Below are 57,671 nucleotides of genomic sequence, written 5' to 3' on the forward strand. Positions count from 1 at the left end.
GGGAGAATAGAAAAATCGCAGATTTTTGTTAGTGGCTAATTTTTTTTGGGAAATCTAAATTCAGTACAAAACCAACATAATAGCCAGCTTTTTTGATTTAGCACAAAAAAGCTAAACTGAATTTTTTTACATGATGGCGATCGCTAGCAACCTCTAACAGCTTCGAGGATAGAGTCGGTGTGAAATTGTTATTGATAGAGGATGATGAAAGTCTTGCCCAATTGCTGAGAGCCACTCTCATTGCTCAGAACTACCAGGTAGAATTAGCAGCAGATGGTCAACAAGGTTGGGATTTGGCGCAAAGTTCTGTTTATGACTTGATTGTACTGGATTTAATTTTACCCAAGCTTGACGGGATCAATTTCTGTAAACGCATCCGGCTACAAAATGGCAATGTTGCGCGATCGCCAAATCAAAATACGCCCATCTTGTTGTTAACTGCACTCGACAGCGTGATGAATAAAGTCATTGGCTTAGATGCTGGTGCTGATGACTATATGGTGAAACCAGTGAATCTCGATGAATTTATGGCTAGGGTGCGATCGCTGCTGCGGCGTAGTTACATTACGCGATCGCCTCTGTTGGAATGGGGTGAATTATGCCTCAATCCTAATAATTGCCAAGTCACTTATCAAGGGCAGCCTATTCTCCTCACAGCCAAAGAGTATGCCATCTTAGAACTGTTTTTAAGAAATCCAGACCATATCTTCAGTGCTAGTTTATTGATTGATCGGCTATGGACGAGTGATGAAGCGCCCAGCGAGTGGGCTGTGCGAACACACGTCAAAGGCTTGCGGAATAAATTAAAAAAAGCTGGCGTAGGAGAAATTTTTGAAACGATTTACAAACTAGGATATCGCCTCAAACGCAGAGAACAGGAAAGCCCTAAAGAACAATCTCCGACTTCCCCAATTTTGACCCCATCATCGCTCACCACATTTATTTCAGATGTGTGGGAAGAGATGCGCGAAACTTATTGCGATCGCCTGATGATTATTCAACAAGCTGTTACAGCATTGAAAAATGGTCAAATTTCCGCAGAATTGCAGCAGGCGGCAGAATATGAAGCGCACACTCTGATTGGTTCATTGGGTAGTTTTGGTTTAGGCGAAGCTTCCCGAATATCACGACAAATTCAGCAGATCCTCACACAAGCAGAATCCATTTCTGCTTTACAAATCCTGCAACTAGTTCACTTAGTAAATGCATTACAGCAGGAAATGCAATCAGCTTCAGCTGGAACCCATCCAGCACAGACAAGTGGCTCAAAGGTTATTCATAGAACTAGCTTGCTGATTGTGGATGACGATGCAGTACTTGCAAGACATCTAGCCACAAAAGCCGCAATGCAAGGAATTTTCGTAGAAGTCGCCACAGATTTGCAGCAAGCCGAAAGTTTCTTGCTTGACAAGCTTCCAGATGTGATTTTACTGGATCTCAACTTTCCTGGTGCCCCAGCTAGCGGTTTAAATTTTCTCGCCAAATTGTACAATCAGCATCCTCATTTACCAGTTCTCGTTTTAACGGCAAAGGAAGATTTTGCTGATCGCTTAGAAGCGGCTAGATTAGGCAGTAAGTTATTCTTGCAGAAACCAATTGCTGCGAATCAAGTTTTAAAAGCTGTTACTCAAGTAGTGCAACAGTCAAGCCCAATTCCGCAAAAACTGCTGATTATGGAAGACGATCAGCAAATGTTACATCTTTTGCGTCATCTTTTGCAACCTTGGGGTTATCATCTGACGCTACTTGATTCACCACAAAATTTTTGGACAACTTTGTCACAAACAGATCCCGATTTGTTGATTTTAGATATCGAACTATCTGACTCAACTGATTCTCTATCTTCAACAATCAACGGAATTGATTTATGCCAAGTAATTCGTAATGATTTTCGCTGGCAGAAATTGCCTATTTTATTTTTGTCAGCGCATACAGATGCCGAGATAGTACAGCAATGCTTTGCGGCTGGTGGAGATGACTTTCTTTATAAACCTGTGATTGCAGCAGAACTCTTAACCCGTGTACGCAATCGACTAGAGCAGCGCTAAGGCAATATTACAAAGGATAGCGTTTTGAACTCAAAATTGGTTTTGGGGAAAAGGTTAAGGGTTAAGGGTTAAGGGTTAAAGGTTTTTTCTTTCCCTTGAACCATTCTCCTTTTTACCCTTAGCCGACAAGTATTGAGCGCTAAGGAACTTCTAATTAAGCTCATTCCACTCCTAAAAGGATGAGGCTAAGGTATGGGAAAAGCATCCAATGCCCCAAGTCGGCTTTCTGTAATCAAGGTAAATTATAAAACATTAATTATTTCTTAAATTCTGTAAAAGCTATGAAGCTTCTATCCATTAAGAAATGTAAATCTCTTCTGTAAAAAGCTATAGGCTGGAAAATTCTGCTTACTCACAGATTCCTCAAAAATTTTTTATATACTTTCGCTTAAATAGGCTCAAAGTGCGACACCTAGATAAATGTCGCATTTAACACAAATTAAAATATATATACTTATTAGTTAGTTATATTCACGCCAGACTATGAAAATTTTAAAAATAGGTAGCTTCAATAATCTTTTACCAGAAATGCCCCATTATTGGAATTATCAGGACTATGGAGAATTAATTATTCCAAATCTGCAAGGTATTCAATGGAGTTTTTATTATCGGTTGGTAAAGCTCATTTGGGCAATAAAAGAAACTCATATCTGTCGGCGTTTTTATAGACATATCGCCCCACATTTTACAAGTTAAAAATTCCACATATAGCTAAAAATCATTGCAAATATATTTTTTTAAATATTTATATTAAACTAAAAAACAGGAGACAATATTAATATTTTAAATCTATGTTTCAGTAACATTTATTTGAATAATTCATTAAAAAATATATTTATATTATGTTTTATCACTACTTTTTAAAAGTAAATATATTTTTTCCATAAAATAATCAGCAATATTTAATATTCAATTTTACTTGTATGTATAGTGTATATATTTAGAGCTTATATGTGACTAAACATATATGTTATACGACAAGAATTTTTGTCTAACTAGTCATGTGATTATTAACACATTATTAGAAGATGAGCAACATCAAGATAATATGCAAGAAATGAGTTTATATCCAGAGTTTCTACTTCAGATACTTCATGGTATATCCGATCCAGTATTTGTTAAAGACCGCCAACATCACTGGGTATTCCTTAATAATGCCTATTGTAATTTGATTGGCTTTCAAGAATCAGAATTAATTGGTAAGTCAGAATATGACATCTTTCCGAAAAAACAAGCAGATAGGCTGTATCAGAAAGATGAATTTATATTTACTACTGGCATAGTTCATGAAATAGAAGAATGTTTGACCAACTCTGAAGGATTAACTCGTTTTTTCTTAATTAAAAAATCTCGGTTTGAAGATGAATTTGGTAATTATTTTTTAGTGGGTATTATTCGTGATATTAGCAAAGAAAAATTGCAATCAGCAAAACTTTGCTCATCAAAACAAGTATTAGAACAAGTAATAAATAATATTCCTCTCGCAACTTATTGGAAAGATTTTAATTCGGTTTATTTAGGGTGTAATCAACGATTTGCGGAACTTATAGGTATAGATTGCCCAAATCAGATTATCGGCAAAACTGATTATGACTTAATGAAACAGCAAGACAATGTCAACTTATTTTGGGAGTCAGATTTCCAAGTTATAGAATCTAAAAAACCAGAATATGCTGTTGTCCAATGCTATATAAAAGCAGATGGCAAACAACTATGGTTAGAAACTAATAAAATTCCCTTAAAAGATGAGCAGAACAATTTCATTGGCATTTTAGTTACTTGTCAAGATATTACTGCACGGAAAGAAGCAGAATTAGCACTTGCAGAAAAAGTATCCTTAGCTGCATTTCATGTAGCAGTTAATAATGCTATTACTCAAAGCTCTACCATCAAGGAATGTTTAAAAAGTTGTACTGATGCTATAGTCAAACATCTGAATGCGGCTTTTGCTCGTATTTGGACGTTGAATGCTCAAGAAAACGTACTGGAACTACAAGCTAGTTCGGGAATGTATACCCATATAGATGGGCCTCACCGACGTGTTCCTGTAGGCATGTTTAAAATTGGATTAATTGCTGAAGAACGTCAACCTCACTTAACTAATGCAGTTTTAGAAGATCCGCGTGTAGGGGATAAAGAGTGGGCAAAGCGTGAAGGGATGGTGGCTTTCGCGGGATATCCTTTAATTTTGGACGGGAATTTAGTCGGTGTAATTGCAATGTTTGCCCGTCATCCGCTAACAGAATTAACTTTGGATGCTTTGAAATTAAGCGCTAATGAGATTGCTTTAGGTATCAAGCGCTTGCAAGCTGAGGAAGCTTTACAAAAAAGTGAGGGTAAGTATCGTCATTTAGTTGAAACTTCCCAAGACATGATTTGGTCGGTGGATGACAAGGGATATTTTATTTTTGTCAACCAGGCGGTGAAAACTATCTATGGTTATGAACCAGAAGAAATGATTGGTCGTCACTATAGCGAGTTTGAGCCACCAGAACAAATTCATCAAGACCTCAATATTGTGCCTCAAATACTAGGCCAAGAGTCAGTTTTTCACTATGAAGCGGTTGTTCTTGCTAAAGATGGTAGGCGGTTAAATTTGTTGTGTAATGCTTGCTTATTGCGAGATGAAGCAGGGAATGTTATCGGCACAACTGGCACAGCTACTAATATTACGCAACATAAGCAAGCAGAACAAGCCTTACTCCGCAGTCATGCTATATTGCAAGCGCAACAAGAAGCTTCAATGGACGGCATTCTGATTATTGATGAAAATCGCTTAGTAGCATCATATAATCAAAATTTTGCTGATTTATGGCAAATTCCCCTAGAGATACTAGAAACAGGTGACGATCGCCAACTTCTAGAATGGGTACTAGATCAACTAAAGAATCCCACAGAATTTTTAACTAAAGTTGAGTATCTCTATCACCATCCCGAAGAATACAGCCTTGATGAAATTTTACTCAAATCGGGACGGATTTTCGATCGCTATTCCGCACCAGTGCGATCGCCTGCTGGTGACTGTTACGGTAGAATTTGGTATTTCCGCGACATTACCGAACGCAAGCAAGCTGAAGCAGCACTGCTAAACTCAGAAGCACGACTACGACAACAAGCACAACAACTCCAAGCTGCATTGCGGGAACTACAACAAACCCAAACCCAGTTAGTTCAAAGTGAAAAGATGTCTAGCTTGGGACAATTAGTTGCAGGTGTCGCCCACGAAATTAACAATCCGGTGAATTTTATCTATGGCAATCTCAACCATGCCAATACATATAGTAAAGACTTACTAACACTATTGGAACTCTATCAAAAATACTATCCCCAACCTGCCCCAGAAATTGCAGATTTTGTGGAACTGATAGAACTGGATTTTCTCAGGTCAGATTTTCCCCAAATCCTGAAATCTATGGCAATTGGCGCTAACCGCATTCGGGAAATTGTACTTTCGCTGCGAACTTTCTCGCGTTTGGATGAAGCTGAGATGAAAGCAGTTAATATCCATCAGGGAATAGATAGTACGCTGATGATTCTGCAAAGCCGCCTTAAGGGTAACAATCAACTACCAAAAATCACTGTGATCAAAGAATACGGTAACCTGCCCTTAGTGGAATGTTACTCTGGGCAGCTAAACCAAGTATTAATGAATATTTTAGTGAATGCGATCGATGTATTAGAAGATGCCGTTATCAATAATCAGTTATCAACAGCAGAATTATTATCTATAAAAAATCCCCAAATTCATATTCAAACTGAATTTCTAGAAAATCATCAAGTAAAAATTAGTATTGCCGATAATGGTGCAGGAATTCCAGATAATATTAAACAGCGCATATTTGACCCTTTCTTCACCACTAAACCTGTTGGTAAAGGTACAGGTATGGGACTTGCTATTAGCTATCAAATTATTACCAAAAAACATGGTGGTTCTTTGGAATGTATTTCACTGCCAGGACAAGGCACTAAATTTGTAATTACAATTCCTTTAACTCAAAAGTCTAAAATTGTAATTTAAGGGTCAAGGGTCAAGCGTGATTTATAATTTTTATCTAATTTTTCACATCTTTACCCTTCATTTTTAAAACATAATATAAACTGTAAATCGCACGAGATTATCTTGACCAAACTGCAATGAATCTTCATTGTGTAGGCTATATTGCATACCTGGATTTAAGAGCTTGTTATTTAAATAAATACCATTTGTACTCATATCAACAATCATGTAAGTATTTTGTTGCCAGTCCCAATAGATGCGTGCATGACGACGAGAAATTATACCTTCGTGAGGCAAACCAGTTAAGTCAATTTCTGGTGGAAGGGTCATGCTTTGACTGCGGCGACCAATAAAACCGACTTCTCCAGACCATTGAAACTCTCTACCTGTGGTATGAATCAGTTTGATAATAGGTGATCTGGGTGGCGGTGGGGTATAAACAGGTTGTACTGCTGGGACAGGGGGGTTAACCCGTTGTTGATCATCCTTAGGATGATTAACAGGGGGTTGATAGTTAGGTGGATTAACTACAGGTTGTACCGGTAGCGGTGGCGGTGGTGGCGGTGGTGGCGGTGGTGCAGTAGGTCTACTTGGTGTAGGGGTAATTAAATTAGCCAAAGGAGTAGAACACCAAGGACAAACTTTCGCATTGTTGGGCAAGGCGCGGTTAAAATATTCGCAATTTGGGTTAGGGCACCGATTTGCAGGCATAGGAACTTACATCATCAGGTATAGGTTGTCTTGAGACTACATACACCACAAATATAGGGTATCTTAGACTGAACTTTTATCATAGAAAAATCGGCTAACTATTGCTCCGAGAGACTTTTACTGGGTTTGAAATCATCAAAATTAGAATTTTTGAGCTAGTTCTGCTGGATTGTCAAAGGTAAAGAGTCCTTTTTCAAAGGCTAGCTTGGACTTTACTGTTTGAAAGCAATAGGATTAACTCTCTAACATCTGCAATAACTGAGCTTCAGTTAACTGCGTAATACCTAAAGCTTCGGCTTTAGCTAACTTAGAACCAGCATCTTCTCCCACTACTAAATAATCTGTTTTCTTACTGACGGAATCTGTAATTTTACCGCCAGCTTTTTGAATTAAAGCTTTTGCTTCATCTCTTTTTAAAGTCGGTAAAGTCCCTGTAACTACAAAGGTTTTGCCTGCAATGTTGGGATTACTATCAGTAATTGTTGGTGTTTCTGCGGAATTTGCTAATTGCAACCCAGCTGCTTGGAGGCGAGATATTAAAGTTTGATTAGCATCAATCTGAAACCATTGATGTACTGATTCCGCAATTTCTACACCAATACCATAAATTCCAGCAATATCTGACTGTCTGGCTTGAGTTATCTTCTCAACATCAGAAAATTTTTCGGTTAATAGTTGAGCATTGACACTGCCAACATGACGGATGCCTAAACCATACAATACTCTTGACCAAGGTTGATTTTTTGATTGGGCGATCGCATCAATTAATTTCTGCGCTGATTTTTGCCCCATCCTTTCTAGTGCATATAATTTTTCTTCTGTCAAGTCATATAAATCGGCTACGGAATGCACCAAACCTTTATCTACGAGTTGATGTACCAGTTTTTCACCCATACCTTTAATATCTAAGGCATCGCGGCTAACCCAATGTTCTATTGCACCTTTGAGGATAGCGGCGCAGGAAGCATTGACACACCTAGTCACGGCTTCACCCAACTCCCGCACTACTTGCTGACCGCAAACTGGGCAATTGGTTGGCATGATAAAGGGTTCGGTGTTTGGAGGACGGAGTTCTGTGAGTACTCGTACCACCTCTGGAATAATTTCCCCAGCTTTGCGAACAATTACAGTATCACCGATGCGGATGTCTAATTGGGCGATGCGATCGCTATTATGTAAGGTAGCGCGGGAAACTGTTGTCCCTGCTAATTGTACGGGGCGCATTTCTGCTAATGGGGTTAAAGCGCCTGTTCTGCCAACATTCACTGCAATATTTTCTACACGGGTAGGTGCTTCTTCGGCTGCATACTTCAACGCCACCGCCCAGCGAGGAAACTTTTGCGTAAATCCTAGCTGTTCCTGAAGCTTAAAGGAATTGAGCTTTACGACTACCCCATCAGTCATGTAGGGTAAATTGAGCCTTTCTGTATCCCAATAGTTATAGTATTCAGCAACTTCCGCTAAAGACGGGCATAGCTTATGGTTGGGGTTCACCCGGAAGCCCATCTTTTGTAACAATTCCAAAGCTTCCCATTGAGTATTGGCAATACTAGCATCATCTCTGCCAGGAATATGTAGGGTGTAAGCAAAGAAATCTAAGCGCCTGCGAGCAACAATTTTTGAGTCTAATTGTCTGAGTGTACCAGCTGCGGCATTGCGGGGATTAGCAAATAACTGTTCGCCGGCTTTTTGCCGTTCTTCGTTAATTTGTTTAAATACATCCAAGGGTAAAAACGCCTCACCCCTAACTTCTACCTTTTCTAAAATTTCCAAGCCATCAAAATTTAAGCGCAAGGGAATTGAGCGAATTGTTCGCACATTCTGGGTGATATCTTCCCCCATCACCCCATCACCCCGAGTTGCGCCTCTGGAGAGGATACCATTTTGATAGGTAAGTGCGATCGCAGAACCATCAATTTTCAGTTCCGAGACATATTCTGCGGCTGTAATTTTTGGTGCTTGTCGCCGCCAGCGCTGATCCCATGATTGCAACTCATCAATATTAAAAGCATTCTCCAGACTGTACAGCGGAATATTGTGCCGCACCGAAGTAAACTGTGTTGCAGGTCTCTCACCCACGCGCTGAGTAGGACTATCTGGTGTAATTAATTCTGGATACTGGGTTTCTATCTGTTGCAATTCCCGATATAGCTGGTCATAGACTGCATCCTCCATAATGGGTGCATCTAATACGTAATAAGCATAACTAGCTTGCTGCAACAATCGGCGTAGTTCTTCTACACGCTTGGTTTCTGGCTGACTCTGTATCATTGATTTTTTGCAAAATACTTAGCGAATAGAATTTCACGTTCAGGCCTATCTAGGCTATGTGTTGCTAGTATAGCTACTCGCTTTGTAATTGTGTGTATCCAAAAGTAGTTAGCTTGGTTAGGGAAGGACTTTTAATCAAAAGGCGGACTCATAGCCTATTAACTATCGTCGGGTTTCCCGCGTTGTAACAAGTGGCGTTGTGTTACATCTGTGCAAGGATTCTGGAATTTAAAAGAATGAGAATGAGGCGCAGGGAACCATTGTTCTCGGTGCGTTACTCGATAGCTAACGTACTGGACTGACACAGCTAATTTAGTGCAATAGCAAAAATCAATTTCATTGGCGTTGCTGATTAATGGGATGATTTTTTCCTCACGCAAAGGTGCAAAGAATCGACTTTCAGCTTTGTCTAAAAGTTTGACTTCATCCTACAAATATGCAACGCTCTTTTTTAATTGGAAGTCCCTTGGTTACATTGTCTCTCTTCATCTCCAAGCAATATAAACTGTTTATTCTTAGGAATTGTACTTGTGTCTGGAGTAACTAATAACCGATTCTTAATTTCTTTGCGATCACCATTACTCAAATCAAAACTAATCTTGTTGATACCATTTTTAGGGTCAAACACATCACTTGTAACATAATTCTGTTGTTCAAGTTTTTGAAAAATAGTCTCTCTATAAAGTGGTTGTTGTAACTGAAAAATAGGAAATAACACTTGCACTGCTTCATACGATAAAGCAGTTAGTCGATTTACTGCACCTCCCCATTTCTTATATGCAGGATTTGTAAAACTTTTATTACCGCAATTAAAATCCCAGTCTGTCGCAAGTACAAATTTTTTTGTCGATAATTTATCTCTATTGGTAATTGCTTCAAACTGAAGGAGAGGATTTGAGCCTATAATTTTTTGTACTGTGTTGAACCTATCTATATTATTCAGCACAGCTATAGCATTTTTATATGCAGTATATTTATTTGTACTACCATCAGGAAACAGAGCAAGTATATTAGAATCGCCGACCTTAGTTGGAATATCAATATCATTTAAATTTCTATCATTTAAATTAATCCCAGAAATTTCAACTTGTAGTTTTGAGCTTACCTTTGACGTAAATTCATTAAATAGCTCCAGACTGTATTTATCATCTTTGTTGTATAAAACAGCTATTTTCGGTCTGTTTAACTTAGAATTATCTATCCATTTTACTAGATGATTAGCCAAAGACTGTGCCTCAATTTTAACAGACGAAGTTGTTCTGAAGAATGCTTGATGGTTACAATCAGTTCGGAGGTTACTACGTGAACTGCTTGGGGAAATTACAACTAGGTTTTGGTCATATTTTTGTAGTGCAGCACAAGTAACATCACTAGTATAGTTACCAATCACAGCAATAATGGAGCGATTTTTAACTGTCATTTTACTTATTTCTTGTGCAACAGATTGGGCTTGCTCTTTAAAGTTGCGATCGTTTGCAATTACTACTTCTAGATTAATTACTTGTTCTTCTATTGCTTTAGTTTGTGCTTGAGCCACACCAAATAAAATTTGTTGTCCTGGAGCAAAAAAATTTTCTTGGTTCTGAGAATTCACATTAGTTATAGGAGCAACAACAGCAATAGTATAGATTGGTTTATTTTTGTTATTTTGCCTTATTTTTGCATTATTTAGGAAAATCTGAACTTCTGGATCTTTACCCCCATTATTTATAATTTCCTCGAATTTATTTACAGCATCTTGATAACCTTCAGTAGAATCTTGTTTAAATGCTTCAATTCCTTCAGCTTTTAACCTTCTATTATCCTCTTTAAGATTTGGATCATCATAAATTGATTTTTCTCCCCAACTAATTAGCTCATCAGCAGGTTTTGTTGGAATAGGAGAGGGCGAGGGTGTTTTAGGAGGGGATGATGGAGTTACACCTACTGGAGCCTGAGGTTGCGTTCTTTGATCAGTAAGGGCAATAAAAAGTAGATAACCTAAAACAGCAACTGTTGCAACTAGACCAATTACAGCGAAAATATCATAGAGCCAAAAATTTAGAGGTAATATAGTTCTGCGTTGCAATTCCCTGTTACGGATTTCCTCTATTCTTTGCAGTATCTCGTTTGTTGATTGAGGGCGGTCTTCAGGGCGTTCTCTTATTAGGTCATTAATCAATTTGATGATACCAGAATAAGGAAATACGGTATCTTTATGCCAAACTTGTAGTTGATTTCCATACTCATGAGGGTGCTTCTTGGTGAGAAGATAAACAAAAGTTCTGCCAAGAGCATAAAAATCTGATTGAAAAACAGGTTTACCATTCTGCACTTCTGAAGGAGTATAACCCCAAACACCGTATACATTGGTTGCTGTAACACCAGGAACATATTTTTTAGCTATACCAAAGTCGATTAGTACTGGTTCTTGTTTCCCTTCGACATTAGATCTCAGCATTATATTAGATGGTTTAATATCCCGATGGATAACACCTTGTTCGTGAATGTAGCTCAATATATTAGTTAATTGTTTCAGTAAATCTAAAGCTAGACTTTTAGCTTCTAGAGATGATTGATTAGAACCAATTTTCCCATTTTCTCTTATCCAATCTTCCAGATTTTTACCATCAATATATTCCATCACGAAACAGGGGAGTTCGCGGCGTTCTGGGTTGGAAATGTTTACAGAAAAACTATCTATACCTCTGGGTAAGGTACGTTCATTCATATTTAATAGTAAATTTTTTTCTTGATTAAATAGTCTATCAAGAGTAGGGTCACGTCTTATCTGAGTTTTTAAAACTCTTCGCTCATTATTAGTTGTATCTTTAATTTTAAATATCTGATAGTTATCATCCCGAGAAAGCTGCCTTAATGGTTCTAGCAAGTGGAAGCGCCCGTTAATTAATAAATTAGTTCCGCAATATTGGCATGAAGAAGCATCTATTAAATTGAGCCGATGCTCCTCGCCTGGACACCAAGGATTTATGCAGTAAATCATAAAATAAAATGACAAACTAAGCTTATTTCAGCTATCATCCTTTAGTTTGCCATAAGAACGCACAAAATAATAATCAAACTTAGATTTAGAACCCCGCACTATTAAAAAATGTGGAATTATAAATATTATTTCAGCTATTAATATTTTATGATAGGATGCTAGATTAACTTTATTATTTACTTTATAAATACTTCTAAGGAATAAAAATCATAGTACTAACTCCCATAACCTGCCATAATTATGCTTGGCAGATGACTAGATTTTTATGTCAGTTGTCGCAGAACAAACTTTCTGACCATTGGTTGCAATGTATAAAAATATTCATTGCTCTCAGACACCTGTACTAATAGTATTAGCGATCGCTGTTTTAGAGTTTCCAAAACTCTTGGAAGTTCTGAACCATGCATTCCATTAGGCAAATTGCTATCTAGTTCGTCGCGAGAAATTGGATCAGATACTTTAGCTAAGTAGCACAAAATCTTTTTTTGGAATGTATTTAAGTCTTTAGTGACCGACGCGAGGATAGTTTCAATTTCCTCTGGTACAACCAGACTTTTGTTATGTATATCAACAAACTTTCGTTCGTTACTATAATGCTCGCGAATCAAACCAGCTACGAGTTTTAGCGCTAAAGGATTTCCATCATATCTATGTACTAGCTCTTTTCTAGCTTGTTCATCAGATGTTAGATTCTTGGGATAGCCAATACCATCACTCAAAAGTTGGCAACCTGCATTTACATCTAATCCTTTAAGCTCATGAGCTTTGACAAAACTTGTGACTGCATCAAGATTATTAGGTTTTTCACGAGTGGTCAATATAATACAACTTTGATGACGTTCCCAGCTTAACTGACGTAAAAAATTACAATAATGTTTGTAGCTGTCCCGGTTATCATTAGCCTGTTCTTCCTTTTCAAATAATTCGTGTTCATTCAAAATTATTAATATCTTTTGGCGTTTTAACTCTTCCAAAAACTTTTTTTCTACATTACTAATTATTTGCTCGCTATTGGGTAATAAGCGATCTAGCAATTCACTGACTAGCTGGTCTTTAGGAGTACTATAAGATATCTGTTGCCAAATTAATTTGTCAAATTTATTTTGTTTTTCTACCTGTTCTGCCAGTTTTACTGCTAACTGAGTTTTACCTATTCCACCAAAACCATAAAGAATAATCCAACGGTAGTGTTCATCTAGTACCCATTTTTCTAATTTTTTCATATCCTCATCACGCCCATAAAAATAAATTTCAGCTGATGGGGCTGAATCCCAATCATATTTCGATGGTTGTGATGGTTGCGAAGAATCAACAATTTCTTCCGAATTTAAACCTAAAAACTCGCAACAGTCCTTAAAGGTTTTATCTCTAATAGGACGCTCTGCATACACAAAACGTTTCCAAGTTTTGTCTGATATATAATAAAGTTCCGATTCTATCCTATTCAAAGTTTCTTTACTTGTACGTTGCAACCCCTTATCTGCAAGAGCTTTCCAAATTTTGCGCTTGCCTTCCTCAGATGCTTTTAAACCCATATATCTTAAATATAAAAGTCTGCGCCCATTATATTATATGACCACAGTTGGCTCGGAAAGTATCTGAATAAGGTTTAAAAACAGACCCAAAGTGACCCATTCTGGATACTCCAAAGTGACCCATTCTGGGGCTTACCTTAAATGGACTACAAGACTTAATATTCTCTCATCGGCGGGAAGCCTATCAGCTTTTAAGTATGTAAATAACTCACATCATTTTTTGGAGGTGTTGCAATGAACAAGCTTCTAGTTATTCCTTTTGTTGCAATTTTTAGTATGGTTTCATCTCTACCAGCTAACGCTCAATATAAGTCCTCATCTAATGATATATTTCTTCAAGCTGTTAACAATAAGTTAATAGATGATGGCAATCCTTTGTCTATGATTCCAAACGATAAGAAAATTGAACATGGCATATCAGTTTGTAGTGCGCTTAATAGCGGTTCAACAGTCAATGAAATTGCTGAGTACATTATCGAGAGTCTTGCAGATAGCAATCTATCACAACGGGATGCAAAATATATCGCATCCTATATCGCAACTATAACTGGTGGGGGTGTGGCTTTTTATTGTCCGCAATATAGACAACAGATTTTAACACCAGACTCATAAAAGCTCTATAGCAATTTGTGATACTGCTTAAATATATACAGATCCCATTTGATTTGTAAGAATTGAAAGCGTCAGATACCTGACTCCTTTAAAAAGTCGAGTATCTGATTTTTCACAACTAATTAGCCAATCACAAATCGCTACTGCCTTATCTAAGGTTTTAACTGGGAGATGGAAATTTGTGCGGAGGTTCCCTCTGTTGAAAGAACTAGCCTTCAAAAGCCCAAAAAGTTTTCGCATAACCCAGCATAAAAATCTGTCTTTTCAATGCCCAATGCCCAATGCCCAATGCCCCATGCCCATATTGTTAAATTATGCTGCCACCTTTCAATAGCAGCATCTACCTTATCTGCATACATCCTTAAGGTAGATTTACTCGCAATGGTTAAGAATGATTTAATTGACTTGAGTCTTTCACTTCTATTCATAAGGTTTGGTAATTAGCCAAACCTTTTCCCTGAATATACCAGTACTCAGTCACTAATCGCAAATATTTTTGAATAGTTTTAATAGAAAATTCTTATAAGCCAGGTGAACAAACAGAATTGGCATAAATCGCTAGTTGAGCGCGATTCTTAATATTTAGACGATTAAAAATGCTATTAATATGGGTTTTGACTGTACTTTCTGAAATAAATAGCTGTTGAGCGATTTCTTGATTAGTTGCACCAACTGCAACTAACTTCGCTACATCTAATTCTCTTGGCGTTAATGAAGCTAATGCTGGGTGAACAGGTTGAGGTGGCGTTGGTTGGGCTTGTTTTTGCATAATCACTCTCTCTAAAAGCCCAGGTGCGAGTTGTGCATATCCGCGATGAACGCTGCGAATCGCGTTAACAAGTTCTTCTGAAGGCATATCTTTTAAAAGATAACCTTTTGCACCAGAGCGAATGGCTTCATTCACATCATGGTCATCATCGTAAGTACTTAAAACTAAAACTTTGACTTGAGGAAATTTTTCACAGATGATGCGGGTAGCAGTAGCACCATTCATCACTGGCATTCGCACATCCATTAATACAACATCTGGTTGTAATTTTTCAACTTGTGCAATTGCCTCTTCTCCATTTTCTGCCATACCCACAATTTCTAAGTCTGATTCTAAACTCAGCATTGCTTTCAGACCTTGGCGAACTAAACTTTGGTCATCTACAAGTAATAAGCGAATCATCATAATTTTGGATTTTGGGTTTTAAGATTGTAGAGACCAATTACAAAAGTTAAATATTTTTGTTATTGGTCATGGTTAATTTTCTTTTTTTCTGAGACTAAAAGCCTGATATTGGGCAGTATATCAGATTTTTCATAGGTGGGTTGAATAAAGTAAGTCCAACAATTTTGGATGTTTTGGCTTGGGTTTGACTCTAAGCAAACTACAGTATTTACTGTATCCATGCTTCTGACAATTTGTCGGACTTCTCGCATCAATTCTCCACTTAATTGGTAAGCTTCAGTCAGCGATTCTTGTGCTTCTATTGGCTTGACTGCCCATAATTTCTGCGCTGCTTGCAGTTGGATATTTAAAGCCATCATCGACTGACCTAAGCCTTTATACAAATTAATTAATTCATAATTCTTATCTTTAATTAAAACTAATTGTTGAGATTTCTCTCGATATATTGATAGTGCGTTTACTAATTGGCAAACTAGTATCAAGCACCCTAGGGTCAACAACAGAACAGGAATCATATATTTGGCACTTTGGTTGACAAAAGGTTATATGCATTATTAAAACCTGATTTTAATTATTTGACTATCTGTTGTTGAGTTTTTCCTACTTTAGTTGAGAGTCAATCGCTGGTATAGATAAAAAGTATGAGGTTATCTGTGGGAGTCAGACCAAAGTTGTAGGTTGGTAATTGGTAATTGGTCATTGGTAATTGGTAATTAGTAATTGGTCATTGGTAATTGGTAATTGGTAATTGGTAATTGGTGTTTGGGGTTTGCCATTAATTATTTCTCCCCTGCTCCCTGCTCCCTGCTCCCTTACCTCATCCCCAATCCCCAGTCCCCAATCCCTAACCCCTATCATCTAGCCATTCATGTAAATTCAGAGGTTGCCATTCACCAATTGTTACTTGCTGGTATTGGAGTATTGGCTTGGGTTCTTGGGGAATGGATATTTCCGGGATTAGTGATATGTTTGATATTTCTTGTATTTGAGGTATTTGAGGTATTTCGGGTATTTCATCTAATTGATGAGGCATTTGTGGGAGTTGTGGTAGTTCCCGAATTGCACCTAAATTATTAGTTATGTCGTGGATATTATATATTTGCATAGGGATTTCAACAGTTATGCAACAACCTGCCCCAGGCTGCGATACTAATTGAAAATGTCCTTGTAAAACGGCGATGCGTTCTTGCATTCCCCGCAATCCATAACCATTGGCTACTTTTTGGGCATCAAATCCCCGGCCGTTATCTTGAATGGTTAAATATACTCCATTTGCTGTTGTGGAAAGATGAATTTGTACTGCCGTTGCTTGGGCATATTTACGAATATTGTTGAGTGCTTCTTGGATAATGCGATAAAGGGGAGCAGTAAACTGAGGTAATAAGGCGATCGCTAAATTCATCTCAACTTCCGGTACAATCCCAGTAGTTTGATGAAAATCGCGTACTAACGATTCAATCAGGGTTTCGAGAGATTTGCCAGCCAGAGGATCGCTGCGTAAAGCTTTCACAGATTGGCGAACTTCTTGAGTTGCGATCGCCACTAATTTATGTGCTTCATCCAGAAACTCTTGGGCTTGATTGGGATCGGGTTTGCAAAGTTTACTGGCTGTTTGTAGTTGAATGTTCAGCGCTGTGAGGGCGTGTCCGAGAGAATCATGCAACTCTCGCGCAATACGGTTGCGTTCTTGCGCGGCTGAAAGATTAGCAAATTCCAAGACGCACTGCCACAACTGCTGATGCATCTGACTGAGTTGTTCCGGTGTATACAAATCTTCTAGCAAGGTAATCCCTCCGTAACTTTCAGCTAATTCCTTATAGTTCTAGGTGGGGGAGACTTATGCAATATTGGGCATGGGGCATGGGGCATGGGGCATGGGGCATTGGTAATTGGTAATTGGTAATTTATTCTCCCCCTGCTCCCTGCTTCCCCTGCTTCCTCTGCCCCCCTGCGTCCTTATTCGGGAATATTAGCCTGTAATGTTAATGTATCGACTTACATTGCGATTGTATCGCGTAACATTGTTAATGCATCGATTTACATAGCAATTGTATAGGGTCACATTGTTAATGTATCGATTTACATTGTGATTGTATGGGGTCACATTGTTAATGTATCGACATACATTGCGATTGTATGGGGTCACATTGTTAATGTACGCGATGCAATGACGATTAAGTCCAATTTCCTAGCAATACAAAGGCTCCCCAGTAATATGGTGATTGATAGTCTGGGTTCTTTAAAATGGCAACTTGAGCAAGTCGCAGGGCTTCGGCTTTGGAGATACCTGTTTCCTTGGCTTTGACTAGTTGATCGTAAAAGTTGCTCATGAGTTTGGCTGTGGCTTCATCGTCAACGCGCCAGAGTGTTGCTACTGTACTCCTTGCGCCGGAACGCACTGCTACACCTGCTAATCCTAGGGCGGAACGATCATCACCGGCTGCGGTTTCGCAAGCGCTGAGTACTAGGAGTTCCAGGGAGTTGCTGCGGGATACTTCGACTGTTTTTAATACGCCACTGAGTTCGTTAACTTTGATTTTGCCGTCCCAGGTGAGAATAAAGGTTTCATCGGCTTGGGAGCTAAATTGCCCGTGGGTTGCTAAATGGACAATGGGGAAAGAAACAGCAGCAATTTGAGATTGAAAGGCGGAACTAGTAAATTTTTGGTTAATTAGAACTTCAGCAGGTAGTTCTGATTTGATTTTTTTGACTTCTTGCTCAACATTGGGTAGGGCTTCAAATCCCGAACGCGCTTCACTCAGTCCACCTACTAAGGCTCCCAAGCGTTCTTGTTTTAGCGATCGCGGTGCTAATAATTGTAATCCTGGTGTGAGCGCTATGCTGTATTTCTCTACAAGATACTGTTTACCATCATGCAACGCTGCTATGGGGATGTTCCGCAAAACCCCATCTAGGACAAATACCAATGTCTCTACTTGACTTGCAGCTAAGTCCTCTGCTTCTGGGCGAACTACTAAATCATACATTTTTTGCAGTTGCGGCAGTGTCAAGTCAAGTACTGTATCTTGGTTCAAGCTTTTGCGGAGACGAGATGTTCGCTTCTCAATTTCGTCACGGCTGATAGGAGTTTTATAGTAGCGAAAATCGCGGCTATCTTTGATTTCGGCTTTGTTCTGAGAATTGGGTAAGCTGGCAATAATCGCGAGTTGATTTTCTAAGATAATCGGGTAAATGACTGCGGCTTTTCTATCAACTTGATCTATCTGTGCAGGGTTGCCATTCAGACAAGCTTCACGGAAAAAGTTATCGAGTTCGACTAATTGCAATCCTTCAATGACATCTCGCGCCGTCTTTAAATTATCTTTTTGATTGGATTCTATAAGTAAGGCGACGAGTTGACGGTGAATAGGTTCAACGGCTTCGCGGAAGGAAAATTGCACATCAGGGTTAGCAGCGGCTAAGTCTGCACGCAGAGATTTAATTGTACCCACAGCTTCTTTATAAGCTGCGATCGCACTTTCTGTTTTCCCTTGAGCTTTCAACACTCTACCTAATTGCCATTGCCAACGGTAGGCGATATCTCCAGCGTTAATTTGTTGCCCTAATTGCACTGCTTGTTGAGTTAATTTTTCTGCATCTGCCCACTGTTGTGTTTGTTCGTAAACGTGACCTAAGCTACCTATGGCATCAGCTTGTATCCGTACATCTCCTAAATCTTTGGCTTGTTGCACCGCTATTGCCAAAAGTTTAGCGACTTCTTGCCAGTCAATCTGCTCAACCGCTTGCTTTTGCAGTTGTATCATTGTTTGCGCCAAATTTACCCGTGAGGCGATCGCACTCCGGCTAGCAGGTAGGGCTGCAACTTGTTGTTGTACCTGTGGAAGCAAAGCTTTGGCTGCATCTAGCTGATTAGTCTCCACCAGCAAACTGAGTTGATTAACTTGCGCTTGCACCTTTAAATCTGGTATTCCAGATGCAGCGGCTTGTTGGTAGTAATCGATTGCAGTCTGGGGATCAATCTCAGCCTTATTAGCTTTATTCAAGCTGATTTGCGCGCGAGTGAGATTACCGAGGCTGATTTGGTTGAGAGTAACGATTTCAGGTAACTTTAATTGCTGTGCGATCGCTAAACTGCGTGACAAAATTAAATTAGCTGGCGCAAAATTCCCCACAACCCGCAACGATTCACCCAAAGTTCTTAACGCCGTTGCTGTTTCTGGTGTTGCAGCCACTTTTTCTATCGCTGGCTTGAGTTGTTCAAGATTATTATTAGAAATCTGCGGTAACTTTAACGCCGTTTCCAGTAGAGAAATTGCTTTTTTATAAAGACCTAAATTCTGAAAAGCCTGTGCTTGATTAACTTGACTTGTCAGCACCTTACTTGGTTTCTGCAACTGATTATATAAAGATGTTGCACCTTCCCAAGATTTCAAAGCCGCTTCTGCTTGACCGCGTACTAATTGTAACCCACCTTGAATATCTAAAGCTTGAGCCAAAGCCAATGATTTCTCAGCTTTTGTCTCTTTAATAGTATTTAAAATAGCAACACTTCCTGTAATTGCCCGGTTCGCATCATCCCACTGTCCCAACTGTTGATAACACAGTGATAGATTACTCAAACTCAACGCTTGATGAATCGGATCTTTAGCAGCTTGATAACCTTTAGCTGCTTGTTGAAATAACTGCGCCGCCTCTGCAAATTGCCCTTTAGCGTAGGAATTGCGCGCCTGCTGTTCCACCGATAAACTAGGAACTTGAGCAATATTGGTCACTTGCGCTAACCCTGGCGATGTCATGGATAATAAAAGTGCGATCGCCATCAACACCACAAACCTTTTAATCTTCCTCATACTCCTCTCTGCGCCTCTGCGCCTCTGCGTGAGATAAAAACATGAAATCAGTTTTGATAAAATTGACATTGTAGTTATATTTCCTATTGAAATATGAACGTTAACTTAAAACCAGAATACGAACAGTTTATTCAAGCGCAAATTGCTAGTGGACAATTTAATAGTATTGATGAAGTCATGAACGAAGCCATTAAGTTGTTAGAAATACAAGTTAATAGACTAGAAAAATTACGCCATAAAATAGCATTAGGAACCGAACAAATTGCCAACGGACAAGTAACAGATGGTGAAATAGTATTTGCGAGATTGCAAGAAAAGATTCGCGTTATTACTGAGGAATCTTAAGAATGGGTAATTATTCATTTTCAGATGAGGCTATTCAAGATTTAGAAGAAATTTGTGAATATATTGCTCGCAATAACCCTAAAGCTGCTAGCAAGATTTTTGATCAGATTCGTCAAAAATGTAAATTAGTTGCTGAGTTCCCCAATATGGGAAAAAGTTACGCAAGGCTTGCACCTAATTTACGAGGTATTGTTTTTCAAGACTACTTGATATTTTATTACCCAAGAGAAGATGGAATTGATATTGTTCATGTAGTTAGTGGTTATCAAGATTTAGAATCGTTATTTTCTGATTCAGATGATGAATAAAGTAAGGAACACCGAAAAAATCTTTGTTGAACTGCAAGTCTGCGGATTTTGTTGATTAAGATTTGGGACACATAGCAGAACTACTCGTAGCAGCAGGTGTTGCTGTTGGCACTTCGGCAACCAACATAATCTTACCGTCAGCAGTTTTCACCAACCCTTGCGCCTCAACAATTTGTGAAGAATTCCCTGCATCTACTTGCATCTGTGCATCAGTCTCGACAATTGGCTGCTTAGTATCAGCGTTTTCCCCATCCAAACTAGCTAAAGGGCTGAGGCTAGTTGTACCTGTTAATGGTTCAAAGGAATTGGGCGGTAAACTACCTCGTCCAGTGATGACAAAGCTACCCAAGGGTTTTGCATTTGGGCCTCTAGGACAAGTTTGAGCAAATTGTGTAGTTGCATTAACTAATCCAGAAGGTAGTTCTAGCAGCTTTTGTGGAGGTTGGACTTGTGGTTGAGTGAAGATGATTTCTCCCTGTACACCTAATTCAGAGCTAGCGGTGATATCACTTTGATTTGTTTGTTGGGGACGGGCTGCAATACCAAAGATAGCCTGAGTGGTGATGTTGACATTACCACCTTTACCTGTAAAAGCATTAGCTGAAATGTCGCTGTTTTCATTGGGTACAGCGATAATGAAGGGTGAATTGATAAAGATGTTACCCCCATTACCAGCACTTTGATTTAAACCAGCTGTTGCCGAAATCGTACTATTACGTAGCAGTAGCAGGAGATCAGTATTGAGAGTAATGTTACCGCCATCGACAGCGTTAGACTCGGCATTAATCTTACCGCGATCACTAAGTGTGAAGCGTGGTGTATCTACACTGATATTACCTGCTTCGCCTGTGCCTAGACTGCGAACTGACAGAGAACTTGGGAGACGGCTATCATTAGAAATGCCTGCGATTTCCACCGAATCGAAAGCATGAATATTTATATTGCCGCCTCTCCCCGTGCTATCAATTCCTGTGCTAGCAGAAATAACACCACCATTACGGATGCTCAAGTGTTTAGTACTAAGAGTTAAATCTCCTGCATTACCAGAACCAGCTGTTGATGTGAAGATTCCATCTGCAAAATCCTGATCTGCGGGATTAGCGATAATTTCTACTGAGTCTGTAGCGTTAATATCTATATCACCGCCTCGACCCGATCCACCTGTAGACGCATTAATATATGCTCCATTACGGATGCTCAAATGGCGAGTGTCAATGGTTAAGCGTCCGGCATTACTAGCACCAGTCGTAAATGTACTTAAAAGGCTGTTAGATGAGTCATCTGGCGATGTACCAACAACTTCAACTGAATCAGAAGCTTTAATAGTTAAATCTCCTGCCTCTCCATTACCAAGAGTTCGAGAAGCAACTTCAGCACCATTACTAACAACCAAGCGATTAGTAGTAATGCTCAAATTACCACCTTTGCCATTGGCTCCTTTGGCCACTGAAGAAAACAACCCACTTACGAAACCTGTAATTTCAATTTTCTCAGATTGTACTGTTAAGTTACCTGCATTCCCATTTCCTTGAGTTGCAGATGATATCTCTGCTCCATCTTCTACATTTAATCTTTGAGCGCTGATGCTGATATTACCAGCATTACCTTTAGCTTCATCATCAACTTGAGTTCCAATACTGCTACGTTGACCGCGTAAACTAACTTGAGTAGCACGAATAGCAATATTTCCAGCATTACCTTGATTGAATGTCGATGTAGAGATTTTTCCACCATCGTTTATGTTCAAACGTCCTGTTTCAATATTGATACTGCCACCTGAACCTATTGCTCCGGTTTGTAACTCAGCAAATAGACCTGATGGGGCAGGAGAACCATTAAGTCGTTTTGGCCCGACACCAGTAATATCAATTGATTCAATGGCACGAATGGCTAAATTTCCGCCTTGTCCCGATCCTACCGCCACTGATGTATTTATTTCTGCGCCATTACTCAACCGCAAACGTTCTGTATCAATGGTAATTATGCCACCCTGCACATTTATATCACTGCCAAGAACTTGTGAACGTATCCCAGTTAAACCAAATATTTCCGGCTGTAACTGGACTAGATTATACAAATTACCAAATGGTAACTGCGATTTTGGCGATAAAGGTTGATTAGGAACTATAACAAACCCATCTAATTCCACATCTTTAGCACGGATGGTAATGTTTCCAGCGTTGCCTTGACTTTGAAGTGATGAAGTCGATATCTCAGCCCCTTGGCTTAGGGTTAATCGAGGTGTTTCAATGGTGACGTTGCCCCCATTTCCCGTTGCTCCAAAACCCATCATACTTGACACGCCACTCAGGATAAAATCTGGTGATGAGACTGAGACACCACGTATATCTACAGACTCACTGGCTCGAATAACAATATTGCCTCCATTGTTAGTACTTTTATTAATAAAAGTGCTTGTAGTTAAATGTCCACCATCTCTAAGATTTACTCGCGGTGTCTCAACAGTAATATCCCCAGCTTGTCCAGCACCGCTACCTAAAACTCCTACTGCAATCACACCCTTAACCACCTCAACTGCATCACGTGCTTGTATCGACACTGAACCAATCCTGCCAGAGCCAGTAGTAATCCCACCTACTCCACCCAAATTTCCTGTATTTTGAATGCGGAAAGTGCCTGTTTCAATGTGCAAGTTACCCGTTGATCCTGAGCCTTTACTAGAAAGCCATAATTTTCCCGTATCGGTAACATTAACAGTATTTCCTGCTCGCACTAATAAGTTCCCTGTATTGCCTGAACTATCAGAGAACATCAAGGCCGAACCACCATTAGTAACATTAACGGTATTTCCTGCTTGCACCGTTAAGTTCCCTCCATTGCCAACACCATCAGTTTGAACAGAGATAGAACTACCATTGGTAATATTAACGGTATTTCCTGCCTGTACTGTTAAGTTCCCTCCATTGCCTGCACCACCAGTTGCCACAAAGACAGAACCACCATTAATACCTATTAACTCTGTAGCATCCAGAGTTAGGTTTCCGCCATTACCTTGCCCAAGATTAAGTGTACTAATGATACTTGCATTTCTTGTTGTTTCGTCTCTAGTAATCTCAATGTTTTTGGCACTAATATTAATATCACCGCCATTTCCTGTAGCCTCGCCAATGGTACCAGAAAAAAGCCTGCTGCCATTGGCGAGGCTGACTGTATCGCTAGCTTGAATTTGAATATTACCTGCCTTGCTTGAACTGTCTGTACTAGTAAAGATATTAGAACTGTTATCTAGATCAACCTGGTTTGCATTAATAAAAATTGAACTGCCATTTATACCAAAGATACGTGAACCGTTTAACCCTATCTGTCCTCCAACTAACTCAATAGCACTATCTCCAAGCGTAGCAATAAGGGCCCCATTAGTTAATTTGATAGGAGCGCGTATTGCATTGTCTGGTAAGCTAAAGCCCAACGAGGAGTTATCAAAATTCAGTCCAACAGTTGTATCTCCGCCTACGGCTCCTAATTTAATTTGTGAATCTAAGGCAAACAACAAAGTATTATCCAATTTAATTTCGCCACCAATTAGAGCCAAGGTACTACCAGAATCAATACCCAACCCATCAACAGCTTGACTAGTAATGCTTTTTGGTTGAGAGCCGAATTGCAAACCGATTGGTACATTAATAGCCAATAATGGTGGCGCTTGGGGATTTGTGGCGCTAAACTCTACCCCGTTGGGAAATAGCAAGCTATTTGCTGTGGTTCCTAAAAACGAGCCTCGAATATCTAACTGGGCATTCTTCCCAAACAAAATGCCGTTAGGATTGATGAGAAACAAATTGGCAGTACCATTAACTCCCAAGGTGCCGAGAATATTTGAAGCTTGTCCACCCGTCACCCTTGTGAGAATATTTTGTACGCCAGCAGGGTTGCCAAAATACACTCTTTGCCCATCATTAATATTAAACTCGCTAAAACTGTGAAACAGATTGCTTCCACGTATAGCGCCACCGTCAATTTTGTCTGCGTTTGCACCATTAATTAAAACATTGGGTGTGACGCGAGAACTTTCTGCCCCTAAAGTATTATCAGGATTGATTTGGCTGTAGGCTGGGGCGCAGCTGAATAAGATGAGGCTGCATAATATAAGCTTTGGTTGCAGACTGATTGTTGCCAATATTCGCCAAAAGCCCTCATGAAAAGAAGTGCGATCGCATTTAGATTGCTTGATTCCACGTTGTTTCACTAGCAACTTATGATCACAATTACGTTGGAGCCAGTTATGTATCTGATTCATCGCTGATTAATAGCGTTATAGGTTGCATTGCACTTACACCTAAGTATTTCTGGGTAGGTGTAACTTATGCAGTAGTCGCAGTAATTTGCAGAATATTTTTAGTTTGTGCGATCGCACAGCAGACGCTACGATTAAGATCCTGGACACACAGCAGAACTACTCGTAGCCGCAGGTGTTGCTGTTGGCGCTTCAGCAACCAGCATAATTTTACCGTCAGCAGTTTTCACGAAACCTTGCGCCTCAACAATTCGCGAAGTTTTCGGCAGATTCGCCGTTGGGGATGCATTCGATATATTGCTGACACTTTCCCCATCTAAACTAGCTAAAGGACTGAGGCTAGTTGTACCTGTCAATGGTTCCAAGGCATTTGGTGGTAAACTACCGCGTCCAGTAATAACAAAGCTACCCAAGGGTTTAGCATTGTGTCCATTGGGGCAAATTTGGGCAAATTTTGTACTAGCGTCAACTAATCCTGTAGGTAATTCGATGAGTTTTTGTGGCGGTTGGACTTGTGGTTGAGTGAAGATGATTTGTCCCTGTATGCCTAAGTCTGAACTTGCAGTGATATCACTTTGATTTGTTAGTTGCGGACGAGGTTCAATCCCAAAGATAGCCTGAGTGCTGAGGCTAACATTACCACCTTTACCAGTGAAGGCATTAGCGCTAATATCGCTGTTCTCGTTGGGTATAGCAGCGATAAAGGGTGAATTAATACTGATATTACCGCCATCGCCGCCAGCTTTTGCCCTGCCTGCAGTGGTGGAAATTAAACCGCCACGGCGCAACAGTAATAAATCACCGATTTCGAGGATGATGTCTCCACCATTACCTGCATTTGTCAAAGATGCGATCGCACTTCCTTGACCATTAATTTCTAGAAAATTAGCATTAACTTTAATATTTCCAGCTTCACCTGTACCTATACTGCCGGAGGTAATTTCAGCGCTGTCACGTATATTAAGATTATTGGTAGTAATATCTATATCACCACCTTTACCATTAGCCCTTTCCTGAACTGATGATGTGATACCAGTTAATAACTCACTGTTTGAACCAGTCAGGATAATCCTATCAGCTTTGATCGTTAAATTCCCTCCATCTCCATTGCCAAAAGTTGCCGATGATATCTCCGATTCTTCTTTTACATTTAATAGTTGAGTTTTGATGTTGATATTGCCTGCATTACCTGTAGCTTTGCTGTTAACTCCAGTTACAATTCTGCTATTTCCACCTAAATCAATTTGACTAGCATTAATCGTCACATTTCCCCCATTACCTTGATTGAATGTGCCGGCAGAAATTTCTCCTTGATTGCTGAGGTTTAAGCGTCCTGTTGTCACATCAATACTTCCCCCAAAACCAATTCCTCCCGTTTGCAATTCAGCAAATAAACCTGATGGTTGAAATGAACCATCTAGTCGTTCTGATCCAACCCCAGAAATATCAATAGAATCAGTGGCACGAACCACCAAATTACCTCCTTGTCCCCGTCCCCCTGCAAATACTGAGGTTGATATATTTCCACCGTTACTCAAGCGCAAGCGTTCTGTATCAACATTTATTGTGCCGCCCTGGACATCGGCATTACTTTTAATCACATCCGAAGTTATGTCACTTGTATAAAAAAAACCCCCGAACCGGGACAGAATTTCTTGTGCTAAAGGATCGGACAAAATTTTTTCCGCAGCAGAGTTATTTAGTAGGAACTGTTCCTTGGGTACGAAAACAAATCCATCTATTTCTACATCTTGGGCACGGATGGTAATATTCCCAGCATTACCGCTGCTATTAGTGGATGTAGTGCTTACTCCTCCTCCTTGAGTTAAAGAGAGTCGAGGTGTTTCAATCGTTACATTACCGCTATTTCCTGAGCCAATAATTGTACGGCTGAATACTCCGCTAGAGACTCCACTAATGTCTGCATAGTCACTAGCTTTAATAAAAATGTTAGATGCATTTGCACTGCTAGCAGTATCGGTACTTATATAACCCCCATCTTTGAGATTGACTCGCTGGGTTTCAATGGTGATATCTCCTGCTGTTGCTGAAGTTTGACTTCCCAGTGGTAAAACCACTTGAGTTGTAATACTGCTTTGCGTCACCTCAACTGCATTCCGAGCCTGAATCGAAATAGAACCGACACTTCCACTACCAGATGCAAGTGCTGTCACTCCCCTTCCAGATAAATTGTTTTGCAGGCGCAAAGTATCGGTTTCAATTCGCAGGTTACCTGTTGAACCTGAACTAAAGTTGCTGATTCCTAAAGTAGCTTGGTTAGTTATATTAACAGCATCTGTAGCTCGTACAGTTAAGTTTCCTCCGTTACCTATACCATTAGTGCTAACTAAGATAAAACCACCATCAACGTTCAGCGAATTTTTCGCATTGAATGTGAGATTTCCCCCATTACCTTTACCCGTGCTTAATGTAGAGATACCACTGCTATTTGTAAGTGTTCCATCTCCGATAATGGAGATTTTCTGGGCATTGATAGTAACATCACCACCCGCACCTGTAGCGTTTGCATTGCTGTTGGCAAAAATTCGACTGCTGTTTGTGAGAGTTACTGCATCGCTGGCTTGAATTTGAATATCACCACCCTTAGTTACACCATTAGTAGCACTTATAATTCGAGCACCGTTGTCTAAATTCAATTGAGTCGCATCAACAATAATTGCGCCGCCATTGTTACTAAATAGATATGAACTGTTGCCGTTGAGAGCAATTTTTCCACCCAATAGCTCAATTCCACTATTTGCACCTGTAGCGGCAATTCTTCCATTTGTGAAGTTAATGGATGCCCTGGTAAAATTTTCTGGTAAGTTAAAACCTAATGAAGAGCCATTAACATTCAATCCAACGGTTGTATCTCCACCAACTGCGCCCAATTTTACTTGTCCATTTGCGCCAAACAAAAAACTTCCATCTAAGGCAATTTCACCACCCATAAATGCTAGAGTGCTACCAGTGCCAACATAGAACGGATTAACAGCTTGGCTAATAATACTTGCAGGTTGAGAGCCAAACTGTAAACCGATTGGGACATTGATAGTTAATAACGGCGGTGATTGGGGATTAGTGGCGCTAAACTCAACTCCATTGGGAAAGACTAAGCTATTGGCTGTAGTTGCTGTAAAGGCTCCCCGAATATCTAACAGGGCATTCTTACCAAATACAATGCCATTGGGATTAATTAAAAATAAGTTGGCATTACCATCTACTCCCAATGTGCCGAGAATATTTGAAGCTTGTCCACCTGTCACCCGCGTGAGAATATTTTGCACTCCGCTAGGGTTGCCAAAATACACTCTTTGCCCATCATTAATATTAAACTGAGTAAAACTATGAAAAAGATTGCTGCCACGTACAGCGCCACCGTCAATTCGGTCTGCATTTGCACCATTAATTAAAACATTGGGTGTAATACGAGAACTTTCTGCCCCTAAAGTATTATCGGGGTTGATTTGGCTGTAGGCTGGGGTGCTACTCAGCAGAATGAGGCTGCATAATATGAGCTTTGGTTGCACAATGACCATTGTGAAGATTCGCCACAAGCCCTCATTCACTAGCAACTTATGATCAAAATTACGTTGGAGCCAGTTCTGTATCTGATTCATCGCTGATTAATGGCGTTATAGGTTGCATTGCACTTACACCTTCAGTATTTCTGGGTAGGTGTAACTTATGCAGTAGTCGCAGTAATTTGCAGAATATTTTTAGTTTGTGCGATCGCAAAGCAGACGCTGCAATTAAGATCCTGGACATACAGCAGAACTACTCGTAGCCGCAGGTGTTGCTGTTGGCGCTTCGGCAACCAGCATAATTTTACCGTCAGCCGTTTTCACCCAACCTTGCGCCTCAACAATTCGCGAAGTCTGCGATAGATTTGCTGTTGGGGATACATGAGATACATTGGTAAAACTTTCCCCATCCAAACTAGCTAAAGGACTGAGGCTAGTTGTACCTGTTAATGGTTCAAAGGAATTGGGTGGTAAACTACCGCGTCCAGTAATGACAAAGCTACCTAAGGGTTTAGCATTGCGTCCGTTGGGGCAAATTTGGGCAAATTTTGTACTAGCGTCCACTAATCCTGAAGGTAGTTCAATCAGTTTTTGTGGAGGTTGGACTTGTGGTTGAGTGATAGTGATTTGTCCCTGTAAGCCTAATTCAGAACTGGCAGTAATATCGCTTTGATTTGTCTGCTGGGGACGCGGTTCGATACCAAATATAGCTTGAGTGCTGATATTAACATTACCTCCTTTACCAGCGAAAGCATTGGCAGTGATGTCACTATTTTCGTTAGGTATAGCGGCAATAAAACCTTTACTAGCATCAATATTAATATTGCCACCATCAGCGTTGTTAAAAGCTGTGGCAGATATCAAACTTTGATTTCGCAAAATCAACAAGTCAATATTTTGCAATGTAATATTTGCGCCTTCTCCAAAATTAGTCTCAGCTGTCAGATTACCTCTGTTCAAACGAATAGTGTTACTTGTAATTGTTAAATTACCAGCAGTACCGGTACCTTTGGCACTGACTGTAATTTCTGCACCATCTTGAACATTGAGTTCAGGGGTGTTGATATTCAGATTACCTGCCTTACCTGATGCTTGTGCTTGGCTAAATAAGGTACTAACTACAGGTTGAGAATTAATTGTGCCAGTGCCAATTACATTTACAGACTCTGTGGCATTAACATTTAAAGTGCCACCTTCACCTGTAGCGAAGGAACCTGACCTTACTTCCCCTCCATTACGAATCAGTAATTGTCTGACATTGATATTCTGTGTTGTCCCTTGACCAGAACCAAAATTATCTGCGGAAATTCTCGCTCCATTTTCAACAGTGAGTGTTTCAGTATTCAGATTTAAATTTCCCACATCTCCTGTGGCTTCAGATTCAGCAGAGACAAAAATTCCACTACGTTGTTTATCATCAATTAAACCAGTAGCAAATGGAGATGCACCAGTCAATAAAATTGAATCGGAAGCATTAATAACCAAACTACCGCCATTTCCACTTCTACGTGCGGCAGTAAGTATTTGCGCTCCATTTGAAACCACTAAACGTTTAGTTTCAATACTTACATTTCCAGCATTACCAGCTTCGTCTGTTTCTATATCTGCAACTTGAGCAGAAATTCCACTTGCAAAAGGTACGTCAGACGAACCCAATAGTTCAACTGAATCTTTGGCGTTGATAATTACGTTACCGGCTGAACCAGTACCAAAGGTTGAAGCATCCACAATTGCTCCGTCTTGAATACGCAATTGATTTGTTTCGATAATGATATTTCCACCTTTACCTGTTGCTTGCTCCAATACCTGTGAAACTACTGCCGTAGGAAACTGGTCATCTAATGTTGTACCCGTAATTTCTACACTATCTGAAGCCTTTAAAATTATATCTCCTGCATCACCAGCAGCTAGAGCAAAAGTGGCAATAAATGAGCCTTCATCAGCATTTATTTTGCGTCCATCAATTACTACATTTCCTCCCCTAGTCGCATCCAAACTACTAGAAAAAATTAAAGAAGAATTGGTAAGACTAAGGTTATTGCCTTTGAGATAAATATCACCACCGTTCTCACCACTTCCATAAATAATTGCGCCTTGTGAAAGTATAATGTTACCAAAATTTTGAATATCTGAATATTCTAAAGCGTAACCCTTCTCAATTTCTGTTAACTTAACTAAACCTGCACCTGCAATACTAGCAAGTTCTATTCTTCCTCCTGTTGTGGTTAAGTTACCTCCTTCTAAAGCCACATCACCCCCTACTAAGGCTAAAGTTTTACCAATGGGAACTTTTAATCCAATTGGATTAGGAGGGTTAGCATCAGTAACTTCTCCATCAGGACTTGCTTGAGATTGATTCACAATTTTGCCAGCAGCATTTGAGCCAAATTGTAACCCGATAGGAACACTTATTGTTAATAGTTGAGAGGCTTGGTTTACATTTGCACTAAATGAGCTACCATCAGCAAAAATAATACTGTCCGCAGTACTCGCGACAAAGGAACCACCAATATTTAAAGATGCATTAGGGCCAAAAACAATGCCAGCAGGGTTGATGATGAATAAACTGGCATTACCATTAGCTTTAATAATGCCATCAATATTAGAAACTGAACCACCCGTTACCCGAGTAATAATATTTCTGACATCTAAATTATTATTAAAATAAGCTGTATTCTCAGACGGAATTGAGAAAAATTTGAAACTATGAAACAGGTTATTCCCTGCTTGAGTTCCGCCTTCAATAAGTTGGATATTCCCTTGCGGTGTGACAGTAGAATTAACGGGTAGAGTCTCATCTGGATTTATTTGAGCTATTGATACTCCTTGATTGCTCAACAGAGAAAGTAGAATGCTAAAGCTAAGAAAAAATATTTTTGGATTGTGTATATGCATTTTTAAGTAAATTCTTTCGGTAGATGGTTATGAAAATAAGGGTTTGTCGTCCTTCTAAGTGAAATACCGATTAAATCGTGCCTATCGCAACGATAGGCACGTAAATTTAATAGTTAGAGTCTCTCTTCCCTCCTCTCTTGGTGCTATTAATCTAATCGAATTCTTCTGATGAATACGGATTTTCCAAAGCTGCTCAATTTTATAACTTAATTGCCAGACATAATTTGATTTGGAATCATTTTTGCACCCTTTAAACGCTTAAGTTTCCGAAGAGAAATTGCAAAAGGAATTAGAAAAATCGATGAATATCCTAAATTTGGTTCAGGAACACTAACGCTAGAAGGTTTTTCAATTGTGATGCTACCTATGGGACTTTGGAAAGAATCTCTGTCTCCCACTCCCGATTTTAAAACTCTTTCTGCAAAAATAATTTTACTGCTACTCGTATCGATTAAGATGCTACTTTCATAGCCCGGACTTAGCTGATTCAATTCTGATAATTTTCCGTAAAATAACGATAAATTATTGACATCAACATCATTAAAATTCCCATCAAAATCAATTCTGTTGGGATTAGGTTTAATTATTAATGTTGAACTTTTTATGAGAGAATTATCATCAAAATTCATAAATATCTCAATTGTATCGTCAATATTATCCTGATTCTCATCGTACTTCTTCAGTATTAATTCTCCTAGCTTTGAACTAAGATTTTGACCTTGATACTGCTTTAAGAAAATACTATCGTCAGGGTTATTAGGATCGCCATTATTAGGAACCTGATATTCAAATAATTCCACTGCGTTAGGATAGATGCCGCTTGCAATTCCATCTTCCTTGGTGTCTAAATTAATAACAAAATTATAAAAGCCATTCGCTGCATTACCTGACCATCTAGCCCTTTGAGCTTGAGCATTGTCTGAAAATAAACACAATAAACCTACTGCAAAAGAAAATACTGCTGCAATCTTTTTCATTTTTATTAATACTGGTAAATTACAGAAAACTATAAATAATATATAGCTATGCCAGTATTAATACTAGTAATTCATAATAATTTCATAAAAATAATATATGGGTTTTAAATAAATGATGATTTTAGCTTGATAATTACTTTAAAATTTTTAGCCAACTTGGTAAGCATATAATTAATTTGCATACTTAATAAATAGTCAGAGGTGCAATGATTCCTAATTATTCAGGTTTCTTAAATTTGTAAACCATTCATGATCAAAATAGGACACAGCATTGCTGTGTCCTAATAAGAGAATTCTTCTGGAGAAAATATTTGTAATTAGCAATTAAACATAGTTTAGATATATCACTAAAGTTAATTACGAATTACGAATTATGCATTATTTAGCTTGATTTCGCGCTGCTGATGCTGGTTTACAGACATTAGTAACAAAATCAGCACGTTGTTTCACAAAAGATGTAGAGGGTGTTTCTACTTGGTAAAGAATTTGGAAAGCATCAGACCAAGGGTGAAATGTTCCTGTTTCAGTTGTGTGTTGAATTTCGTAGTTGATAAAGAAATCAGCTTTTTTCAAAGCGATTTCTTCAGGAGATGCTTTAGCTGATTTCAGTTGTTGTTCTAATGCTTGCAATCCGCTTTGAATTTTTTGGCGATCGCTTGCTTCCATGACTTGGAATGTCGTCCAATTATTACTACCGGATAGTTGCCATTGGTAGAATTTACCTGGTTCTAACGGCTTTTCTGCATCGTAAGCCGCTTGTTGGTCGGCGATTTTGACGGATTTTTGCCAAACGACTTCTTGAGAGTCGTAATCGCGGACAACGACTTGAGCATCTTGATTATTACCAGGACTGTGCCATAAAAATAGAGGGCGATCGCTCCACAATTTATATGTGTCTACTAAACCGGGGGAAATCGCACAAACTGGTTGCACTACCCCTCTAGAGGCCAGGCGTTTTTTGGGACGACGTTGCCAAAATAAGCCTACCCAATCTACAGATTGCGCTAACATTTGCTGTGTTTGTCGGATATTTTGAGCGTTGGCGAGGTTTTCACTGACGATACTACCGGAAGCTATGGCTAAAGGGATGAGTGCAAAGCCCAAAAGTGACTTGCGATGATCAATTTTAAACATGATTATTTTCTCCTTGTAGCTGGTAAAACGTAGGCTAAAAACACCGACGAGGGTAAAAACCAGGGTAGTAAAATTGCGGCTGTTATATAAATTTGCAGTCCCAGTAAACCATATAAAATCACAGCACCGACTGCGCCGAAGGTGATTTGGCGACGACGCGTGAGACTTAAACGCGATTGGCTTTTAATCACAAAGACGGTGATTTTACCAAGAATCATGGCAATCCCAATCAGCAAAATGCTGGGGATGGGAATTACCAAACGATTGCTGACGAAATGGTGAATCATATATGCCAATGTTTCACCGCCTGTCAGCCAAGGTTGTTTTGTCCAATAACTGTATGCGGCTGGTGCTGGGGAACGATCTGGTTGTCCTGGTGCTATTCCTAATCGGTCATCGCTACCCACCGCAATCAAAACTACCTGTTTGGACACTAAAGGGAATTTGTTGATATCGGGATTTTCGATTAATTGCCAAGCGGGAATTGTTGTATAAACTTGGCTGGGAGGAATTGAGTAATCGAGAATTGGTTGAATATTAAATGGTGCTTTCCACTGCCATAATTTTGATAAGTTCCCTTTTGTTGAATGCTGCTGCACCACATCCAAGAATTCCGCCCGTAAATTTTGCTCGCGGTTGGTTTGCGGCTGAGGTAAATCGGTGATTTCTTGCTTGGCTAGCTGTACCAGGGATAGCAAATATGCAAAGGGACAAACTTGACGACAATCGCTGTCGGCTTCTGGGAATTCTAGTAAATCGGGGTAAGCATCAATGTATCCTTGCAATGTCCAATTCCACTTGTTAATCCCTAATGCTTCGTTTGTCCCCACTTCTCTTTTGGGTTCTTGCACCGCCGCAAACATTAACCATGTCTTCGCATCCACAGCTTGACGCACGGCTGTTGCTAAATCTGCATCAGCCTTTGGCGGATCTGTTTGGGGTGTATCAAAAATAAAATCTAAGCCGACAACAGAAGCATTTAATTTGCGCGTACTATCCAGCAGCTTGGCCAGATAACTGCGGTTCATGGGGAATAGTTGCGAATTTGGCAACTGGGCGCGATAAATTGATTCGGTATCAATTTGCACTAGAGCCACGGGCGGAGCTTCTTCGGCATCAACTTGGGCGGTAGCGCTGCGGTAAACTGCCTGAGTAAAGGTGCGTCCATCTAATAACAGTGATTGCATAGGTGCCAGCACACTACACAAGACACCCACCGTTAACGCGATCGCCTCTAAGCGGTTGGGTATACTTTGACGCAGACGTTGTCGCCAGTGGAAGGGGGGAATGCGGTACAGGTGAGCGCCTGGATGACAGAATAATGAAGGTAAAAGGTAGGCTGAGGGGTAGGTGTGGCTTTTATCCATGCGTAAATATTGCCTAGCCGCAATCACCGATTCGTAGACATTCTGGTGTTTGCCTAACCCTTGCAAAAACCTCACTAAAAAATCTTGGGCGACGCGGTTGTGAATTGGTTCGCGCATCACCACAACTTGCCCAAAACCCAAGTCAATTAAGGATTCTGCCAGATTTAACCCGCTACAGGAATTAAAAATCGCTACTTGCAGACCGCGTTTTCTGGCGGCGCTGAGTTGCGACGCAATTTCGCTAATGGAAATTGACACGCCAGGCGCAATCCCCAATTCTCCGCCTGTCATTTCCGTTTCGTTGCTGTGTCCCGCGAAAAATAAGACATCCCAACCGCGTTCATCGGCGATCGCATCGGCAATTTTCTCGATAATTTCTGTGGGTGTTTCTTCTAATTTCCAACTGACAAACTCCACATCAGCAATGCGGAACAGCGAATTTAAAGTCTTCTTTTCTTCTTGAAAATCCAACCCCGTGTCATCGCCTAAAATTGCCAGAATCCGGGTGCGTCCTTGACGTTTATCAGGATGATGTGAATTTGTTTCCTGAGAAATATTTAAGGGAGTGCGGATAAACTGAATCGCCCCAGTTGTGGCAAATTCCGTCCCTAATTCCCAAGCTTCCCAAGGAAAACGATCCAATTCCACAGGCGCACAGGTCAGAAATACTTGCACCGCCTCATCCGTTTCAGGATTTTCCTTTACCAGTTGTTGGCTAGCTTGAGCAATTTGGGCGCGAATTTCATATAATTCGGCACTGCGTAACCAGCGATGAAACTCGTACATTAATTTAGTTTCCGCCTTTACCAGTTCCGCGTGCCAATCTATCCCCAGCCTCGCAATACCACCATCAACCGCCCGTCCGCGCATTTGATCGGAACGATAAAAGTTTAAATATGCCCGTCGCCAGTCTTGATACAACTGACCAAGGGCAGAAGGATAATTAACCTGTGCAGTTAATCTTTGCCCTTTGCCCCAAGATAGTTCAAATAAACAAATTTGTTCGATTTTTTGAACTTTTAGATTAAAAATATCAGAGTTAAGTTTCATATTTAGCTAATTTACTTTTTTCGCAACAAGGCGAAAAACCAGAACACAAAAACTCAGTTTTTGTCAATTAAAACTGTTAATTCTTAATTAATAGAGGCGCAAAATTCGAGAATATTAGACGCGATGAATCGCGTCTCTACAGGGTTTGAAATTCCAAACCAAAAGGTGGAATTTCAAATACAACCTCATCAGTAACGACGGTTACCCAAAATTTTTCGTTCCAATCGCCAATAACTTGAGCGTAAAGAATTCCTAAGCTGGTATCTGATAAAGTTTCATCAAATAATATCTGTGTTTCATCACGTACCTCTAATGTTAATGTATGTGGCATAGGTCTTTCTGGTTGAGAACCTACAGCAACTAACAACATCCATTCGGGGTTAGCAGAATCTTCCGATAACACCCACATAATTGCATATAATCGCAAACTTCCTTCTTCACAATCCAAATCACGAAATGCACCCCGCGCAGTGTTAGGAATATAAACACCTTGCTGTTCTAATCCGGCACGAATTTGCTCGAAATCATCTTGCAAAGAGCGTAATTGTGAAGAGCGTAATTGCGAAAATGCGGGTAATGGCATCAGCATCCATCCCAACTCTTGAGCAGCTAGGTCTATTTGATTATTTAACCACAAACCGACATTAATTAATGGTTGAATTAAACTAGGATTAGCAGCTTTGTGAACCCAGCTGATTAATTCTGGGCTACTTAATAATGTCATTCCTTCGTTAACTGTTAACAATTCCCAAGGCTGCTGTTTTTGCAGTTGTGGTTTTATGGTTGTTAACTTTTGTTTTAAAGCTGTGGAATTAGTTGGTCGTGATGTTGGTAGCTGAATTGCATCTGGATTTAAACAGCGTAAATTAAGTAATAAATCGTTAGCATCTGGATTAAACCAGATTTGTGGTAAGGTATAAGTCCAATCTTCTGCTACAGGTAACTGTGCATTTGCTTGATATCTTTGGTATTGCTCATAGTTCATAAAACCAGATACAGCCACCTGATTTTGTTCCTCTTCTACCTGCATCAGCACATAAAAATGGGCAGCAAAATTGGGAATATCAAAAACTGCATTAGGAACCCGATGTTCATCTGTTAAAACGCTAGCAGTAATAATACAAATTTTGAAAGCTCCCACTTGAATATTACAAGCTGCTGATAATAAATCTGCTGTTGCTGCCTGCCAAATCGAAGCAGAATTAATATTAACTTCTAAATCAGATGCTCGTTGTTTTAGCCATTGTTCAAATCCTAGAACACCTAACGCACATAGATAGACTTGCCAGCGTTGTTGAGAAAAATGAATTGATTGGCTTAAACTTGCAGCACGTTGAAAATGTTCTGGTAATAATTCCGTGCGAGTTTCGTTGAGCGAATACCAATCGGGGTAATCTGTGAAATCTAAATATGAGCTAGGTTGGTTAATCATGGTCAAGAGTCAAGGGTCAAGGGTCAAAAGTTAACAGATAAAATTAATAATGTAGCTAAATATATTTGCTTTATCTTTTCTTACTTTGGGTTCTCTGCATTATGTTTAAATAATCTTTACTTTACCTCGGCTCTATTATCTAAATAATGGCAAAGACGGCGAGCTAAAAGACCCGATAAAGGCTGATTGCGTACAGGATTTTTAACTTCAGATTCAGCTTCTTGCATCACTCCAGAAATTTGTTCATCTAAAATTAATTCCAACTGTTGATCTAAACGTTGCAAGCGTTCAACATTAGTAAAATCTTTGGCTATTTGGAAAACGCGATCGCGTAAAATCAGCAACATACTTTGACGAATATCAGCGCGCAATTCATTTAACTTTAATAACCGGGTAACTTCATATTGTTTCTTCATTCCCAATTGCGGTGCGATTTGGCTCATTGGTTGACCTTGGCAATGAAAAAGATGTAAACCAGTCATAAATAATCGCTTTATTTCTTGACTAGTATTACGCTTACTTTGCAGTTTACCGAGAGCAACTTCTACCACATGAGAAATAGCTGTATCTAAGGATGTCAAAAATTCTTCTTGATATAAATTCATAAAATCAGCTTTGTCATCCCCTTCCTCAGTCAACAGCGATCGCTCTACAATCGGTTGAATCTCCGGTTGATCGTAAGCAACTGACGCAATATAACCGCCTTGCGCCGCAATCCGGTATTGTCTCAGTTTGCTAGCCATTGCTTGCAATTGGTTTAACATCGCTTCCTGACTCAGCTTGCGATTCGTCCGAGTTTGCAAATCATTAATCATGCGAGTTAACTGTTCTGCTGTCGGGATTTGACAGGGTAGGTTTACCCCCGCCAGTTTTTGCTGCAAGCGGTCTTCGCGGTAAACTGCGTGATAGCTGATCAACAATTGGCAAACTTGCTCAATTTCCATCGGCGTTAAGTGATACATATCCGCGAGAATGCGTTGCAATTCCTTCGGGTTAGTATCATTCAACAGCGCCCAATCGCTAATCAAAAATACACCATGCTGGAGTAAAAATCGCTTGATTTCTGCATTCTGCTTCACATAGCGACTCACCCACGCATTCAGAGAACCTTTAACTGGATCGAATGTTTTTAACAGTTTGGTAGCTAAAGACTCGTAAGTGGATTTGCGGACTCTGGGTTTATCAGAAGTTGCTTCTATGACTTGGTCATCTAAAACAAAAGGCAACAAATCCTCACTACTAAAGCCGTGGCGATTGCCAAACTTCATCGTCAAATCCAGACAAACTCGATATATTTGCTGAGATATATAGCACCGCAAACAAATTTCCGCTAAGTTAGCTTCCTCCGTAGCGCCCGCCTTATATTGTTGCATTTGTTGCCACAGATAACGCGCGATCGCCGCATCAGAAACCTCGCCCTTGCCGGCAAATTCTTTTTGAAAATAAGTTTGAGCCGCTACTATTATTTCCACCCGGCGCTTACTTGTAGAATCTAACTTGACAAATTCCCAGTATTTTGATGATTGAACCACGGGATTTTTCGTTAATTGCAGCTAAATTACTCTCAATTTTTTCACCTCCTTTCAGGAAAAGCAATTTGCTGAGTATCTGTGACTCTATTTCCTTATATTTCTGAGGAGGGTGAACTTATGCAAAATCAATGAAAGATAGCGGAGAACAGTCAAGAAGTACTCACTGTACCACCCACCACCTGAAGGCAAAATCTAAAATTTACAGCAGATTACACCTAAATCAGGCATCTTACCCGCTATATATCTTGTATATCTTGCAAAGATTGGTTTGAATTGGTATTATCTTTAACTTCATCTGACATCTCCAAAAAATAATCAAACTTTCCCTAAAACTATTGTAGAGACGTTAGTTATAACGTCTCTACATTCTTTTCTGGAGATACCTATAACTGAAATCCAAACTTAAGAGGTTATTTATAAATAATAGGACTTACGCAACTGGTACACTCATCTTCTGGTTTAAGAGTCAAGAGTCAAGAGTCAAAGGTCAAAAATTCAGGTTTTTTGGACTTTTCACTCTTGACCCTGGACAACCTAAACGAAAAAAATGTGACACTTACATAAGTCCTCAATAAATACAGTTCTGTTAAGAAAATTAATTGCTAACAAAACCAAAAAACTAGTTACTCAACAAAAAAACAGAACAATCATTTTGGAGGGGGTTTGGGGGACGCAACCGTCACCCAATCGGGGGTTTGGGGGAGAATCCCCCAAGCTGGCTTTGTTACTCATAATTTTATTTTTAAAATTACGTGCCTGGGGTACGTTAGCGATAGCGTAACGCACCTCTGGTAACTTTTGACTTCCGCGCAGCGGTACTAGCGCACCTCTTTCAGGCTATCAACTTGCTTCGTGAACAACTCAGTAAACAGACTCATCACTGAGCGTTCTTCGCGCACTTTAATATTAGCTGTGATGGACATACCCGACTGTAGAGTAACTGGATGGCCTTTAATTTCCAAATATTGTTTATCTAAACTCACCCGTGCGGGGAAGCGATAAAACTGATGTGTTTGATCCGGGGGTAAAGCATCAGAACCAATACCAATAACTTTTCCTTTAATATCACCAAACTCGCTAAAAGGAAAAGAATCAATCCTGACATCAACATTCATACCTTCCCGGACGAAACCAATATCTTTGTTAGTAATAAAAACTTCCGCAATGTATTTTTCATTAGGAACAATTTGCATCAGTTTTTGAGTAGGATTAGCTACATATCCAGGATATTTAGCTTGCAAATCAAAAATTGTTCCCGCCACCGGAGCGCGCAATTCTTGATATCTAACATTCATCTGCGTTTGAGAAATTTTACTAGTGATGTCTGCCAAACGCTGCTCGTTTTCTAGAATCACCTTCATAAATTGGGTATCAACTTCTGCAATCCGCTGCTTGTTTTCTGAAATTTTCTCTAAAATCCCTTTATCGGAAGCGGCTACAGTATTAGTGAACTGCTGCTGACCTTTTTCAATATCAAATTGCAGACGTTTTTCTTCCTCAGCTAATTGAGCGACTTCTGCACTCAAATTTTGCACTTGTTGTTGCTGATTGAGATATTGCAGTTGGGAAATACCACCTTCTTCTGAGAGGATTTTGAGTTTATTCAAAATCTTTTGCTGAATAGCTAAACTTGACTGTGTATCTTGCTTTTTAACTTGAGTTTGTGAAAGTTGTTTGCGGGTTTTTTCAACCTCTAATTGTGCGGCTAAAGACCTAGATTCTAATTCTTTTTTCGCAACTGCTAAACGTTGTTGCTCATCAGTACCTAATCCAGCTTCTGAACTATATTTTTTTAATTGGTTCCGCAATAATTCATTTTCGGAAACTAATGCTGCGCGACTTTTCAGCAAAAAGTAAGTTTCTTGAGGTAAGCGACTCCGCAAGAATTCTAACTCTGTTCCTGACGCAGTACTTACTTCCATCAAGCGGCGATATATCTGATTTTCTTGAATTAATGCAGCGCGAATTTTATTTAAAGAATTTAATTCTGCACGGGTAGCCACAGAATCAAAAGTTAATAGTAAATCTCCAGCTTTGACTTTTTGACCATCTTTGACATAAACTGCTTTCACAACTCCATTCACAGGAGCCTGAATTTCTTTATTAGTTCCTTCTGGCTTTAATTGTCCGGCGGCGGGTACCACTTGCTCAATTTTGGCATAATAAGCCCAACCCACACCAAAACAAGCCAAACACATCAGTGAGATCATGATTGTTCGCGACCAAACTGGAGATTGACGCAGAACGACAGCTTGCTCAAAATTAACTTCTTGAAAGTTCAGTGGAGATTGTTTCGGTGTTTTACCAGTAGATGTGGCTACGTGTGAATCTGTCGGTTCTTCGTTGTTATACCTGCCGTTACCATTTCTATCACTAAAGTTAGTGCCATTAAGTTGAGTCATAGTTATTTTAGATTTTGAATTAGTAATTGTTTTTAGTGATTCAGTTACTCACTGAGCAGTTATCCATAATTAATAGTGGCTTGATAACTGCTCATAACATCATTACAGATTTACTTCTTGCTGCTGATATAGGTAATGATAATGACCTTTAGCAGCCATTAACTCTTGATGACTTCCTTGTTCTGTAATTCTGCCACTATCCATGACAATAATTCTATCTGCATGGCTCACGGTAGTGAGACGGTGAGTAATAAAAAATACTGTACTGCCTTTGAACTCTTGAGCTAAATTCAGACAGACTTGTCGCTCGGTTACGTAATCTAGAGCGCTGGTTGCTTCGTCTAAAACTAATAATTTGGGTCGTTGTAACACCGAACGTGCGATCGCAATTCTTTGTCTTTGTCCACCGGAAAGTCCTGCACCCCGTTCACCCACACGTGTATTGTAACCGTTGGGTAAACCCATAATAAATTCGTGGGCAGCGGCGACACGAGCGGCTTCGATAATTTCTTCAGTTGTTGCATCCGGGTTAGTTAAAGCAATGTTTTCTTGAACTGTACCGTCAAACAACAAAGGATCTTGGGGAACTACCCCCATCTGTCGCCGCAGTGAATAAAGTTCAACTTTACCAATATCATAACCATCAATTAAAATCCGGCCAGACTCCACATCATAAAGTCTCAGGAGTAATTTCATCATCGTACTTTTACCAGAGCCACTCTGACCGACAATGCCGACAAATTCTCCCGCCGGTATTTCTACACTGACATTAGAAAGTTGCAGGGGGCCGCTAGGTGCAAAGCGGAAGGAAACATTTTCATATTTCACTGCTCCCAAAATTGCAGGTAAGGGAATATTTTGGCGATTGCTTTCAGCTTCTTCTGGTGTATCAACAATATCGCTTAACCGCTCTAAAGATAAAGCTGTTTCTTGGAAGCTTTGCCAAAGTTGAGCCAAACGCAAGATAGGACTAGTAACGTAACCAGAAATAATTCTAAAGGCGATTAATTCCCCTAAGGTTAATTCTTGTTTAAGTACTAAATAAGCTCCTACCCACAATACTAGTAAACTACTCAATTTATTGAGAAAGTTACTAGTTGAGTTAGCCAAGGTAGAAGTCACAACAGTTTTAAACCCAGCTGCTACGTATCGAGCATAACGCTCTTGCCAAGAAAAGCGCGATCGCAATTCGATGTTTTGCGCTTTCACTGTTTGAATCCCGGACATTACCTCAACTAAATAAGACTGTGTTTCGGAGTTGCGTTCGGCTTTACTGCGTAACTGTCTTTGTACAGTCGGAGAGGCAATTAATGTCAGAATCACAAATACAGGGATTGTACCCAAACCTACCAAGGTAAGTTGCCAACTGTAAAACAGCATCACAATGATATAAACCACCGAAAATACTGCATCTAAACCTACAGTTAAAGCTGTACCTGTGAGGAATTGCCGAATGTTTTCTAGTTCGTTAATTCGAGTTGATAACTCCCCAACTGGTCGCTTTTCAAAATAGCGTAGTGGTAAGCGGAGTAGGTGGTCAATAATTTGTGACCCCAAACTCATATCAATGCGGTTGGTAGTATCCACAAATAAATAAGTCCGCAATGTTGTGAGCACTGCTTCAAATATACCTACTACCAATAGCAACACACCCAAAACATTGAGCGTGCTAATACTATTTTGAACAATGACTTTATCAATAATTAGCTGAATAACTAACGGGTTAGCTAAGGCTGCTAATTGGACAAAAAAGGAAGCAATAAAAACTTCAATCAGCACCCGACGGTGGCGTGATAAATAAGGAATAAACCACCGCAACCCAAAGCGTTCTTGAGGGGTTTCTTTAGTGGTGGAAACCATCAATACCCGCACCTGAGGCGGCATCTTACTTTCATCAACTTCTAATCTCGCTACCAGTTCCGCTGGTTTGCAACGCACTATCCCTTGACTGGGTACACCCACAACTGCAATATTGGCATCAGCTGCATATAAAACTGCATAATTCTCGCCATAGCGAATTAATGCTGGTGTAGGAATGCGGGTAATTGAGGTAGCGGGTATATCTACCAGATGAACTTTAAGTCCAATTAATTCTGATAAATAAGCACAAAGTTGAAACGAGAGATTACCTTGTCGTTTAATTTGCTCCGTTAAAATGCGGCGCACTACTTCCTTACGAAACGGAATTTGTAAGTGCTTGGAGAGCATTTGAAAACAAGCAAAGGTGGCATTTATTTCCCCATTACCACGGAAAAATGGGTATTTCTGGTTTTTACCTTTACCTTTTGCAGCCGTGGCTGGTTGATATTCTTCTTCTGTAGCGTAGGGAATATCTAGTTCGTCAGCAATTTGGGGTTGGCTATCCCGCACTTGCAGCTGTACTGGTTCATTCTTCTCCACAAAGAATAAATCAGATGGCGATAAACCAATCAAACGCACAGAATTTGGCCCTTGGGCTTCAATTATGCCGCCATTACTGACTTCTAAGCGCGATCCATTGGTGAGATTTTTGATTGTACCGCCACCACTCACAAACCAAATACTATTGCTATCAAGTTGGCTAAGTGAGCTTCTTCCCGGATTCAAGTAATTTACTTGTGCTTGCGGTAAAGCTTGTTCCGATATTTCTTTGAGATTTGCACTCGCTAAAGCTTGCTTTTCTAATTCCGATCCGACGACATCAAAAATTTCGATGATGTGAGGGCGGTTTTTGCGGACATGAGCAAAAGTAGGGTAGGAAGAAAGGAGGCGTAAATATTCAACTGCACTTAAGGTTAAACATACGACTTCCGTGGAAGCGATCGCAGTCTCACAGCCCAGTTGACGCAAAAAGCCAATCTCACCCAGAATTTCCCCAGGTTGCAATAACCTTAAGGTTACTGGCATCTGTGTTTGAGGGTCGTATCCCAACAACCGCACTTGTCCTTCATAAATAATTGTTAATTTTTCAGGGATTATTTCTTTACCAATAATTTTTTGGCCTATGCGGTAGCGCCAAGCTTGCAGTTGTTGCGATACATTGGCGATTTCCTCATCAGGGAGTTGATCAAATCCTTCAACAGAGCCAAGAAATCCTTGAAAGGAGTTTTTAATATATGTCATGCCTAGTTCTGGTAATCAGCGCTAAATATATGTATTGGTTTTTGGTTATTAGCTAGTGGTAATTGGTTACTCAGTCATAGGAGGGTTTCCGATGACATAGTACATTATCCGGCTTAAAAGTTACTTTAATTGCGAAGTTTTACTTAATATAGTTGCTATATTTGCCATTTTCGGTATAGATTTGCTAATCCTCATCAGAGATTTGTGCTGATAGTGAACTGGGTATAATTTACTTATTCAGCAACCTCTACCACTATCAGTGAGGTAACTCTGGCAATCACTGCTTTTGAGCAGTCTCAATGTCACAAGTTTCATAACTAAGCATGAAAGTGGTCTCACTGCACGTGACTGGCTCATCTTGAGAGCCATTTGTGCCAGTTGCGTAAGTCTTGTTAATTACAAAAACTTCATCAGACAGCAAAAATATAGTTTGTTAGTTGAGGGAGTGTTAGCTATCTACCCACACATCCTCTGGGATTGAAATTACTGAGGCATTTTGCTAAAACAAAATTTTCCTGGGGATTTCCACAGTATTTTTGCGGAATATTCTGAAATTCCCTAGATAAATATCAATTGTCATAGTAGTTTAATTTCCGTATTTTAGAGATAGTATCAGTAATTCAACTTAAAGAATATACCTTTTAAAAATAAGATGAATTAACTGAGTTGCATCTACTGTTTATTGAATAATTAGAGTATTTATAGAATAAGGAAACCTATAAATTAACGTACTGCATCATACTGTGTCATGCTAGAAAAAGCTTTTAAAACCAGGGCATTTACTGTTATCTGTTTGGCATTGCTATTAACTTGTTCTTGGGCTATTCCTCAACAAGCACTGGCAAATTCTGAAGAGCAACCAAAACAGGGTATACCTAAACGCAGAATAGGAGGTGGAACTCGCGGTCAGTGCTTTAGTAGTGTTGGGCGTTTAATGGCTTTGGTACCAGAAAACAATTTAGGATTTACCAAAAAAGCTTATCCCAACATTTTATTCTATTTACCACCAACCTCATCATCAGCAATGGTGGAATTTGTACTGCAAGATGAAAATCGTCAATCGGTTTATGAGACTACTTTTACTAAAAGCAGCGCTGGCGGAATTATCAATTTTAGTTTGCCTGAATCTAGCTCCTTACCTCCACTAGACATCAATAAAAAATACAATTGGTATGTGTCACTCATTTGCGATCCGGAAAACAGAGCCAACGATATTGTGGTCAATGGCTGGATTCAAAGAGTAGAACTAGACTCAAACTTAAATAAACAATTAGAGCAAACAACATCACCTTTAGGACTTGTAGCTCTTTATGCCAAAGCTGGACTTTGGCAAGATGCATTAGCTACATTAGCAGAACTGCGAGCCACTCAACCGAATGATTCTAGACTGGCTGTTAATTGGACACAACTCTTAAAAACTGAAAAATTGGATGCGATCGCACAGGAGCCTTTTTTGGAGATCCAAATCCCCAACAGCCCCTAGTTCCCATCAAGTACTTTTCTCATCCCCCAGCAAATTGGAACAAGTATTTCTTGCCAGACAAACTAAAACACGGATAAGATCTGGCAGATAAAAATTTAAGTAGTCTTTTACTCAACTCTTTATCTATTGTCAAAAGCCAACTCTATCAATCTACAGCTTTTGTGATTGCTAAATACTCCCATAAGTTTCGTAAATTAGTATCTTTAATTACTAAGTATCTTAACTATCAGCTCAACCCATCGATTACCACAGTGACTTTAAAGCAATCAGTTGTCATTGCTAGTATCTTGATTACAGGATTGGTAATGGGTGTGAAACAACTGGGGTGGTTGCAGCTTTTAGAATTGGTCAGCTATGACCAAATGGTGCGCCTCCAACCTGATGCTGGTTATAACCCACGGCTGTTGGTAGTAACAATTACAGAAGCTGATATTAAAGAACAGAAACAATGGCCTTTGTCTGATAGCGCCCTTGCTCAACTATTAGCCAAGCTGCAACAAGCTCAACCTACAGCTATTGGTTTAGACCTCTATCGGAATATCCCCCAACCTCCAGGTCGTGACGCACTGATGCAGCAACTTCGGGCTTCTAATGTAATTACTATTAATTATCTAGGCGATCAAGACGCAGAAGAAGTATCCCCTATTTCTGGTTTATCCCCAGAACAAATTGGCTTTAATGACTTTGTAGTTGACCCAGATGGCGTTGTCCGTAGAAATTTGATTTATGCCCAGCAAGGCGAAGAAAAATTCTACTCCTTTTCTTTGCAGTTGAGCCTGAAATATCTTGCCAAGCAGGGAATTACTCTCAAAGTAAAATCAGAGGCTTTGCTGTTAGGTAATGCTGTATTTCCTACTTTAAATAATAATTCCGGTGGGTATCACGATATTGATAGCGCAGGCTATCAAGTGATGATTTCTTACCGTTCACCTGAAAACATAGCGCGACAGCTATCATTAACGCAAGTGCTGCGAGGTGAATTTGAACCTAATTGGATTAAAGACAAGGTTGTACTGATTGGGACAACAGCCCCTAGCTTAAAAGATTTGTTTTTTACTCCTTATAGTGCTGCTAAATCTGCAAACCCAGGTTTACCAGGAGTATTACTCCACGCTCAATTGGTCGGCCAAATCCTTAACACAACTTTAGATCAACAACCTGTATTTTGGTTCTGGCCAGAATGGGCAGAATTCCTCTGGGTGTGGACTTGGGCGTTGGTAGGTAGCGTACTTGCATGGCGACTTCGCCATCCCCTCTCTTTAGGAGTCGCTGGGGTAATTTGTTTGGGTAGTCTATTTACTATTTGCCTTGGTATCTTCACTCAAGCAGGCTGGATACCCCTTGTCGCACCAATGTTGGCATTAGCGATCGCTACTGGCACTGTTCTGGCCTATAAGCTATTACACAATACATTGCATGATACCCTCACTGACCTGCCCAATCGCAGTTTGTTTTTGAAGCAATTGGAATGGGTAATTGCTGAAACAAAACTACCTAAAAGCTCACGATTTGCCATCCTATTTTTAGGGATTGACCGCTTCAAATTTATTAATGAGAGCTTTGGGCACCAATTTGGCGATCAATTTTTAGTGAATGTCACTCAAAGATTAAAAGCTTGCTTAGGAAATAGAGGAATATTAGCCAGAGTTGGTGGTGATGAGTTTGCTGTTCTGCTGAAAAATATCAATGATAGTAGTGAAGTGACTGCTATAGTCGACCAGCTACAACAGAAAATGTCCTTACCCTTTAAAAATAACGGACAAGAAATTTTTACTAGCATCAGTATTGGTATAGCTTTAAATCAGACTGAACTCGATTATGAACCAATAGCTTTGCTGCGAGATGCCCATACAGCTATGTATCGCGCTAAAGATTTGGGTAAAGGCCGTCATGAGGTCTTTGCTACAGGTATGCATACCCAAATTGTGAAGCGATTTCAGTTAGAAATAGACTTGCATCGAGCTATTGAACAGCAGGAATTTGAGCTTTACTATCAATCAATAGTTTCTTTAACAACGGCCAGAATAGTTGGGTTTGAAGCACTTGTGAGGTGGAATAATCCTCAATATGGCTTTGTTTCACCTGCAGAGTTTATTCCTCTAGCTGAAGAAACGGGGCTGATTATTCCTTTAGGACAGTGGATTTTGCAAGCAGCCTGTCAACAATTGGCTGTTTGGCAAGCTCAATTTCCTACAAATCCGCCATTGATGATGAGCATCAACCTTTCTGGACATCAGCTAACTCAATGCGATTTGGTGGACTATATTGAGCAAACTCTCCAAGAGACAGGATTAAATGGCGAAAGTTTAAAATTAGAAATTACTGAAACCGTAGCCATGAATGATGTGGAAACGGCAATTAGCATTATGCTGCGACTGAGAACTTTAAATCTCAGGTTAAGTATTGATGATTTCGGTACAGGCTATTCTTCTTTAAGCTATTTACATCGCTTCCCTGTCAACACATTGAAAATAGATCGTTCTTTCGTCAGCCGCATGGAAGATACTGACGAAGATGCTGCGATCGTTCAAACTATTATCATGTTAAGTCATGCATTGGGTATGGATGTAGTTGCAGAAGGGGTGGAAACTGCTGCACAGCAAGCCAAATTACATAGTCTAGGTTGTGAGTATGGACAAGGCTATTTCTTTTCTAAGCCTGTAGATAGCAAAACTGCAACTGCATTACTAGATAAGCAATTCAATAATATGATGTTCGCTTAAATAATTATACTGTGGCACAGGCTGCAATACTATTGGGGAAAAGGTTAAGGGTTAAAGGTTTTTTCCTTTTTCCCATTCCCCTTTTTTCCCTTAACCGACAAGTATTGGCACAATAATCAACCAAGCAATAAAAAAGCGCTTCCAAAATGGAAGCGCTTTTTTATTAAGCTAAAGCTTTAGTATTAGCCGTTGATTGCAGGAGCAGTCAACGCAACAGGAGCAACTTCACCAGCAGCTAAGTCTAGGGGGAAGTTGTGAGCGTTACGCTCGTGCATTACTTCCATACCCAAGTTAGCGCGGTTGATTACGTCTGCCCAAGTAGCGATGACGCGACCTTGAGAGTCAATTACAGATTGGTTGAAGTTGAAACCGTTCAAGTTGAACGCCATTGTGCTGATACCCAAAGCGGTAAACCAAATACCGACTACTGGCCATGCAGCCAAGAAGAAGTGCAGAGAACGGCTGTTGTTGAAAGATGCGTATTGGAAGATTAGACGACCAAAGTAACCGTGTGCAGCTACGATGTTGTAGGTTTCTTCCTCTTGTCCGAACTTGTAACCGTAGTTTTGAGATTCGGTTTCGGTGGTTTCACGAACCAAGGAGGAGGTTACCAAAGAACCGTGCATTGCAGAGAACAAGCTACCTCCGAATACACCAGCCACACCTAACATGTGGAAGGGGTGCAACAGAATGTTGTGTTCAGCTTGGAACACAATCATGAAGTTGAAGGTACCGGAGATACCCAAAGGCATACCATCTGAGAAGGAACCTTGACCAATGGGGTAGATCAAGAATACTGCGGTAGCAGATGCCAAAGGTGCAGAGTAAGCTACGCAGATCCAAGGACGCATACCCAAGCGGTAAGATAATTCCCACTGACGACCTAGGTAGCAAGCACAACCTAGCAAGAAGTGGAAAATTACCAATTGGTAAGGGCCCCCGTTGTACAACCACTCATCTAAGGAAGCTGCTTCCCAAATGGGGTAGAAGTGCAAACCAATAGCGTTGGAAGAAGGAACAACTGCACCAGAGATGATGTTATTTCCGTAGATTAAGGAACCTGCAACAGGTTCACGGATACCATCGATGTCTACTGGAGGCGCTGCGATGAAAGCGATTACAAAGCAAGCGGTAGCGGCTAGCAGGGTGGGGATCATCAATACGCCGAACCAACCGATGTAAATCCGGTTCTCGGTGCTGGTGATCCACTCGCAAAACCGATCCCATACACTGGTGCCAGAGCGCCGTTGTAAGGTTGTTGTCATTGTTTTATGAGTGCGATTAGTTGTAAAAAATTATTGAGTTTGGATGAAGTAATTTTCACCCGTACTTATTAACTCTACATGAATTTACTGTAATCATGTGATTTATTTTCTTATATTTTTATTAAGAAAATTTCGATAATACTTAACATAACTCAACATTATGTACTACTTTTATTGCTGAGTCCGCTTATTGAAAGAATGCTTGATATAAGCTGCAATAATCTTTGCGATACATCATAGGGACACAAACATTTTTGTACCCCTACGCATCTCTCACATTCTTTTTTTAAATTGGTGTGACTTTGCAATAACTTGCTGATACGCAATACCATTAAAAATCAGGTGTTGAGCCAAAAATTTATGTGTGCCTACCCTACAAACAGGACTATTCAAAAATCAAAGTAGATATATGGCAAGCTGCCTTCAGGCGCTAATAACCAAACCGCATAGAAACAAAGAGGCACAAATACCAGCTTGACAGGCCAATTAAACTCTAATTTGAGCCTACTCTTAAACATATAAGCTAAAGTCATTAAAATAGCCAAAATTAGCAATCTGCCAGCCATTTGGGATTGGCTAATGTTGAGAGCTTCTATATATACCTTTTGGGCAAACTGAATATCAGCTGGATAACCCAATAAATGTCTAAATACTAAAGAAGAATCTTGGAAATTGGGTAATCTGAACCATATCCAAGAAGTGAAAACCATCAGTTGGGTTAGCAACCAAGCAGAAAAAATACCTATAGGGTGTTGCCAAAAATGTTCTAAATTTTCAAAACTATCGCTTAATGCATCTGTCAGGCGATGAACTATCAAAGCTAACCCATGGTAAGCACCCCAGACGACAAAACCCCAAACGGAACCATGCCAAATACCAGCAATTAGCATCACAATCATCAGATTCCAGCAGGTGCGTACTAAACCCTTACGAGAACCACCCAAAGGAAAGTAAACGTAGTTACGCAGCCATTCACCCAAAGTCATATGCCAGCGTCGCCAAAAATCCGCAATACTGGTGCTGAAGTAAGGAAAATCAAAATTCTCTGGTAATACTAAGCCAAACAGTAAAGCACTACCACGGGCAATATCTACATAACCGTTGAAATCTAAATACAACTGTAAACCGTAGGCAAATATTGCTAGCCAGAGATCTGTGCTACCTGCTCTTTGCAAGTTCCCAAAACATAAATCAACAAAAATACCTAAATGATCTGCCAATATGCCTTTTTTAACTGCACCTCTAGCAATTAACCACAGCCCTTCGGCTACTTGATCGGGAGTAGGTAATTGTAGTGTATTAATTTGAGTTGCTAAGTTGTGATAGCGAGTAATTGGCCCAGAAATTAGTTTGGCAAAGAATAATTTGTAAGCAGCAAATTTGATAAATTGACCAGTAGCTGGCGCACCCCGATATACATCAATTAAATAAGAAATACATTCAAAGGTAAAAAATGAAATTCCTAAAGGCGCAACAAATTTAAAAGCACCTTCTTGTGAGGTAATTGATATATGAAAAATAGCATTAATAATAAATGGCAAATATTTAAAGCCTAAGAGCAGTACCACATTTAAACCAACTCCTAGCCACAAAAGCTTTTGACGGCGACGGTTCCAGTCAGCTTGGTAGAACTGCCATTCTTCATTAGAACTACGTCTATCAGAATAATTTTTTTTCGGAGTATTATCTTTACCAATTTCTAGACCAAAGCGAAAATTAATAAAAGTAAGCGCTAATAATAAAGGTATGTACTGAGCATTTAAAGATGCATAAAATATCAGGCTGGCAATCAAAATTGTCCATAAACGTAACTTTTGTTCGGACAACGTCCAGTAAATTCCCAGCACACTTAACAAAAAGAGTCCGTAGAAAATTGAAATAAAGTTCATTTGGTAGTCATTATGGTAATTGGTAATTGGTAATTGGTAATTGGTAATTGGTAATTGGTAATTTCCCCCTATCCCCTTTTCTCCCCCGCTTCTTCTGCTCCCTCTGCTCCCCTGCTCCCTGCTCCCTCATCGCTCTATTTTGCTGGCCAGGGAATCATGGGATCGTGGGCTAGCTTTTTCGAGACTTCGTAGGCTCCGAAACGGTTGAGGTGGCTGGGATCAGAAAAGTAGTTATGGTTTTTTGGCCATAGCTGACTTAAATCTCGGTAGATAAAATTGGGATTGTTCACCTGCGACATATATTGTTGAAATTCTTGCTCATATTGTTGACGCACAGAATCTAGATAGTCGGCAGTTAGAGGTGTATTGACAAAGACTAAAGGAATTTTTTGGGCTTGGGTAAAACTCAGCAATGCTTGAAAAGCAGTGTCTTGTTCCCCTTGAACTTTAAAAGATTGATAGTCGTTGTCGTAATTTCCGGGAACTTTGGGGTGTTTTTGATAGTACCTCGTGGGATGAAAGCGGATTGATAAAGGTAAAAAGCCATCAAAGTCAACAGACATCTGAGAAGTATCTTCTTCTGGAGCATCATTGCTTAACTGTGCAGATGATGTACTTCCAGGATTGCGATCGCTAATTAAAGGTAAGGAGTTAAGCTGCTTTTGCAATAACTCTTTGACGCGATCGCGGTTGGCGTAGCTGGCGGAAATATTAGCTACAGCCTCGTTTAACCACTCATTAGCTATCTGATAGCTGCTCATTTCTGGCTTTTGAGCTTTGGTTTTGGTTGCGTCTGAAGATTTTTCCGGATCTTTGAGCAACTCATCAGTTGTACCCGTGGCGATCGCTTTTTGCAATACCTGTTTATAACCTGGTGAGGCGGCAATTGATGCAAAGGTGATGTCTTTACGGCCGCTATTAAAGGCACGGGAACCATCTGCCCAGATAATTAATTTTGGTAGTTCTGTCGGTTCTAGGACGCGGCGCACAATAAAATCTACAACTTGGGCGGTAGCACCATTAACCCCAAAGTTAAATACATCAACATTGGGATAACCCTGAGTTGCTAAAGCTTGTGAAAGTGCTGCCGGATCGACTCCTCTAAGGGCACGGGAGGAGCCTATAATCAACACATGGGGAGGTCTACCCATTTTGACTAAGCGTTGCTTATACAAGGCAATTTGCTCGTCTAACTGCCGTGCCTTAAAACTGGGCATTTGCGATCGCGCTGCTAATAAAATCGCGGTGGGGGTGGCTTTACCTTTTAAAGGTGCAGCTTTTAAGTTTTCTGCCTCGGTGTCGTCATCATTTTGGGTAAAGCCAGAAGCATTAAATACACCACCCTTACCCTGATTTTTTTTAGGCTTACTAGTATCAGCAAAGAATGCACTCATCTGGCTTTGATTTGTCTCAGACTTTGGAGATGTCTTGGCTTTAGGGCTAGATGATGCGGTTACTTGCGGTGTAGAACTTGGTAAATTGCGGTTAACGATTTGCCCTAATACCCAGTCAGTTTGCATAGTGAGTAATAATCCCAGCGTTCCCCACACTAAGGCAACCTTAATACCTTGAGCCTCTGGGTTATACTCTGTGGGCTGGTCAATTTCGCTAAATAGTTGCGTTTGTAACAGTAATTTTTTGAAAGTGAGCTTGGTTGTGGTTACCCAATCCCGCGCTACTTCTGTAATAAAAGTTTGAACTTCCTCTGTCGTCAAGTCAGGACGCAAGATTGGTTCATCTGTAGGAGTAGTGACTAGGTCGTTAATGTAGATAGATGTAGCCGCAAATTCGGGAGTAGCTTCTGGGACTAAACGTTGGCGAGGCTGAAAATCTTCGCCGTGCTGCCAAGAAGGTTCCTTGTTCCCTGCACGCCTTCCATAGACGCGGACTCCCATCACTCCAGGGATTTTGAACTGGCGCAGCAACTCTACTACTTTGTTTGCCACTTTCTTGCGGGATGGACAGACAGGTGCATCACACATGACGTGAAACAAATCACCTTTGTGCAGCAGGGTAATCTTGGCACCGCCTGTTTTCAAGCGCCAATCTAAATCAGGATTCAGTAACCGTTCTAATAAATAATTAATTGCTGGTTGATCGCCAGAGTTAGCCAATTCTAAGGCTGTTGGGGCCAAAGGTTCATGTATAGCGGCTGGCAAGGTGAGCCAATCAATCCAAGCTGGCTGCTTGTCGGCGATTTTTTGGCCGTAGACAGTAGCAGCTTTGATCCCTTGGGGTGCGATCGCTTCTAATTTAGATTTGATTTTATGTAAGCATAATTGTTTTTCTGGGGCTGCTTCTAAAGAAGCATCAGAACTGGGAGTACAAAAAATATGTAGAGTTGATTCTTGTAATGAAGTTTGCACAGCAACTTTGGCATTTGATAACTCCTCAGTTAACAGCCTGGCAATAGACTGTACATCCCCCCAACGTGCCCATTCCTTGAGCATTTCCTCGGGCGGTGTTAAATCCACCCGCAATCGCCACTCGGGTTTATTTTCGCCCTTCACCTGGGAAAAAATCACCGCGTCATGGTAGCCTGTCATCTTCAGATTGCGTAGCTTCTGGGCGATAGGCTCTGCCAACAGTGAAGGATCGGGACTATAACTCGACTGACAAAATATCCATAAGCGTTGTTCTTGTACTTGGTTATTTTCTGTGCTGGGTTGCGGTTTGACTTTTACCTCTACAGCCACACCAAAAGTACTAAGAGTTTCGCTGAGATAACGGGCAATGGCATCGGGATTTCCTTTTCTTGCCAAGCTTTCGTTAGATAAAATCAGCGCTCCGCCTGGTTGCGATTTTAGCTTATCTTCTAGTAAGCCCTGCTTCGCCTCTTCCAAATGTCGTTCGAGCTGATTTAAATAAACTCGATGGCACCACTGGGGTCGCCCATCGCCTTTTTTTCGGCCGTAGACAAATACTTGGTATATTGAGGGTTGTTCGCCATTTGTGAGGACATCCAAGTCTGTTTGCTGGATTGCTTGTAGCAAGTCATATAAAGTGCGCCAACGTCCTGGACACTCTTTGCCTTCACAAAGGATATGTAAGTCATTTCCCCGTAACTGGACTTTCACCCCGAAAGTGCTAATCCCAGTTGCTTGGCTTACCCATTGCACTAGGGATTTTTGGCGATCTAGTAATGCTGTTTTCATGGGCAGTTAACTTTTAGAGAAAGCGAGTATTGGGGGATAGTGCCTGCGCTTGTAAACTAGAACCATACATTTATCACACCCTGACGTTTGGTTTTAACACTTTTGTTACCTTATGCGCTTGCAAAATTGGCAAAGATTTTAAATGTCTAGTTGCGAGCAACGTCTCTGTTGGATTTTTTGTTTATTTTACTAATCTGCAAACAAACGAAAATTAGCGATGTCACCTGCAACCCAAAAACCTTCACCAAACCCAGAATTAAATCTGTTGCTGTTTAGCATTCCCCAATCTTTGCTTTTACAAATAGGTACAGCGTCTATACTACTGCTGTGTACAGCAGGAAATGCCTCAGTAAAAGCCCTAGAAGCTATGGGCCAAGCCAGTGAAGAATTATTTCGGGGCGATCGCCTACCCATACTCGACTTCCCAGAAGACAACGAATTCAATCACAGTTAAAAATTTTACTCTAAAAGATGCTCCATTCTGGTCACTTGCCAGAAGTTCGGACTACACCACAAAGAATTCTAAACAATAATCGTTTTGGCACAATATAGCGAATATGAGTTCTGTTTTATACTCTTTGTCTCAGGCAGCGAAAATCTACCCCGCCTCAGAGTTATTTTTACGCCATCGTCTCCAAATCGTAGAGGAACTGTGGGAAGCGGTACTCCGGCAAGAATGCGGGCAGAAAATGGTGGATTTATTGGAACAATTGCGCGCTCTGTGTTCGCCAGAAGGTCAAGCTACTCATGACCAAGCTGAATCTGCGGTAAAGTTGATTGAACAACTGAATATTAATGAAGCTATTCGGGCGGCTCGGGCTTTTGCGCTGTATTTTCAGCTGATTAACATCATAGAGCAGGAATATGAACAACGGCAGCAATTAACTCGCTATTCTGAGGCAGAAGCAGAGCTAGAAGATGCAGAAATCTTACCCAATATTACCTATTCATCCAATCAGCTAGAAAACGATGCACCTGTAAACCGGGGAATCGGTGCGGATTTATTAGCTAAGAGTTGGCTAGCTAAAGAAAAAGACAAGCAGAAAGGTACTTTTGCCGCTTTATTTCCCCATTTATTCAAACTCAATGTCCCACCGCAGCAAATTCAACGTCTAATTGCTCAATTAGATGTGCGTTTAGTGTTTACAGCCCATCCCACAGAAATTGTGCGTCATACAATTCGGGATAAGCAAAGACAAGTGGTTAATCTATTACAAAAGCTAGATACGGTAGACAACCGTTCTGGGAGTACATTAGGCGGATATCCTTGGGAAGCAGCAGAAATCCGCGAAAAGTTACTAGAAGAAATTCGCCTGTGGTGGCGCACGGATGAACTGCACCAGTTTAAGCCGACAGTTTTAGATGAAGTAGACTATGCTTTGCACTACTTCCAAGAAGTGCTGTTTGATGGAATTCCCCAACTGCATAAACGATTTACATACGCTTTGGGTAAAACCTTTCCGTGGTTGGAACCACCACAGAAAAACTTTTGCTCTTTTGGTTCTTGGGTAGGTTCCGATAGAGATGGTAATCCCTCAGTTACACCAGATGTTACCTGGCAGACAGCTTGTTATCAGCGCAAAATGGTGTTGGAAAGATATATTAACTCAGTCAAGCAATTGATTGAGTTATTAAGCGTCTCGATGCACTGGAGTGATGTCCTTCCAGACTTACTGGAATCTCTGGAGTTGGATCAGTCGCAGTTGAGCGAAATTTATGACGCTTTAGCACTTCGTTATCGCCAAGAACCATATCGCCTGAAGTTATCTTATGTCTTAAGAAGGCTAGAAAATACCCGCGATCGCAATTTGGCTTTGTATAAGCGGGAAACGCCCAAGAATGAAGACAAGCCAATGTATCTATCGGGAGCAGATTTCTTAGCTGAACTGCGGATGATTCAACGCAACTTGACTGAAACAGGTTTAAGCTGCCGAGAATTAGATAATTTAATTTCTCAGGTAGAAATTTTTGGTTTTAACCTCACACAGTTAGATATTCGCCAAGAATCTTCCCGTCATTCGGATGCATTGAATGAAATTCTAGAATATCTCCAAGTCTTACCCCAAGCTTATAACGACCTGACAGAAGAGCAGCGCGTGGCTTGGTTAACCGGGGAATTGCAAACTCGCCGTCCCTTAATTCCCGCAGAGTTACCATTCTCCGAAAAAACCAACGATGTCATTCAAACTTTTCGCGTCTTGCGATCGCTACAACAAGAATTTGGCGTACAAATCTGCCAAACTTATATTATTAGTATGTGCCGCCAAGTTAGCGACGTACTAGAAGTTTTGCTCTTAGCCAAAGAAGCCAGACTTTTTGACCCCGCGATCGCCGTCGGTACTATTCAAGTTGTACCTTTATTTGAAACGGTAGAAGACTTACAACGCTCCAGAACGGTGATGCGGCAACTTTTTGAGCTACCGTTATATCGAGCTTTATTAGCTGGCGGCTACGAGCAAATAAAGGCGAATGAGGAAAACGCAGACAATATCCACGCCACTTGTCCGCTGACCTTGAACCTGCAAGAAGTAATGTTAGGCTATTCTGACAGTAACAAAGACTCTGGTTTTTTAAGCAGTAATTGGGAAATTCATAAAGCGCAAAAATCGCTCCAAGAAATAGCAGAAAAATATGGCGTGAATTTGCGAATTTTTCACGGGCGTGGCGGTTCTGTAGGTAGAGGCGGCGGCC

General features: G+C 40.2%; 32 protein-coding genes (1 of these 32 only partly in view). 9 read left to right on the forward strand and 23 right to left on the reverse strand.

Annotated elements, in window-relative coordinates:
• The first annotated feature begins 179 nt into the window (after nt 1-179).
• Together AACU25_RS21330 and AACU25_RS21335 are read left to right on the forward strand one after the other, a co-directional pair.
• Complete coding sequence (locus AACU25_RS21330; RefSeq protein WP_096579045.1) at nt 180-2,048, forward strand: response regulator; 1,869 nt, start codon at nt 180-182, stop codon at nt 2,046-2,048.
• Between the two features lie 967 nt (nt 2,049-3,015).
• Complete coding sequence (locus AACU25_RS21335; protein ID WP_096579049.1) at nt 3,016-6,066, forward strand: PAS domain S-box protein; 3,051 nt, start codon at nt 3,016-3,018, stop codon at nt 6,064-6,066.
• A 63-nt stretch (nt 6,067-6,129) separates the two neighbouring features.
• Here AACU25_RS21335 and AACU25_RS21340 read toward each other — a convergent pair whose 3' ends face one another.
• The 4 genes from AACU25_RS21340 to AACU25_RS21355 all read right to left on the reverse strand — a co-directional run bounded on the left by AACU25_RS21340 (nt 6,130) and on the right by AACU25_RS21355 (nt 13,545).
• Nucleotides 6,130-6,756, reverse strand: coding sequence for an FHA domain-containing protein (locus tag AACU25_RS21340; RefSeq protein WP_096579051.1), 627 nt, complete (start codon nt 6,754-6,756; stop codon nt 6,130-6,132).
• A gap of 234 nt (nt 6,757-6,990) precedes the next feature.
• Nucleotides 6,991-9,027 (reverse strand): NAD-dependent DNA ligase LigA, encoded by a 2,037-nt coding sequence (gene ligA, locus AACU25_RS21345; RefSeq protein WP_096579053.1) that lies wholly within the window; start codon nt 9,025-9,027, stop codon nt 6,991-6,993.
• Nucleotides 9,028-9,478: 451 nt separating this feature from the next.
• The gene (locus AACU25_RS21350) at nt 9,479-11,896 is read right to left on the reverse strand and encodes a protein kinase domain-containing protein (RefSeq protein ID WP_190445728.1); all 2,418 of its coding nucleotides are present in this window, start codon (nt 11,894-11,896) and stop codon (nt 9,479-9,481) included.
• Nucleotides 11,897-12,273: 377 nt separating this feature from the next.
• Nucleotides 12,274-13,545 (reverse strand): NB-ARC domain-containing protein, encoded by a 1,272-nt coding sequence (locus tag AACU25_RS21355; protein WP_096579057.1) that lies wholly within the window; start codon nt 13,543-13,545, stop codon nt 12,274-12,276.
• A gap of 234 nt (nt 13,546-13,779) precedes the next feature.
• Here AACU25_RS21355 and AACU25_RS21360 point away from each other — a divergent pair, with 234 nt between their 5' ends.
• A complete protein-coding gene (locus AACU25_RS21360) occupies nt 13,780-14,157 on the forward strand; it encodes a DUF732 domain-containing protein (protein ID WP_096579059.1) in 378 nt (125 codons plus the stop codon).
• Nucleotides 14,158-14,372: 215 nt separating this feature from the next.
• On the opposite strand, the gene AACU25_RS21365 is transcribed toward AACU25_RS21360, so the two are convergent.
• The 5 genes from AACU25_RS21365 to AACU25_RS21385 all read right to left on the reverse strand — a co-directional run bounded on the left by AACU25_RS21365 (nt 14,373) and on the right by AACU25_RS21385 (nt 20,142).
• On the reverse strand, nt 14,373-14,585 hold the full coding sequence (locus tag AACU25_RS21365) for a hypothetical protein (RefSeq protein ID WP_096579061.1): 213 nt from the start codon (nt 14,583-14,585) through the stop codon (nt 14,373-14,375).
• Between the two features lie 92 nt (nt 14,586-14,677).
• Nucleotides 14,678-15,328 carry a response regulator gene (locus AACU25_RS21370; RefSeq protein ID WP_096579063.1) on the reverse strand — a complete coding sequence of 217 codons (651 nt, stop codon included), beginning with the start codon at nt 15,326-15,328 and terminating at the stop codon, nt 14,678-14,680.
• Between the two features lie 62 nt (nt 15,329-15,390).
• A complete protein-coding gene (locus AACU25_RS21375) occupies nt 15,391-15,846 on the reverse strand; it encodes a histidine kinase dimerization/phosphoacceptor domain-containing protein (protein ID WP_096579065.1) in 456 nt (151 codons plus the stop codon).
• A gap of 329 nt (nt 15,847-16,175) precedes the next feature.
• On the reverse strand, nt 16,176-17,114 hold the full coding sequence (locus AACU25_RS21380) for a sensor histidine kinase (protein WP_096579069.1): 939 nt from the start codon (nt 17,112-17,114) through the stop codon (nt 16,176-16,178).
• A 391-nt stretch (nt 17,115-17,505) separates the two neighbouring features.
• Nucleotides 17,506-20,142: a CHAT domain-containing protein gene (locus AACU25_RS21385; RefSeq protein ID WP_321206668.1), complete on the reverse strand. Its 2,637-nt coding sequence runs from the start codon at nt 20,140-20,142 to the stop codon at nt 17,506-17,508.
• Nucleotides 20,143-20,235: 93 nt separating this feature from the next.
• On the opposite strand from AACU25_RS21385, the gene AACU25_RS21390 reads away from it, so the two are divergent.
• Entirely contained in the window at nt 20,236-20,487 is a 252-nt protein-coding gene (locus tag AACU25_RS21390; protein WP_096579073.1) for a type II toxin-antitoxin system ParD family antitoxin, read from the forward strand.
• 2 nt (nt 20,488-20,489) lie between these two features.
• Entirely contained in the window at nt 20,490-20,795 is a 306-nt protein-coding gene (locus AACU25_RS21395) for a type II toxin-antitoxin system RelE/ParE family toxin (RefSeq protein ID WP_096579075.1), read from the forward strand.
• Between the two features lie 55 nt (nt 20,796-20,850).
• Here AACU25_RS21395 and AACU25_RS21400 read toward each other — a convergent pair whose 3' ends face one another.
• The 11 genes from AACU25_RS21400 to AACU25_RS21450 form a co-directional block, all read right to left on the reverse strand.
• Nucleotides 20,851-24,924 (reverse strand): two-partner secretion domain-containing protein, encoded by a 4,074-nt coding sequence (locus AACU25_RS21400; RefSeq protein ID WP_479688190.1) that lies wholly within the window; start codon nt 24,922-24,924, stop codon nt 20,851-20,853.
• Between the two features lie 260 nt (nt 24,925-25,184).
• Nucleotides 25,185-28,589, reverse strand: coding sequence for a two-partner secretion domain-containing protein (locus AACU25_RS21405; protein WP_096583928.1), 3,405 nt, complete (start codon nt 28,587-28,589; stop codon nt 25,185-25,187).
• 49 nt (nt 28,590-28,638) lie between these two features.
• Nucleotides 28,639-28,818, reverse strand: coding sequence for a hypothetical protein (locus AACU25_RS21410; RefSeq protein WP_190445729.1), 180 nt, complete (start codon nt 28,816-28,818; stop codon nt 28,639-28,641).
• Nucleotides 28,803-31,469, reverse strand: coding sequence for a two-partner secretion domain-containing protein (locus AACU25_RS21415; RefSeq protein ID WP_096579079.1), 2,667 nt, complete (start codon nt 31,467-31,469; stop codon nt 28,803-28,805). The genes AACU25_RS21410 and AACU25_RS21415 overlap by 16 nt, the downstream gene beginning before the upstream one ends.
• Nucleotides 31,470-31,675: 206 nt before the next feature.
• Nucleotides 31,676-32,446: a hypothetical protein gene (locus AACU25_RS21420; RefSeq protein WP_096579081.1), complete on the reverse strand. Its 771-nt coding sequence runs from the start codon at nt 32,444-32,446 to the stop codon at nt 31,676-31,678.
• 378 nt (nt 32,447-32,824) lie between these two features.
• Nucleotides 32,825-33,580 (reverse strand): DUF928 domain-containing protein, encoded by a 756-nt coding sequence (locus AACU25_RS21425; RefSeq protein WP_096579083.1) that lies wholly within the window; start codon nt 33,578-33,580, stop codon nt 32,825-32,827.
• Nucleotides 33,581-33,582: 2 nt separating this feature from the next.
• Nucleotides 33,583-35,997, reverse strand: a complete 2,415-nt coding sequence (locus AACU25_RS21430; protein WP_096579085.1) for a CHASE2 domain-containing protein — start codon at nt 35,995-35,997, stop codon at nt 33,583-33,585.
• 136 nt (nt 35,998-36,133) lie between these two features.
• Nucleotides 36,134-37,429, reverse strand: coding sequence for a DUF1822 family protein (locus AACU25_RS21435; protein WP_096579087.1), 1,296 nt, complete (start codon nt 37,427-37,429; stop codon nt 36,134-36,136).
• 116 nt (nt 37,430-37,545) lie between these two features.
• Nucleotides 37,546-38,961, reverse strand: a complete 1,416-nt coding sequence (locus AACU25_RS21440; RefSeq protein ID WP_096579089.1) for a hypothetical protein — start codon at nt 38,959-38,961, stop codon at nt 37,546-37,548.
• Nucleotides 38,962-39,779: 818 nt separating this feature from the next.
• Complete coding sequence (locus tag AACU25_RS21445; protein WP_096579091.1) at nt 39,780-41,363, reverse strand: beta-barrel domain-containing protein; 1,584 nt, start codon at nt 41,361-41,363, stop codon at nt 39,780-39,782.
• A gap of 102 nt (nt 41,364-41,465) precedes the next feature.
• On the reverse strand, nt 41,466-44,465 hold the full coding sequence (locus AACU25_RS21450; RefSeq protein ID WP_096579093.1) for a peptidase domain-containing ABC transporter: 3,000 nt from the start codon (nt 44,463-44,465) through the stop codon (nt 41,466-41,468).
• A gap of 748 nt (nt 44,466-45,213) precedes the next feature.
• On the opposite strand from AACU25_RS21450, the gene AACU25_RS21455 reads away from it, so the two are divergent.
• Together AACU25_RS21455 and AACU25_RS21460 are read left to right on the forward strand one after the other, a co-directional pair.
• Nucleotides 45,214-45,948 (forward strand): DUF928 domain-containing protein, encoded by a 735-nt coding sequence (locus tag AACU25_RS21455; RefSeq protein WP_096579095.1) that lies wholly within the window; start codon nt 45,214-45,216, stop codon nt 45,946-45,948.
• Nucleotides 45,949-46,109: 161 nt separating this feature from the next.
• Nucleotides 46,110-48,671, forward strand: a complete 2,562-nt coding sequence (locus AACU25_RS21460) for an EAL domain-containing protein (protein ID WP_096579097.1) — start codon at nt 46,110-46,112, stop codon at nt 48,669-48,671.
• 182 nt (nt 48,672-48,853) lie between these two features.
• On the opposite strand, the gene psbA is transcribed toward AACU25_RS21460, so the two are convergent.
• The 3 genes from psbA to AACU25_RS21475 all read right to left on the reverse strand — a co-directional run bounded on the left by psbA (nt 48,854) and on the right by AACU25_RS21475 (nt 54,980).
• A complete protein-coding gene (psbA, locus tag AACU25_RS21465) occupies nt 48,854-49,936 on the reverse strand; it encodes a photosystem II q(b) protein (RefSeq protein ID WP_096579099.1) in 1,083 nt (360 codons plus the stop codon).
• 389 nt (nt 49,937-50,325) lie between these two features.
• Nucleotides 50,326-51,825, reverse strand: a complete 1,500-nt coding sequence (locus AACU25_RS21470; RefSeq protein WP_096579101.1) for an MBOAT family O-acyltransferase — start codon at nt 51,823-51,825, stop codon at nt 50,326-50,328.
• Nucleotides 51,826-51,959: 134 nt separating this feature from the next.
• Nucleotides 51,960-54,980, reverse strand: a complete 3,021-nt coding sequence (locus AACU25_RS21475) for a DUF1574 domain-containing protein (RefSeq protein WP_096579103.1) — start codon at nt 54,978-54,980, stop codon at nt 51,960-51,962.
• A gap of 217 nt (nt 54,981-55,197) precedes the next feature.
• On the opposite strand from AACU25_RS21475, the gene AACU25_RS21480 reads away from it, so the two are divergent.
• Complete coding sequence (locus AACU25_RS21480) at nt 55,198-55,434, forward strand: hypothetical protein (protein WP_045872310.1); 237 nt, start codon at nt 55,198-55,200, stop codon at nt 55,432-55,434.
• 103 nt (nt 55,435-55,537) lie between these two features.
• Nucleotides 55,538-57,671, forward strand: the 5' portion of a protein-coding gene (gene ppc / locus AACU25_RS21485) for a phosphoenolpyruvate carboxylase (protein WP_096579105.1). The gene runs 929 nt beyond the window's last position; the window shows 2,134 of its 3,063 coding nt (coding positions 1-2,134); the start codon lies at nt 55,538-55,540; its stop codon lies beyond the right edge, outside the window.

The organism is Tolypothrix tenuis PCC 7101, assembly GCF_963874875.1.
GTDB lineage: Bacteria > Cyanobacteriota > Cyanobacteriia > Cyanobacteriales > Nostocaceae > Aulosira > Aulosira tenue.

Bases quoted from the DNA above. Each gene is read 5' to 3' on its own strand.
- AACU25_RS21405 (WP_096583928.1), bottom strand. From the start codon at position 28,589: ATGGTCATTGTGCAACCAAAGCTCATATTATGCAGCCTCATTCTGCTG.
- AACU25_RS21425 (WP_096579083.1), bottom strand. From the start codon at position 33,580: ATGTTTAAAATTGATCATCGCAAGTCACTTTTGGGCTTTGCACTCATC.
- AACU25_RS21375 (WP_096579065.1), bottom strand. From the start codon at position 15,846: ATGATTCCTGTTCTGTTGTTGACCCTAGGGTGCTTGATACTAGTTTGC.
- AACU25_RS21430 (WP_096579085.1), bottom strand. From the start codon at position 35,997: ATGAAACTTAACTCTGATATTTTTAATCTAAAAGTTCAAAAAATCGAA.
- ligA (WP_096579053.1), bottom strand. From the start codon at position 9,027: ATGATACAGAGTCAGCCAGAAACCAAGCGTGTAGAAGAACTACGCCGA.
- AACU25_RS21370 (WP_096579063.1), bottom strand. From the start codon at position 15,328: ATGATTCGCTTATTACTTGTAGATGACCAAAGTTTAGTTCGCCAAGGT.
- AACU25_RS21435 (WP_096579087.1), bottom strand. From the start codon at position 37,429: ATGATTAACCAACCTAGCTCATATTTAGATTTCACAGATTACCCCGAT.
- AACU25_RS21390 (WP_096579073.1), top strand. From the start codon at position 20,236: ATGAACGTTAACTTAAAACCAGAATACGAACAGTTTATTCAAGCGCAA.
- AACU25_RS21385 (WP_321206668.1), bottom strand. From the start codon at position 20,142: ATGAGGAAGATTAAAAGGTTTGTGGTGTTGATGGCGATCGCACTTTTA.
- AACU25_RS21340 (WP_096579051.1), bottom strand. From the start codon at position 6,756: ATGCCTGCAAATCGGTGCCCTAACCCAAATTGCGAATATTTTAACCGC.
- AACU25_RS21410 (WP_190445729.1), bottom strand. From the start codon at position 28,818: ATGTCCAGGATCTTAATTGCAGCGTCTGCTTTGCGATCGCACAAACTA.
- AACU25_RS21395 (WP_096579075.1), top strand. From the start codon at position 20,490: ATGGGTAATTATTCATTTTCAGATGAGGCTATTCAAGATTTAGAAGAA.
- AACU25_RS21415 (WP_096579079.1), bottom strand. From the start codon at position 31,469: ATGCATATACACAATCCAAAAATATTTTTTCTTAGCTTTAGCATTCTA.
- AACU25_RS21355 (WP_096579057.1), bottom strand. From the start codon at position 13,545: ATGGGTTTAAAAGCATCTGAGGAAGGCAAGCGCAAAATTTGGAAAGCT.
- psbA (WP_096579099.1), bottom strand. From the start codon at position 49,936: ATGACAACAACCTTACAACGGCGCTCTGGCACCAGTGTATGGGATCGG.
- AACU25_RS21365 (WP_096579061.1), bottom strand. From the start codon at position 14,585: ATGAATAGAAGTGAAAGACTCAAGTCAATTAAATCATTCTTAACCATT.
- AACU25_RS21450 (WP_096579093.1), bottom strand. From the start codon at position 44,465: ATGACATATATTAAAAACTCCTTTCAAGGATTTCTTGGCTCTGTTGAA.
- AACU25_RS21360 (WP_096579059.1), top strand. From the start codon at position 13,780: ATGAACAAGCTTCTAGTTATTCCTTTTGTTGCAATTTTTAGTATGGTT.
- AACU25_RS21335 (WP_096579049.1), top strand. From the start codon at position 3,016: ATGTTATACGACAAGAATTTTTGTCTAACTAGTCATGTGATTATTAAC.
- AACU25_RS21470 (WP_096579101.1), bottom strand. From the start codon at position 51,825: ATGAACTTTATTTCAATTTTCTACGGACTCTTTTTGTTAAGTGTGCTG.
- AACU25_RS21420 (WP_096579081.1), bottom strand. From the start codon at position 32,446: ATGAAAAAGATTGCAGCAGTATTTTCTTTTGCAGTAGGTTTATTGTGT.
- AACU25_RS21475 (WP_096579103.1), bottom strand. From the start codon at position 54,980: ATGAAAACAGCATTACTAGATCGCCAAAAATCCCTAGTGCAATGGGTA.
- AACU25_RS21480 (WP_045872310.1), top strand. From the start codon at position 55,198: ATGTCACCTGCAACCCAAAAACCTTCACCAAACCCAGAATTAAATCTG.
- AACU25_RS21445 (WP_096579091.1), bottom strand. From the start codon at position 41,363: ATGACTCAACTTAATGGCACTAACTTTAGTGATAGAAATGGTAACGGC.
- AACU25_RS21455 (WP_096579095.1), top strand. From the start codon at position 45,214: ATGCTAGAAAAAGCTTTTAAAACCAGGGCATTTACTGTTATCTGTTTG.